Annotated in this window: 46 protein-coding genes, 2 tRNA genes and 2 other RNA genes (1 of these 50 cut by a window edge); 37 read left to right on the forward strand and 13 right to left on the reverse strand. The window is 65.3% G+C overall.

The features are described from left to right. Nucleotides 1–757 precede the first annotated feature (757 nt). Nucleotides 758–2,377 (forward strand): alpha-glucosidase, encoded by a 1,620-nt coding sequence (locus tag XcodCFBP4690_RS17340; RefSeq protein WP_104542868.1) that lies wholly within the window; start codon nt 758–760, stop codon nt 2,375–2,377. Nucleotides 2,378–2,729: 352 nt separating this feature from the next. Here XcodCFBP4690_RS17340 and XcodCFBP4690_RS17350 read toward each other — a convergent pair. Next, a non-coding RNA gene (locus XcodCFBP4690_RS17350) (sX9 sRNA) lies at nt 2,730–2,804 on the reverse strand. Nucleotides 2,805–2,849: 45 nt separating this feature from the next. On the opposite strand from XcodCFBP4690_RS17350, the gene XcodCFBP4690_RS22525 reads away from it, so the two are divergent. Continuing rightward, on the forward strand, nt 2,850–3,062 hold the full coding sequence (locus XcodCFBP4690_RS22525) for a hypothetical protein (RefSeq protein WP_146091944.1): 213 nt from the start codon (nt 2,850–2,852) through the stop codon (nt 3,060–3,062). A gap of 74 nt (nt 3,063–3,136) precedes the next feature. Here XcodCFBP4690_RS22525 and XcodCFBP4690_RS17355 read toward each other — a convergent pair whose 3' ends face one another. Together XcodCFBP4690_RS17355 and XcodCFBP4690_RS17360 are read right to left on the reverse strand one after the other, a co-directional pair. Further along, complete coding sequence (locus XcodCFBP4690_RS17355; RefSeq protein ID WP_104542870.1) at nt 3,137–5,911, reverse strand: TonB-dependent receptor; 2,775 nt, start codon at nt 5,909–5,911, stop codon at nt 3,137–3,139. Nucleotides 5,912–6,225: 314 nt separating this feature from the next. Then, on the reverse strand, nt 6,226–8,307 hold the full coding sequence (locus tag XcodCFBP4690_RS17360; RefSeq protein ID WP_104542872.1) for a glycoside hydrolase family 97 protein: 2,082 nt from the start codon (nt 8,305–8,307) through the stop codon (nt 6,226–6,228). A gap of 242 nt (nt 8,308–8,549) precedes the next feature. Here XcodCFBP4690_RS17360 and XcodCFBP4690_RS17365 point away from each other — a divergent pair, with 242 nt between their 5' ends. From XcodCFBP4690_RS17365 to XcodCFBP4690_RS17375, 3 genes are read left to right on the forward strand one after another with little or no spacing between them, the layout of a single operon-like run. Continuing rightward, complete coding sequence (locus tag XcodCFBP4690_RS17365) at nt 8,550–10,736, forward strand: glucosidase family protein (RefSeq protein ID WP_104542874.1); 2,187 nt, start codon at nt 8,550–8,552, stop codon at nt 10,734–10,736. Next, nucleotides 10,733–12,211, forward strand: coding sequence for an MFS transporter (locus XcodCFBP4690_RS17370; protein WP_104542876.1), 1,479 nt, complete (start codon nt 10,733–10,735; stop codon nt 12,209–12,211). The genes XcodCFBP4690_RS17365 and XcodCFBP4690_RS17370 overlap by 4 nt, the downstream gene beginning before the upstream one ends. Continuing rightward, complete coding sequence (locus XcodCFBP4690_RS17375) at nt 12,211–13,884, forward strand: alpha-amylase family glycosyl hydrolase (protein ID WP_167394688.1); 1,674 nt, start codon at nt 12,211–12,213, stop codon at nt 13,882–13,884. Before XcodCFBP4690_RS17370 ends, XcodCFBP4690_RS17375 begins: the two co-directional genes overlap by 1 nt. Nucleotides 13,885–14,021: 137 nt before the next feature. On the opposite strand, the gene XcodCFBP4690_RS17380 is transcribed toward XcodCFBP4690_RS17375, so the two are convergent. Continuing rightward, nucleotides 14,022–15,143 carry a LacI family DNA-binding transcriptional regulator gene (locus XcodCFBP4690_RS17380; RefSeq protein WP_167394691.1) on the reverse strand — a complete coding sequence of 374 codons (1,122 nt, stop codon included), beginning with the start codon at nt 15,141–15,143 and terminating at the stop codon, nt 14,022–14,024. 320 nt (nt 15,144–15,463) lie between these two features. Between XcodCFBP4690_RS17380 and thrS the strand changes: the two genes are divergently transcribed. The 29 genes from thrS to XcodCFBP4690_RS17525 all read left to right on the forward strand — a co-directional run bounded on the left by thrS (nt 15,464) and on the right by XcodCFBP4690_RS17525 (nt 45,468). Beyond that, entirely contained in the window at nt 15,464–17,368 is a 1,905-nt protein-coding gene (gene thrS / locus XcodCFBP4690_RS17385) for a threonine--tRNA ligase (RefSeq protein ID WP_104542878.1), read from the forward strand. A 48-nt stretch (nt 17,369–17,416) separates the two neighbouring features. Beyond that, entirely contained in the window at nt 17,417–17,959 is a 543-nt protein-coding gene (gene infC / locus XcodCFBP4690_RS17390) for a translation initiation factor IF-3 (protein ID WP_104542880.1), read from the forward strand. 241 nt (nt 17,960–18,200) lie between these two features. Then, on the forward strand, nt 18,201–18,398 hold the full coding sequence (gene rpmI, locus XcodCFBP4690_RS17395) for a 50S ribosomal protein L35 (RefSeq protein ID WP_002811096.1): 198 nt from the start codon (nt 18,201–18,203) through the stop codon (nt 18,396–18,398). 10 nt (nt 18,399–18,408) lie between these two features. Next, a complete protein-coding gene (gene rplT / locus XcodCFBP4690_RS17400) occupies nt 18,409–18,768 on the forward strand; it encodes a 50S ribosomal protein L20 (RefSeq protein ID WP_003484828.1) in 360 nt (119 codons plus the stop codon). Between the two features lie 285 nt (nt 18,769–19,053). Further along, nucleotides 19,054–20,049, forward strand: coding sequence for a phenylalanine--tRNA ligase subunit alpha (pheS, locus tag XcodCFBP4690_RS17405; protein ID WP_104542882.1), 996 nt, complete (start codon nt 19,054–19,056; stop codon nt 20,047–20,049). Nucleotides 20,050–20,164: 115 nt separating this feature from the next. Next, nucleotides 20,165–22,543, forward strand: coding sequence for a phenylalanine--tRNA ligase subunit beta (pheT, locus tag XcodCFBP4690_RS17410; RefSeq protein ID WP_104542884.1), 2,379 nt, complete (start codon nt 20,165–20,167; stop codon nt 22,541–22,543). Between the two features lie 21 nt (nt 22,544–22,564). Then, nucleotides 22,565–22,864 carry an integration host factor subunit alpha gene (locus XcodCFBP4690_RS17415; RefSeq protein ID WP_002811076.1) on the forward strand — a complete coding sequence of 100 codons (300 nt, stop codon included), beginning with the start codon at nt 22,565–22,567 and terminating at the stop codon, nt 22,862–22,864. Then, the gene (locus XcodCFBP4690_RS17420) at nt 22,845–23,201 is read left to right on the forward strand and encodes a MerR family transcriptional regulator (RefSeq protein WP_005995911.1); all 357 of its coding nucleotides are present in this window, start codon (nt 22,845–22,847) and stop codon (nt 23,199–23,201) included. The genes XcodCFBP4690_RS17415 and XcodCFBP4690_RS17420 overlap by 20 nt, the downstream gene beginning before the upstream one ends. A gap of 62 nt (nt 23,202–23,263) precedes the next feature. Next, nucleotides 23,264–23,340, forward strand: a tRNA-Pro gene (locus XcodCFBP4690_RS17425). Between the two features lie 471 nt (nt 23,341–23,811). Beyond that, complete coding sequence (locus XcodCFBP4690_RS17430) at nt 23,812–24,510, forward strand: polysaccharide biosynthesis/export family protein (protein ID WP_167394692.1); 699 nt, start codon at nt 23,812–23,814, stop codon at nt 24,508–24,510. Then, on the forward strand, nt 24,492–25,931 hold the full coding sequence (locus XcodCFBP4690_RS17435; protein WP_146091945.1) for a GumC family protein: 1,440 nt from the start codon (nt 24,492–24,494) through the stop codon (nt 25,929–25,931). Before XcodCFBP4690_RS17430 ends, XcodCFBP4690_RS17435 begins: the two co-directional genes overlap by 19 nt. 243 nt (nt 25,932–26,174) lie before the next feature. After that, entirely contained in the window at nt 26,175–27,629 is a 1,455-nt protein-coding gene (locus tag XcodCFBP4690_RS17440; RefSeq protein WP_104542886.1) for an undecaprenyl-phosphate glucose phosphotransferase, read from the forward strand. 94 nt (nt 27,630–27,723) lie between these two features. Further along, nucleotides 27,724–29,010 (forward strand): polysaccharide biosynthesis protein GumE, encoded by a 1,287-nt coding sequence (locus tag XcodCFBP4690_RS17445; RefSeq protein WP_167394689.1) that lies wholly within the window; start codon nt 27,724–27,726, stop codon nt 29,008–29,010. Continuing rightward, nucleotides 29,007–30,095: an acyltransferase family protein gene (locus tag XcodCFBP4690_RS17450; RefSeq protein WP_104542890.1), complete on the forward strand. Its 1,089-nt coding sequence runs from the start codon at nt 29,007–29,009 to the stop codon at nt 30,093–30,095. Before XcodCFBP4690_RS17445 ends, XcodCFBP4690_RS17450 begins: the two co-directional genes overlap by 4 nt. Before the next feature lie 13 nt (nt 30,096–30,108). Next, nucleotides 30,109–31,185, forward strand: a complete 1,077-nt coding sequence (locus XcodCFBP4690_RS17455) for an acyltransferase family protein (protein ID WP_104542892.1) — start codon at nt 30,109–30,111, stop codon at nt 31,183–31,185. 67 nt (nt 31,186–31,252) lie between these two features. After that, the gene (locus XcodCFBP4690_RS17460) at nt 31,253–32,395 is read left to right on the forward strand and encodes a glycosyltransferase family 4 protein (RefSeq protein ID WP_104542894.1); all 1,143 of its coding nucleotides are present in this window, start codon (nt 31,253–31,255) and stop codon (nt 32,393–32,395) included. Beyond that, nucleotides 32,392–33,429 carry a glycosyltransferase gene (locus tag XcodCFBP4690_RS17465; RefSeq protein WP_104542896.1) on the forward strand — a complete coding sequence of 346 codons (1,038 nt, stop codon included), beginning with the start codon at nt 32,392–32,394 and terminating at the stop codon, nt 33,427–33,429. The genes XcodCFBP4690_RS17460 and XcodCFBP4690_RS17465 overlap by 4 nt, the downstream gene beginning before the upstream one ends. Next, nucleotides 33,426–34,928 carry a lipopolysaccharide biosynthesis protein gene (locus tag XcodCFBP4690_RS17470; protein WP_104542898.1) on the forward strand — a complete coding sequence of 501 codons (1,503 nt, stop codon included), beginning with the start codon at nt 33,426–33,428 and terminating at the stop codon, nt 34,926–34,928. Before XcodCFBP4690_RS17465 ends, XcodCFBP4690_RS17470 begins: the two co-directional genes overlap by 4 nt. Before the next feature lie 64 nt (nt 34,929–34,992). Then, the gene (locus XcodCFBP4690_RS17475; RefSeq protein WP_104542900.1) at nt 34,993–36,195 is read left to right on the forward strand and encodes a GumK N-terminal domain-containing glycosyltransferase; all 1,203 of its coding nucleotides are present in this window, start codon (nt 34,993–34,995) and stop codon (nt 36,193–36,195) included. A 46-nt stretch (nt 36,196–36,241) separates the two neighbouring features. Further along, nucleotides 36,242–37,036 (forward strand): polysaccharide pyruvyl transferase family protein, encoded by a 795-nt coding sequence (locus XcodCFBP4690_RS17480; protein WP_104542902.1) that lies wholly within the window; start codon nt 36,242–36,244, stop codon nt 37,034–37,036. Nucleotides 37,037–37,040: 4 nt separating this feature from the next. Next, nucleotides 37,041–37,832 (forward strand): WecB/TagA/CpsF family glycosyltransferase, encoded by a 792-nt coding sequence (locus XcodCFBP4690_RS17485; RefSeq protein WP_104542904.1) that lies wholly within the window; start codon nt 37,041–37,043, stop codon nt 37,830–37,832. Nucleotides 37,833–37,866: 34 nt separating this feature from the next. After that, entirely contained in the window at nt 37,867–38,328 is a 462-nt protein-coding gene (locus XcodCFBP4690_RS17490; protein WP_104542906.1) for a cupin domain-containing protein, read from the forward strand. A gap of 91 nt (nt 38,329–38,419) precedes the next feature. Next, nucleotides 38,420–39,436, forward strand: a complete 1,017-nt coding sequence (locus XcodCFBP4690_RS17495) for a TraB/GumN family protein (protein WP_104542908.1) — start codon at nt 38,420–38,422, stop codon at nt 39,434–39,436. 255 nt (nt 39,437–39,691) lie between these two features. After that, the gene (locus tag XcodCFBP4690_RS17500) at nt 39,692–40,690 is read left to right on the forward strand and encodes a 3-oxoacyl-[acyl-carrier-protein] synthase III C-terminal domain-containing protein (protein WP_104542910.1); all 999 of its coding nucleotides are present in this window, start codon (nt 39,692–39,694) and stop codon (nt 40,688–40,690) included. Further along, entirely contained in the window at nt 40,690–41,538 is an 849-nt protein-coding gene (locus XcodCFBP4690_RS17505; protein ID WP_104542912.1) for an MBL fold metallo-hydrolase, read from the forward strand. The genes XcodCFBP4690_RS17500 and XcodCFBP4690_RS17505 overlap by 1 nt, the downstream gene beginning before the upstream one ends. Continuing rightward, nucleotides 41,535–42,494: an NAD-dependent epimerase/dehydratase family protein gene (locus tag XcodCFBP4690_RS17510; RefSeq protein WP_104542957.1), complete on the forward strand. Its 960-nt coding sequence runs from the start codon at nt 41,535–41,537 to the stop codon at nt 42,492–42,494. The genes XcodCFBP4690_RS17505 and XcodCFBP4690_RS17510 overlap by 4 nt, the downstream gene beginning before the upstream one ends. Beyond that, nucleotides 42,485–43,636, forward strand: coding sequence for a glycosyltransferase (locus XcodCFBP4690_RS17515; protein ID WP_104542914.1), 1,152 nt, complete (start codon nt 42,485–42,487; stop codon nt 43,634–43,636). Before XcodCFBP4690_RS17510 ends, XcodCFBP4690_RS17515 begins: the two co-directional genes overlap by 10 nt. Continuing rightward, nucleotides 43,614–44,225 carry a hypothetical protein gene (locus tag XcodCFBP4690_RS17520; protein ID WP_104542916.1) on the forward strand — a complete coding sequence of 204 codons (612 nt, stop codon included), beginning with the start codon at nt 43,614–43,616 and terminating at the stop codon, nt 44,223–44,225. Before XcodCFBP4690_RS17515 ends, XcodCFBP4690_RS17520 begins: the two co-directional genes overlap by 23 nt. Continuing rightward, nucleotides 44,215–45,468, forward strand: a complete 1,254-nt coding sequence (locus XcodCFBP4690_RS17525) for a glycosyltransferase (RefSeq protein ID WP_104542918.1) — start codon at nt 44,215–44,217, stop codon at nt 45,466–45,468. Before XcodCFBP4690_RS17520 ends, XcodCFBP4690_RS17525 begins: the two co-directional genes overlap by 11 nt. 231 nt (nt 45,469–45,699) lie before the next feature. Here XcodCFBP4690_RS17525 and dxs read toward each other — a convergent pair whose 3' ends face one another. The 6 genes from dxs to XcodCFBP4690_RS17555 form a co-directional block, all read right to left on the reverse strand. After that, on the reverse strand, nt 45,700–47,616 hold the full coding sequence (dxs, locus tag XcodCFBP4690_RS17530; RefSeq protein WP_104542959.1) for a 1-deoxy-D-xylulose-5-phosphate synthase: 1,917 nt from the start codon (nt 47,614–47,616) through the stop codon (nt 45,700–45,702). A 313-nt stretch (nt 47,617–47,929) separates the two neighbouring features. Continuing rightward, entirely contained in the window at nt 47,930–48,586 is a 657-nt protein-coding gene (locus tag XcodCFBP4690_RS17535) for an HNH endonuclease (RefSeq protein WP_104542920.1), read from the reverse strand. Nucleotides 48,587–48,889: 303 nt separating this feature from the next. Next, the gene (locus XcodCFBP4690_RS17540; RefSeq protein ID WP_104542922.1) at nt 48,890–50,683 is read right to left on the reverse strand and encodes an acyl-CoA dehydrogenase C-terminal domain-containing protein; all 1,794 of its coding nucleotides are present in this window, start codon (nt 50,681–50,683) and stop codon (nt 48,890–48,892) included. A gap of 37 nt (nt 50,684–50,720) precedes the next feature. Continuing rightward, nucleotides 50,721–51,197 (reverse strand): LEA/WHy family protein, encoded by a 477-nt coding sequence (locus XcodCFBP4690_RS17545; protein WP_104542924.1) that lies wholly within the window; start codon nt 51,195–51,197, stop codon nt 50,721–50,723. A 73-nt stretch (nt 51,198–51,270) separates the two neighbouring features. Further along, nucleotides 51,271–51,346: non-coding RNA, sX9 sRNA (locus XcodCFBP4690_RS17550), on the reverse strand. Between the two features lie 97 nt (nt 51,347–51,443). Further along, the gene (locus tag XcodCFBP4690_RS17555; protein ID WP_104542926.1) at nt 51,444–51,980 is read right to left on the reverse strand and encodes a lipocalin family protein; all 537 of its coding nucleotides are present in this window, start codon (nt 51,978–51,980) and stop codon (nt 51,444–51,446) included. Between the two features lie 180 nt (nt 51,981–52,160). On the opposite strand from XcodCFBP4690_RS17555, the gene XcodCFBP4690_RS17560 reads away from it, so the two are divergent. From XcodCFBP4690_RS17560 to XcodCFBP4690_RS17570, 3 genes are all read left to right on the forward strand, one after another. Further along, nucleotides 52,161–52,236, forward strand: a tRNA-Phe gene (locus tag XcodCFBP4690_RS17560). A 263-nt stretch (nt 52,237–52,499) separates the two neighbouring features. Continuing rightward, nucleotides 52,500–52,775 (forward strand): hypothetical protein, encoded by a 276-nt coding sequence (locus XcodCFBP4690_RS17565; protein WP_146091946.1) that lies wholly within the window; start codon nt 52,500–52,502, stop codon nt 52,773–52,775. A 327-nt stretch (nt 52,776–53,102) separates the two neighbouring features. Further along, nucleotides 53,103–54,728 (forward strand): hybrid sensor histidine kinase/response regulator, encoded by a 1,626-nt coding sequence (locus tag XcodCFBP4690_RS17570; protein ID WP_104542930.1) that lies wholly within the window; start codon nt 53,103–53,105, stop codon nt 54,726–54,728. Nucleotides 54,729–54,851: 123 nt separating this feature from the next. Here the strand turns inward: XcodCFBP4690_RS17570 and XcodCFBP4690_RS17575 are convergent, their stop codons facing one another. From XcodCFBP4690_RS17575 to ftsY, 3 genes are all read right to left on the reverse strand, one after another. Continuing rightward, the gene (locus tag XcodCFBP4690_RS17575) at nt 54,852–55,130 is read right to left on the reverse strand and encodes an oxidative damage protection protein (protein WP_104542932.1); all 279 of its coding nucleotides are present in this window, start codon (nt 55,128–55,130) and stop codon (nt 54,852–54,854) included. Nucleotides 55,131–55,149: 19 nt separating this feature from the next. Then, nucleotides 55,150–56,223: an A/G-specific adenine glycosylase gene (gene mutY / locus XcodCFBP4690_RS17580; RefSeq protein WP_104542933.1), complete on the reverse strand. Its 1,074-nt coding sequence runs from the start codon at nt 56,221–56,223 to the stop codon at nt 55,150–55,152. A 447-nt stretch (nt 56,224–56,670) separates the two neighbouring features. Next, nucleotides 56,671–57,463: the final stretch of a signal recognition particle-docking protein FtsY gene (ftsY, locus tag XcodCFBP4690_RS17585; protein ID WP_146091947.1), read on the reverse strand. 884 nt of this gene lie beyond the right edge of the window; only the last 793 of its 1,677 coding nucleotides appear in the window; its start codon lies beyond the right edge, outside the window; the stop codon is at nt 56,671–56,673.

Here is a 57,463-nt window from a genome sequence, read left to right on the forward strand (position 1 = left end):
CCAGGCGCTGAAGATGATGACCCCGGACGCGGCCTATGCCGCTACATTAACCGTATGACCTGAGCAGAAACCGGTGGGTCATTACAAGTAAGACAAGAAGTGCCCGGCAATCATACCTAGACTCCTGCAGCTCGGAAACGACAGGCGAGGTAAACGCATCAACGATAAATTTGGAACCATGCGTTTGGGTTTTTAAAGTATTTGTTGATGATTGGTACGGATTTTGGCGGCATAGGCCGCCAAACCTTGTCACCTGCTGATCAGGATAGGTGGTCATTCAATTTAGAGCGAAGGCTGCTTGGCGTAAGGCGATTCCCCGTCCGCTGACATTGCTGCGGTTACGGCGCCGTGTGGGATATGGTCACCAAGGTGTCTTTGGCCTTCTGGGGCTCTTCGCTGATAGGCAGCGTTTTAGGCCGGGATTTCAACTCGGGTATCAGCAGCCAAGCCCTGCAGCAAGGGGGTATGGGCCTGATCCTGACCACATTGATCTTGACCGCACCTCCCATGGCTGCGATGTTCTTCCAAGGAAGGCTTGGAGCGTTTACGCCGTATGCAGCGATGGGGGTGTCGACTCCCCATAGTTCAGCTCCAGCTAAAATTAGAGGTGTGCGGTGGCTGATTAATGCATAGCGATCTCTTAGCAATAACGATGAATACGTATGCACGTGTGCGCCCGATGCGCGTTGCGCCGCTAGGCTAACGCCCTTGGCTGGCGGCCGCGTTGGCCGCCCGCAGTGGCCCGGGAGGGGCGTGCATGTTGCAGACACCATGGTGGCGCGGGGCCGTCATCTATCAGATCTATCCGCGGAGTTTCCTGGATTCCAATGGCGATGGGGTGGGCGATCTGCCGGGCATCATCGCCAAGCTCGACTACATTGCCGGGTTGGGTGTGGACGCGATCTGGATCTCGCCGTTCTTCAAGTCGCCGATGGCCGATTTCGGCTACGACATCGCGGACTATCGGGCGGTGGATCCGCTGTTCGGCACGCTGGAGGATTTCGATCGCCTGCTCGGCAAGGCGCATGCGCTCGGGTTGAAGGTGATGATCGACCAAGTACTGAGCCATACCTCGATCGAACATGCGTGGTTCCAGGAAAGCCGGCAGGATAGGACCAACGCGAAGGCGGATTGGTACGTCTGGGCCGACCCGCGCGAGGACGGCACGCCGCCCAATAATTGGCTATCGCTCTTTGGTGGTGTGGCGTGGCAGTGGGAGCCGCGGCGCGAGCAGTACTACCTGCATAACTTTCTGGTGGATCAGCCGGATCTCAATTTCCACAACGCCGATGTGCAGCAGGCGACCCTGGACAATGTGCGGTTCTGGCTGGATCGCGGGGTGGATGGCTTCCGTCTGGATGCGATCAACTTCTGCTTCCACGATGCGCAGCTGCGCGACAATCCGGCCAAGCCGGCGGACAAGCGGGTGGGGCGCGGTTTCAGTGCGGACAATCCGTATGCGTATCAGTACCACTACTTCAACAATACGCAGCCGGAGAATCTTCAGTTCCTGGAGCGCCTGCGCGCGTTGCTCGATCGCTACCCGAATGCGGTGAGCCTGGGCGAGATTTCTTCGGAAGATTCGTTGGCCACCACCGCCGAGTACACCGCCAAGGGCCGCCTGCACATGGGCTACAGCTTCGAGCTGTTGGTGCAGGACTACAGCGCGGCGTACATCCGCGAAACGGTCAGCCGGCTCGAGGCGACCATGCTGGAAGGCTGGCCGTGCTGGGCGATTTCCAATCACGACGTGGTGCGTGCGGTGACGCGTTGGGGCGGCGACGATGCGTCGCCTGCATTTGCGCGGATGGTGGTGGCCTTGCTGTGTTCGCTGCGTGGTTCGGTCTGCCTGTACCAGGGCGAGGAGCTTGGGCTGGGCGAGGCGGATGTGGCGTTCGAGGATCTGCAGGATCCATATGGCATCACGTTCTGGCCAACCTTCAAGGGGCGCGATGGTTGCCGCACGCCGATGCCGTGGACCGATGCGCCGTCGGCGGGTTTCACCAGTGGCAAGCCGTGGCTGCCGTTGGCCGAGCCGCATCGTCTGGCGGCGGTCAGTGTTCAGCAGGGCGATGCACAGTCGGTGCTGAGCGCAGTGCGTGCGTTTCTTGCCTGGCGCAAGCGCATGCCGGCCCTGTGCGAAGGAACGATCACGTTTTACGACACTGCCGAGCCGGTGCTGATGTTCCGGCGTGAGCATGCAGGTCAGGTGATGCTGTTGGCCTTCAATCTGTCGTTGGATGCTGCCGAGCTTGCGCTGCCTGAAGGTGCATGGGGACAGATCGATGTGCCGGGGGTGGAGCAGGGCGTGATCGAGGATGGACGCGTGAGCTTGCCTGGGCACGCGGTGGTGTGCGCCACGGGCGAGGGCCGATAGCACCGTTTCACAAGCGGTATGCTGTGATTGAGTGAGACAGGCGAGGCATTCCAGTGGGGTGCCTTGTTTTTTATATGCGGTGTCATGCTACCAATCAGTGCTTGCGTTAGGCGCTGTGCCTGGCAAGCGACTCAAAATGCGTCATACGGGTGGTGCTGTTGCAGGAAACGGCAATGCCTCTGCGTCGGCCTGATCAAGCTGCGGCAGTCGGTTGCCTGATGAAGCCGAGTGCGATCGCGACATGGTCAGTCGACGCACTGGCTCGTGTGTCACGGCGTGTGCTGCGGGTGGAAACCGCGAGACGTCAGGTGCGCATGTGGTGCCCAGCACCCGATTGCCTTGGTTTGAAAGCGGCTGACAGAACGTAGCGAGCAGTCGTCAGGCGGATGTGGATGCCGCGGCCGAAATCGGAGCGCGTGAGCGGCATGCCCATTTCGGGCTCCGGCAGCGGCGGCGTGGCTGGCGCGCGGTCGTGTCCCTGGCTGCTCTTGTGGTGATCGTGCTTACTCGCGTGGCGATGGTGTTCATTCCAAAGAAAAGCCGCCGGTCTTCAGTCGGCGGCTTTTCAATGGGCGACATCTTGAGGTTCTGGAGCAGCGCCTGTATTGCATTGCGCGGATTGGGCGATGCCCTTGCTGGAAGATCTGGAGAATTACGAAAGCTGGAGCTGACGGTGTCTCCTTGACCCCCGTACCCTCACCCCAACCCCTCTCCCGGGGGGAGAGGGGCTATAGGGCCGCTGTTTTTTGCTGCAGAAAATCAGAACTTGTAGTTCACACCCAGCACGAAGGTGCGGCCCCATTCGATGTATTCGAGCGGGCGGTCCTTGGACTCTGCGTAGGTGCGATACGGTGAGTTGCTGAGGTTGCTGGCCTGCAGCAGCAGGGTCAGGCCGGACAGGCTGCTGGCCTCGCTGAAGTTGTAGCTGATCTGCGCGTCGGTGATGTTCTCGCCGACCACGTAGCGCAAGGTGCGGTTGCCGTTGAAGTTGCCGATCTCGCCGATGAAGTCCGAGCGGCGACGTTGGCTCACGCGTGCCTCGAAGCCCTTGTGCTCGTAGTAGGCGGTGAGGTTGTAGACGCGTTCGGACAGGCCGGGCAGGCTGATTTCGCCATCGCCCACGCTGGAGGCGCTTTCCGGGTCGCGGATCTTGACGTCGCTGTCGTTGAAGGTGGCGCTGGCCTGGATGCCGAAGCCTTGCAACGGGGCGAACAGCAGGTCCAGCGGTAACGAGGCGGTGAGTTCGAGGCCGCGCAGCGTGCCGCCCTTGCCGTTGAACGGTGCGCTGAAGGTGCCGGTGGTCAGCACCGGTGCGGAGCCCGGCGGCGGCACATAGCCGGCAACCAACGCCGAGAAATCGTAGTTGTCGCGGCTCTGGGTGTAGATATAGCTCTTGAGATCCTTGTAGAAGAACGCCGCGGCCACGTAGGCGCGGTCGGCAAAGTACTTCTCATAGGAAATGTCCAGGGCGTTGGCACGCCATGGGTCGAGCATGGGGTTGCCGCCACTGGCGCCGGGGCGGCCGGTGGAGGTGTCCACGCCGAACTCCAGCGAGGCGCGCAGTTGGTCCACACGCGGGCGCGCCACCTGCTTGGCCATCGCAAACCGTAGCGTCTGTTCGTACGGGAGCTGGAAGGCCAGGTTCAGGCTGGGCAACCAGTCGCGGTATTTCTTGCCATCGTCGATGGGGCGCACTTCGCTGCCGGCAGGCTGCGAGGCATCCCAGTAATTGGCCTGCGAGGACTGATCGGCGCTCTGCAGCTGCACGCCGATGTTGCCGCGCACGCCCACTTCGCCCCAGTCGGTATTGATGTTGGCGCGCAGCCAGGCAGTGGTGATCTTTTCTTCGACCGTCCAGGCCTTGGAGACCAGGAACGAGGCGTCGTCGCTGGGGTTGAACAGCATGTAGCGCGATACGGTGGCCGGCACATTCCAGGCCGGCAGGGAGCCGAGACCGGCAAAGCCGAGATTGACCGGGGCATATTGCAGGTCCGCCGCCACCGTGGATTCGCCTTGCGCGCCCAGCGTGATGTTGCCTTCCGGCTGGGTCTTCTGCTTTTCGCGATTGGCGTAGTTGACGCCCACGTCCAGATCGGAAAACCAGCTCAACGCTTCGGGCATGGGAAAGCTGGCCTGCAGGCGCGCGCCTTTCAGCACGTCCTTCACGCTCGGCACCTTGCCGTAGCCGGAGCCGTAGATGGTGTTGGTGAGGAACAGCTCGTCCGGATTGGAATAATTCATGCCCGGCGTAATCTGCGAGAAGCCATTGCCGACGACCGACACGCCCACCGTGTCCAGCTGCGGCATGGGAGCGCGCTGGAGATTGTTCTCCAGGTTCAGTTCGTCGCGTGTGGCCCTGGAGTAGTTGAGGTCGGCGACGATCTTGACGGCGCCGGCCGAGATTTCGTTGTTCCAGCCGAAGGCGTCGATCTTGTCTTCGCGCTTGTTGTACATGCCGCGCACCAGCGGATAGACGCCACTGGCGGTGCCGCCGATGAAGCTACCGTTGTCGTTGACCCGCACATCGGTGATGTTCAGGCCCGGCGTGTAGCCACCGTTGTAGTTGCTCAGGTTGAGCTCGAACTGGTTGGCGGTATCGATCTGCTCGGCTTCGGTATGGAAGGCATCGAGCGTGCTGGTCCAGGCGTTGGACGGGCGGTACTGCAGCGTGGCCATGACGCCGTCGCGCTTCTGGTTGCCGGTGCGGCGCAAGGCCTTGATGCCGTCGGAGAAGTACACGCCATCGGCAACGCCGGGGCGTTGGCGCTGTGCGTTGACCGGCTGCCAGGGTTCGTACAGGCCCACCTGGTTTTCCTGGATCGGCATGTCGGTATGCGCGTAGCCGATGGTCAGGCCGATGGTGCGGTCGGCGAACTGATCGATGTAGCTGACGTTGAAGCGGTTGCCGTAGGGGTCCACGTTTGCCGCTTTGCCCAGCGAATTGCGCTGGTAGCGGCCGCCGATGGCGATGACGCGCTCGTTGTAGCTGAGCGGGCGCGCGGTCTGCATGTCCACCGTGCCTGAGAGGCCCTGTCCGACCAGGCCGGCATCGGGCGTCTTGTAGACGGTGACGCCGCTGACCAGTTCGGATGGATATTGGTCGAATTCCACGCTGCGGTTGTCGCCGGTGCTGACCACTTCGCGGCCGTTGAGCAGGGTGGTGGAAAAGTCCGGCGACAGGCCGCGCACGCTGATCACCTGCGCGCGGCCAGCCACGCGCTGGGCAGCCAGGCCGGGCAGACGCGCCAGCGATTCGGCGATGCTCACGTCCGGCAGGCGGCCGATGTCTTCGGCGGAAATGGCTTCCACGATCGAGGTGGAATCACGCTTGACCGAAATGGCGCCTTCGATCGCGCGGCGCAGGCCGGTGACCTGGACCTTGTCCAACTCGGTGACCTCGCCGGCGGCCGGCTCTGATGCGGTCTGTGCGGTAGTGGTGGTTTGCGCAGGCGTTGCCGATTGCGCGGCTGCCAACGTCGGTGCCATGGCGACGGCCAGGGCGATACTCAGCGCGGAGCGCTTGTGCTTCAACATTTTCCCCTCCCAGGTACATGTTGTTCTTTGAATTTTGATCCGGCAGATGCCTGGAGATGCTGCGTCGTGCGTCATGCAAGGCGTCGCGACTGCAACGTATGGTAGACATCGCGCCTGCGTGCAAACGGCCGCTGCATACGTATTCAACCGCCACGATGGCGATGAAATCGATTCCATGTGTGGCTTTCGGTCATGCCATGTCGCCTGCCAGGGTTGCCAGGCGGCTGCAATGCATCATCCGCAGCGGCACGCAGCCGCGACCGCGTGCAATCGTTGGCGACGACCCTGCGTGCGGGTCGTCGCAACGGCCTCGCTCAACGCGCGCCGTCCATCGGCACGAAGCGGATCGCCTGCCCGCCGCCCGGAGCCAGCCGCAATTCCAGGCTGTCGCTGCTGCTGACCTGGCGCTCTTCGCGCACGAAGGCGAACGGGTTGCTCACATAGTCGGCGCCATCGCCGTCGCGATAGATCTGCGCGATATAGCGCACGCCCGGTTCGAGAAAGCCCAGCGGCACCTGCAGCAGGCGGCCGTGTTCGTCGGTGATGCTGCCCAGGAACCAGTCGCGGCTATGGCGGTCCTTGCGCGCGATGGTGACGTAGTCGCCCACCTCGCCATTCAATGCGCGGGTCTGGTCCCAATCCACCGCCACGTCCTCGATGAAGCGGAACGCATCGCGGTGCTGCAGATAATGCTCGGGCAGGTCGGCGGCCATCTGGATCGGGCTGTACAACGTCACATACAGCGCCAGCTGACGGGCGAGCGTGCTGGGAATCGCCTGGCCGTTGCGGCCTTTCAGGCTCACGATGCCCGGCGTGTAATCCATCGGACCGGCCAGCAGTCGCGTGAACACCAGGTTGACCTCGTGCTCGGGAGGATTGGGGGGCTGGCCCCAGGCGTTGTATTCCATACCGCGCGCGCCTTCGCGCGAGATCCAGTTGGGATAGGTGCGGCGCAGGCCGGTATCCTTGATCGGCTCATGTGCGTTGACGGCGATATGCCGCTGTGCTGCCTCGCGCACCACGCGCAGGTGGTGGCGTGCCATCCACTGGCCGTCGTGCCACTCGCGTAGCGGCGCGCCGCCGGCCGGATTGCGTCGCTCCACCTGGCCGTCGTCGCAGACATAGCCGGTCTTGACCGAATCCACGCCGAAACGTGCGTACAGGTCCATTGCCTCGGCGATCTGGTCTTCGTAATGGTCCACTGCGCACCCCGTCTCATGATGGCCGATCAGATGCACGCCCTTGCCGGCGGCGTACTTGCTCAATGCGGGCAGATCGAAATCCGGTGTGGGTTTGGTGAAGTCGAAGCTGCCGCCATTGCCGAACCATTCGCCGTCCCAGCCCGGATTCCAGCCTTCCACCAGCACGCCGCGAAAGCCGTGCGCAGCGGCAAAATCGATGTAGCGCCGGGTCGTGGCCGTGGTTGCCGCGTGCTTGGGACCGGTGGCCCAGGTCTGCTGGTCGAGATGCATCGACCACCACACCCCGACATACTTGGACGGCTTGACCCAGTCCACATTGCCCAGCGCATTGGGCTCGTTGAGGTTGAGGATCAGATTCGATTCCACCAGGCTGGTGGCCTGATTGGCGATCTGCAGCGTGCGCCACGGCGTATCGAAGGGCAGGGTGCGACGTACCTTCCAGCCTTCGGCCGCCGGCGACAACTGCGCGCGCAGGCGCTGGTCGTCGCTGCGGCGCAGCCACATGCCGGCGTAGTCCACCAGCGCCGCTTCGTGCAGCGCGATATGCAGGCCGCTGTCGGTGCGCAAGGTGAGCGGGGTGTGCGCCAGGGTGAGTTGATTCAGTGGCGTGCGGTTGTAGAGATACTCGTAATGGATCGGTTCGCCCGCCGGAATCCACCAGGCATCGGCACGCTGGGCGATGGCGAACTCGGTGAGTTCGTCGTCGATGATCGCTTCGCGCAGGCCGGCTTGTTCGGGAAAGTGATAGCGCAGGCCCAGCCCGTCGTCGTAGACGCGGAAGACCACCTCGAAGCTGCGCTGCGCACCGTCACGCTCGCCCAGGCGAACACGCAATTCGTTGTAGTGGTTGCGGACCAGGCGGGTTTCGCCCCAGGGCTGCTCCCAGGTGTCGTCATGACGTTGGCGTGCCTGCGACAGCACCACCAGTCCGCGGTCCAGGCGCCCGTCGCGCAGATTGAAGCCCAGGCGTGAACGCTGCAGCACCGGCTGGCCCAGGCGTTGCACGCGGTAATACGGGGTGCCGCCATCCAGCTCCAGGCTCACCTGCAGGATCTTGCCGGGCGAGGTGACATCGATCGTGGTGACTTCGGCATGCAGCATTGGCGCCACGCTCGCGATGCAGGCCAGCAACAGCAGGCGCGCGATCCAGCGCGCGCCCAGCGTCGAGCGTGCTCGACATGAAGACAGCGGCATATCCCCTCCCAAGGTGGCCGTTGCGTAAGCGACGACTATGCAGCGCGGCGCCGGCACCGGGTCATGTTGCGTATCGGCGTCGGCCATGAATACGTATGCAGGCGTGCGGAACGGCAAGGCGCGCGTCTACCATGGCGCCACGGCACCTGGGAGGGTCCGCGACCGTGGCGCAGTTGTGCCACGCACCACCACGCGTGCAACGAGGGAGGAAGGCCGACGGCGCAAGCCGTTTCGCCGCGTCGATGCTGAAGACGATCTGCATGGCTGCAACGCTGGGCGTTGCGGCAAGCTCGCCGGCATTGGCCGATGAGCTGGAATTTCAGGGGCGCCGCGCACAGGCGCAGGTGCTGGACGATGGCGGTTTCGTGCTGCGATGGCCGCAGGGCGAGCGCCGCATTGCGGCGCAGCCGATGCGCACGCACACCGCCAGCCCGATGTTCGACGCCTTGTTCGCGCTGGCGCAGCAGGAGATGGCCGACGACCGCGTCGATGCGATCCGCGATCCGGCCTTCAATGCCGGCAAGCCGGTGCCGTGCCAGTGCTTCGAAACCGGCGAGCGCTGGCCCTACGTATGGACGCGCGATGTCAGTTTCGCGGCCGATCTGGCGCTGGCGCGGCTGGAGCCGCAGCGCACACGCAATTCCCTGCGTTTCAAGCTCTCCACCGCGCGCGATGGCCGTACGCCGGGCCTGTTCGTGGCGCAGGACACCGGCTCCGGTGGCAGCTGGCCGATCAGCAGCGACCGGGTGGTGTGGTTCCTGGCCGCGCGCGGTCTGCTGGACGACCAACCGTTTGCCGACGAGGTGTGGCAGGCGCTGCAGGCCACGCTCGCGCAGGATCGCGATGCGGTGTTCGATGCGCAGATCGGCCTCTACCGCGGCGAAACATCGTTTCTGGACTGGCGCGAGCAGACCTATCCGGACTGGACGCGCGAGGACGTGCGCTTCATCGCCGAGTCCTTTGCGCTGTCGACCAATGTGTTGCATTACCAGGCGCTGCGCCTGGCCGAACGGATGGCGCGCCAGCGCGGCGATGTGCGTGCCGCGCAGTACGCGCAATGGGCCGATGCGCTGCGGCAGGCGATCGATGCCCGCTTCTGGGATGCGTCCAGCCAGCAGTATGTGAGCTACCTGGGCAATGCCGCGCATCCGGTGCGCTATGCCAAGGTCGATCTGCTCGGCTTGTCGCTGGGCGTGCTGGCCGACGTGTTCCCGGCCGAGCGCGCACGCCTGGCGCTGCGCAACTACCCGGTGGTGGCCGGTGGCAGCCCGGTGGTGTGGCCACAGGAAGCCGCTTCACCGATCTACCACAACCGCGCCATCTGGCCGTTCGTTAGCGCCTATGCCTTGCGCGCATCGCGTGCGCTGGAGGATGCACCGCGCATCGCGCTGGAGTTGCAGTCGTTGATGCACGGCAGCGCGCTGGCCGGCTCCAACATGGAGAACTACGAAATGCAGCGCCTGGCGGTGCATGTGGAAGAGGGCGCGCGCAGTGGCCCGGTAGTCAATTCTCCGCGCCAGTTGTGGTCGGTTGCCGGCTATCTGGCTGCAGTGCTGGAAGGCGTGTTCGGCCTGTCTGCCGATGGTAGCGTCACGCCGAAGTTGCCGCGCAGCCTGGTGCCGCTGTTGTTCGGTGCACGCCAACAGATCGTGCTGGAGCAGGGCACGCGTCGGTATGTGCTGCAGCGTCCGGCCGACGACCAGGGCGAGTTGCTGGTGGCCGGGCGTGTCGAGCGGCAGGGCCAGACCACGCAGGTGCAGCTGGTGGGGCGCAAGGCCGACCTGGCCGCGCCACCGCAACCGGCGCAGGTGTTTGCGCCGGCAACGCCGGCGCCGCCCAAGGTGCAGGCGCATGCCAATCGGTATCGGGTTGCGATTCCGGCCGGCACCACGCTGTATATGGACGGCCGGGCCCTGGACGCCACCGAGTATTACGCGTTGCCCGACGATGGGCTGCAGCATGTGGTCAGCCTCACCCGCCGCGTGGATGGCCTTGAGTCGCTGCACAGTGCGTCGCTGACGCTTGGCCCATCGCAGACCTTGCCCGGCAGCCAGACCTGGGCATGGCACGCCGCGTCCACGGGGCGGCATCGCGTGTCGCTGCGCTATCGCAACGCCAATGGCCCGATCAATACCGGCGTCACTGCCGCGGTGAAGCGGCTGGTGCTGGAGTGCCCAGGCAGGCCGCCGCAATCGCAGGTGATCGTGATGCCGCATAGCGTGGGCGAGCAGTTGTCCACACAGGTGAGCTTCGATGCCGTGGCAGGGCAGGCCTGCGTTTTCCGTTTGGAAGACGGCTTCAACATGAGCGCCCTGGCGCATTTTGCCCAGTACACGGGTGACCGTGGCGGTCGGGACGGTGTGATCAATGCGGCGCAGGTGAGTGCGTTGATGATCGGGCCGGCAGCCGAGACGGAGGCCGCGCCATGACCGCGAAGCCACGCCTGAGTTTCTGGCAGATCTGGAACATGTGCTTCGGCTTTCTCGGCATCCAGTTCGGGTTTGCGCTGCAGAACGCCAATGCCAGCCGCATCTTCCAGACCCTTGGCGCGCAGGTCGACGACGTGCCGGGGCTATGGATCGCCGCACCGCTGACCGGGCTGATCGTGCAGCCCATCATCGGCTATCTGTCCGACCGCACCTGGACCTCCTGGGGCCGTCGGCGCCCGTATTTCATGGTCGGTGCGGTGTTCACCACGCTTGCGTTGCTGGCGATGCCCAACGCACCGCTGCTGTGGATCGCTGCCGGCACGCTATGGGTGCTGGATGCCTCGATCAATATCTCGATGGAGCCGTTCCGCGCCCTGGTCGGCGACCAGCTGCCACCGGCGCAGCGGCCCACCGGCTATGCGATGCAGAGCTTTTTCATCGGCATCGGCGCGATCGTCGCCAGCTTCCTGCCCTGGTTGCTGGCCCAGTGGGGCGTGGGCAATACCGCACCGCCGGGGCAGCTGCCCGACAGCGTGCGCTACGCGTTCTACCTGGGTGCGGCAGTGCTGTTCCTGTCGATCGGCTGGACGGTGCTGCGCACCCGCGAGTACAGCCCAGGCCAGCTGGCCGGATTCGACGATGCGCATCCGCCTGCCGCGGCAGCGCCCATCGCCGGCGTGCTGCCATCGACCGCCGCCAGCGCGATGTGGTGCGGTGCCGGGGTACTGCTTGCCGTCGCCATCGCCTGGCACCAGGGCGACCGCATGCTGTACGTGCTGGCCGGCCTGTGCATCGCCTACGGCGCACTGCTGGCGCTGGCGCGGGTGCTGCCGGCGGGCAGCATGCTGGTGGCGATCGTGCAGGACGTGCGCAGCATGCCGGGCACGATGCGGCGGCTGGCCTGGGTGCAGTTCTTTTCCTGGTTCGCCCTGTTCGCGATGTGGATCTACACCACCGCCGCGGTAACGCAGGTGCATTTCGGCGCAACCGATACCGCATCGGCGGCCTACAACGATGGCGCCAACTGGGTGGGCGTGCTGTTCGGTGCCTACAACGGCTTCGCCGCGCTAGCCGCGCTGGTCATCCCGTTGCTGGTGCGCGCGATCGGGCTGCGCTGGAGCCATCTGTGCAACCTGTGGCTGGGCGCTGCCGGGCTGCTGTCGATGCTGGCGATCCGCGACCCGCACTGGTTGCTGCTGTCGATGCTGGGCGTGGGCTTTGCCTGGGCCTCGATCCTGTCGCTGCCGTACGCCTTGCTGTCCGACAGTGTGCCTGCCGCCAAGATGGGCGTGTACATGGGCATCTTCAATTTTTTCATCGTGATTCCGCAGCTGGTCGCTGCCAGTGCGCTGGGCTTTGTGCTCCGCGCGTGGCTGGGCGGCCAACCGATCTATGCGCTGGCCATTGGTGGCCTCAGCCTGCTGATTGCGGGCGTGTGCGTGGTGCGGGTTCCAGTCGCCTCGGGAGGGCAGTGATGCGTAGTGCGATGTGTGTGGCGTTGACGATGTACGCAGGCGTGGCGTTCGCGGCGCCTGCGGCCAAGGAGTATTACGGCACCCTGGAGCCATTCGCCGCCGATGCGGTGTACTTCGTGGTCACCGACCGTTTCGTCAATGGCGATACCGGCAACGACCAGCGCGCGCAGGGCGGTGCGCAGCGCAGCTTCGATGTGCCCACGCCCTGCGCCGATGGTAGCGACGACAACATCGGCTACCTGGGGGGCGACTTCAAGGGTATCGTCGATCATGCCGACTACATTCGCGACCTGGGATTTGGCGCGGTGTGGATCACGCCCATCGTGGACAACCCCGATCAGGCGTTCACCGGCGGCAAGCCGATCACCTGCGGCAGCACGCTCAGTGATCACGGCAAGACCGGCTACCACGGCTACTGGGGCGTCAACTTCTACAAGTTGGACGAACACCTGCCCAGCCCGGGCCTGGATTTCGCCGGTTTTACCCGCGCCATGCACGCCAACCACCTGAAAGTGGTGCTGGATATCGTGGGCAACCATGGTTCGCCGGCCTACACCATGCCAGAAGCGCAACCCGGCTTCGGCAAGCTCTACGATGCGCAGGGGCGCCTGGTCGCCGACCACCAGAATCTGCCGCCCGCGCAGCTGGATCCGCAGCACAACCCATTGCATGCCTTGTACAACACCGGCGGCGGGCTGGCGGAACTGTCCGATCTCAACGAGAACAATCCGGCCGTGCTCGACTATCTGGCCGGTGCGTATCTGCAATGGATGAAGCAGGGCGCCGATGCCTTCCGCATCGACACCATCGGCTGGATGCCGGATCGCTTCTGGCATGCCTTCGTGGCGCGCATCCGCGAAAAACGCGCGGGATTCTTCATGTTCGGCGAAGCCTTCGATTACGACGCCGACAAGATCGCCGGACATACCTGGGCGCGCAACGCCGGTGTCAGCGTGCTGGATTTTCCGTTGAAGCAGCAGCTGTCAGCAGTCTTCGGTCGTGAACAGGCGGGCTTCGAAAAGCTCGCCAAGCCATTGTTCCTGCGCCAGGGGCCGTACGCGAACCCTTACGAGCTGATGAGCTTCTACGACAATCACGACATGGCGCGGCTGGATGCCAGCGACACCGGCTTCATCGACGCGCACAACTGGCTGTTCACCGCGCGCGGCATTCCGGTGATCTATTACGGCTCGGAAACCGGCTTCATGCGCGGGCGCGCCGAGCACGCCGGCAATCGCAATTATTTCGGCGTGGAGCGTATCCGTACGGCGGCGCAAAGCCCGATCTTTGCGCCGCTGCAGCGCATCGCACGTCTGCGCCGCGAAACCCCGGCCTTGCAGCGCGGCGTGCAGGTCGATATCAGCCTGCGCGGTCAGCAGGCCGCATTTTTGCGCGTGTATCAGCATGCCGGCACGAGTCAGACCGCCCTGGTGCTGCTCAACAAGAGCGATGCGGCAGCCAGCATCGAGGTCAAGCGTCTGCTGCAATCCGGTACCTGGCGCGATGCGGTCAGCGGCGAGCAACTGCAAGCGCAGGGGCGGCTGGTCGCGCAGGTCCCGGCGCATGGCGTGCGGGTGCTGCTGTCGGATGCGCCGGTCACCGATCCCGCATTGCGCAAGCAACTCGATGCGCAGATGGCCGAACAAGCCGCCCGCGACGCCCGTAATCGGTAGGAGCGGACCTGGCCGCGACGAGGCGTTACCGATACCGGTGAAGCCCGTCGCGGCCGGGTCCGCTCCTACAGCGCAATCAGGAGGCCGCGACCGATTGCAGCGCACCATGCATGCTGTCCCGAATCCCGAATCCCGAATCAGCGCCTTGCAGCTCCATCCGCCGCCAGGTCAACCGCTGCCTCGCCGGTCTCCGCGCCGGATCGGTTCCAGCCCAGCGGCGGCTGCAGGCCATGGCTGCGCGAGGAATCGCGCACTGCCAGTTTCACCGGAATCGTGCGGCTCTGCGCCGCTTCGCCGCGGATCAGCGCCACCAGGCTTTCCACCAGCAGCGTGCCGGCCTGCTTGGTGTCCTGCTGCACCGTGGACAAGGCCGGCGCCACCGAGGCGGCCAGTGCGATGTCGTCGAAGCCGCTGACTGCCACGTCCTGTGGCACGCGCAGGCCGCGCTCGCGCAGGGCGCGCATCGCGCCGATGGCGATCAGGTCGCTGGCTGCGCACACCGCATCGAATGCCTTGCCGCTGTCCAGCAGCGCCAGGCATGCAGCGTGACCGGACGACTCGGTGGTGATCGCATCGAACTGCAGCGCCGCGTCGGCAACCAGATCCTGTTGCGCCAGTGCAGCGACGTGGCCGCGGTAACGTTCCTCGAATTCGGGGTAGTGATTGGAGGCATGGCCCAGGAAGGCGATGCGTCGGCAGCCCTGCGCCAACAGGTGCTCGGTGATGTCCAGCCCGCCCTGGTAGTTGTCGCTGCCGATGGAGATGCCCGGCTGGCCCGGCAGCGCCGCGCCCCAGCGCACGAAATGCGTGCCTTGTTCCACCAGCAGCTGCAGCCGCTGGCGCGATTCCTGGTAATCGCCGTAGCCCAGCAGGATGATGCCGTCGGCCTTGTTGCTGTCTTCGTAGTCGGCCTGCCAGTCCTTGGACAGCTGCTGGAAGGACACCAGCAGGTCGTAGCCCTGCAGCGCGCAGGCGCGGGTGATCGAGCCCAGCATCGAATGGAAGAACGGGTTGATCAGCGAATCGTCGGCGGTGGGGTCTTCGAAGAACAGCAGCGCCAGCGTGCCGGCATTGCGCAGCCGCAACGAGGAAGCGTTCTTGTCGACCTTGTAGTTCAGCTCGCGGGCGATGCGCAGGATGCGCTTGCGGGTTTCCTCGTTGACCATCGGGCTGCCGCGCAGTGCACGCGAGACGGTCGGTTGCGACACCCCGGCCAGGTAGGCGATATCCAGCGAGGTGGCTTTACCCTTGATGGTCATGGTCGGCAGCGGCAGGACGATGGCCGGCATCATGCCATGCGCCCGCCGGCCCCGTGCCGGCCTGCCCGGCGGCCGCCTGATTGGTTTACCATTCACGCCCGAGACCCCTTGCGAGAAGGTGGCCCGCGCCCCGCGCCGGCCGAGCGTGCGACATGAGCACTACCACCGCCCACCGCTGATCCCGACCGGCGCCCGTGTCCGTGGCGCCCGCGACGCGGTCTTCCGCATGACCTTTCCCGCTTCTCCCTCAGCCTGTCCGCAGTGGACAGGCCTCCCATGGCAGCTTCCGGCTGCAGCCAGACCAGATCTCATCCTTGCCCATGATCAACATCACGCTCCCCGACGGCAGCCGCCGCGAATTCGAATCCCCCGTCTCGGTGATGCAGGTCGCCCAGTCGATCGGCGCCGGCCTGGCCAAGGCCACCATCGCCGGCCAGGTCGACGGCCAGCTGGTCGACGCCAGCGACGTCATCGACCATGACGCCAGCCTGCGCATCATCACCGCCAAGGATGCCGAAGGCGTGGAGATCATCCGCCACTCCTGCGCCCACCTGGTCGGCCATGCGGTCAAGCAGCTGTATCCCGAGGTCAAGATGGTGATCGGCCCGGTGATCGCCGAAGGCTTCTATTACGACATCTACAGCGAGCGCCCGTTCACGCCCGAAGACATGGCCGCGATCGAGCAGCGCATGCAGGAGCTGATCGCGCAGGACTACGACGTGATCAAGAAGGTCACCCCGCGCGCGGAGGTGATCGAGGTATTCGCCCAGCGCGGGGAGGAGTACAAGCTGCGCCTGATCGAGGACATGTCCGAGGACATCACCGCGATGGGCCTGTACTACCACCAGGAATACGTGGACATGTGCCGCGGCCCGCATGTGCCCAATACGCGCTTCCTCAAGGCGTTCAAGCTGACCCGCATTTCCGGCGCCTACTGGCGCGGCGATGCCAAGAACGAGCAGCTGCAGCGCATCTACGGCACCGCCTGGGCCGACAAGAAGCAGCTGGATGCCTACATCTTGCGCATGGAAGAGGCCGACAAGCGCGACCACCGCCGCATCGGCAAGGCGCAGGACCTGTTCCACCTGCAGGAAGAAGCGCCGGGCCTGGTGTTCTGGCACCCCAAGGGCTGGTCGCTGTGGCAGGTGGTCGAGCAGTACATGCGCAAGGTCTATCGCGACAGCGGCTACGGCGAGGTGCGCTGCCCGCAGATCCTGGACGTGTCGCTGTGGCAGAAATCCGGCCATTGGGACAACTACCAGGACGCGATGTTCTTCACCGAATCGGAGAAGCGCACCTACGCGGTCAAGCCGATGAACTGCCCGGGCCACGTGCAGGTGTTCAACCAGGGCCTGCACAGCTACCGCGACCTGCCGATCCGCTACGGCGAATTCGGCGCCTGCCACCGCAACGAGCCCTCCGGCGCGCTGCACGGCATCCTGCGCGTGCGCGGCTTCACCCAGGACGACGGGCACGTGTTCTGCCTGGAATCGCAGATCGAATCCGAGGTCACCGCCTTCCACCAGCAGGCGCTGGCGGTCTACACCGCGTTCGGTTTCGACGACATCCAGATCAAGATCGCGCTGCGTCCGGAAAAGCGCCTGGGCGACGATGCCACCTGGGACAAGGCCGAGGCCGCGCTGCGCAGCGCGCTGGGCGTGTGCGGGGTGGAGTGGCAGGAGCTGCCGGGCGAGGGCGCCTTCTATGGTCCCAAGATCGAGTACCACCTCAAGGACGCCATCGGCCGGACCTGGCAGCTGGGCACCATGCAGGTCGACTTCATGATGCCGGGCCGCCTGGGCGCCGAGTACGTGGACGAGAACAGCCAGAAGAAGCATCCGGTGATGCTGCACCGGGCCATCGTCGGCTCGATGGAGCGTTTCATCGGCATCCTGATCGAGCACCACGCCGGCGCCTTCCCGTCCTGGCTGGCCCCGGTCCAGGTCGTTGTCGCCAACATCACCGACGCTCAGGCCGAATATGTCGACTCGGTTCGGAAAACCCTTGCAAATCAAGGCTTCCGTGTCAGCGCCGATTTGCGTAACGAGAAGATCGGTTATAAGATTCGCGAGCATACGCTGCAACGCGTGCCGTATCTGCTCGTCGTCGGCGACCGCGAGAAGGAAAATGGCGCGGTTGCCGTGCGGACGCGATCGGGAGAGGACCTCGGGACCATGTCGGTTTCGGCCTTCATCGAACGTCTGCAGGCAGAGCAGGCAGCGTGAGCCAACCCCGGCCGGTCTGGATGATCCGGATGCGCCGGTTCGATTCCCCTGGGAGATTGCAATATCAGTACCCCTGACAACAAACAGAACCGCAAGAACCAAGAAATCCGTGTGCCGCGCGTCCGCGTGATCGGCAGCCACGGAGAGATGGTCGGCGTGTTGTCGCGCGACGAAGCGCTCGCCAAGGCCGAGGAAGAAGGCCTGGATCTGGTCGAAATCCAGCCGCAGGCCGATCCGCCGGTCTGCAAGATCATGGACTTCGGCAAGTTCAAGTTCGAGCAGCAGAAGAAGGCCAACGAGGCCAAGAAGAAGACCAAGCAGGTCGAGATCAAGGAACTCAAGTTCCGCCCGGTCACCGACGAGGGCGACTACCAGATCAAGCTGCGCAACATGCGCCGCTTTCTGGAAGAAGGCGACAAGGTCAAGGTCAACATCCGTTTCCGTGGCCGTGAAATGAGCCACCAGGAGCTGGGTCGCGAGATGGCGGCCCGGATCGAGGCCGATCTGGGCGACGAGATCGTCATCGAGTCCCGTCCGCGCCTGGAAGGGCGTCAGATGGTGATGATGATCGCGCCCAAGAAGAAGGTCTGATCCTGCGCCGTGGCGGCCCCGGTTGGGGCCGGTCACGGCGGCAATCGCACCGATTTGCAAGAATTCCCGGCAACGGGTAGACTGCGCGGCCCGGTTTTGCCGGGGCGCCGCGCAAGCGGCACCAGGACCTGTCCGGATCGTGTTCGATCAAGGACTTACAAGCAGGCAAGGGCAAGGATGGAAAGCGTGGTCGCAAGACTGCCGCCCGTGTCAGTGACAAAAAACCATCAAGGACATCGCAATGCCCAAGATCAAGACCAACCGGGCGGCGGCCAAGCGTTTCCGCAAGACCGCCTCCGGCAAGTACAAGTGCGGCCACGCAAACCGTAGCCACATCCTCACGAAGAAAGCGACCAAGCGCAAGCGCAACCTGCGGCAGACGAACCACGTCCGTGCCGAGGACGCTGGCCGTCTCGATCGTATGCTTCCCTATCTCTGAGGACTGACCCATGGCACGAGTAAAGCGTGGCGTACAGGCGCGTCGCCGCCACAAGAAAATCCTGACCCTGGCGAAGGGTTACTACAACGCTCGCCGCAAGGTCTTCCGCGTTGCCAAGCAGGCCGTCATCAAGGCGCAGCAGTACGCCTACATTGGCCGCAAGCAGAAGAAGCGTAACTTCCGTTCGCTGTGGATCACCCGCATCAATGCGGCTGCCCGCATCAATGGCCTGAGCTACAGCCGTTTCATGAACGGCCTGCTCAAGGCTGGTATCACCCTGGACCGCAAGGTGCTGGCTGATATCGCCGTGCATGACGCCGCCGGCTTTGCCGCGCTGGCCGAGAAGGCAAAGGGCGCGCTGGCGGCATAGGTGCGAGTCCCTCGCAAGAGCCCGCACGCTGTACGTGCGAGTCCCTCGCAGGAGCCCGCACATCCATGTGCGGACTGCTAAAGAAGCGGGTCATCGGCAGTAGTCACACCTCGGTGCGGATGCTTTCGATGCGTGAAACGCAGAGATGCAGGGGGAAGGGCGCGAGTCCTTCCCCTTTTGCGTTTTTGCGAAGCCACCAAGTGGGTGATGGCAGGTTGGTCCAGTGACAATGCGTTCCGGTGCATCCGGAAACACCGTTCGGCTAGCAGTTGAGGCGCGAGTGCAATGAGTGAGATTCAATCCCTGACCGAGCGCGCGCTGGCCGATGTCGCCGCCGCGCAGACGCCGGAGCAACTGGAGGCGTTACGGGTCGCCTTGCTGGGCAAGAGCGGCAGCGTCACTGCCCAGCTCAAGCAGCTCGGCACGCTGCCGGCCGACCAGCGCAAGGCTGCTGGCGAGGCGATCAACCAGACCCGCGACGCGCTGACCGCCGCACTGGCGCAGCGCAAGAACACCCTGGAAACCGCTGCATTGGACGCCCGCCTGGCCGGCGAGCGCATCGATGTGACATTGCCCGGCCGGCGCGGCGAGCGTGGCGGCCTGCATCCGGTCACGCGCACGCTCGAGCGTATCGTCGAGATCTTCGCGAGGCTGGGTTACGAGTTGTCCGATGGTCCGGAAATCGAGGACGACTGGCACAACTTCGAAGCGCTGAACTTTCCGCCGCATCATCCGGCACGCGCGATGCACGACACCTTCTACTTCGGCGACGGTCGCCTGTTGCGGACCCACACCTCCGGCGTACAGGTGCGTTACATGGACGCGCACAAGCCGCCGCTGCGCATGATCGCCGCCGGCAAGGTGTATCGCTCCGACTCGGACCAGACCCACTCGCCGATGTTCCATCAGGTCGAAGGCCTGCTGGTGGACGAGCATTCCACCTTCGCCGATCTCAAGGGCACCTTGTCCGAGTTCGTGCGCGCGTTCTTCGAGCGCGACTTCGAAATGCGCTTCCGTCCCAGCTACTTCCCGTTCGTAGAGCCGGGTGCGGAAGTGGACATCGCCTGGCAGCAGCCCGATGGCAGCACGCGTTGGCTGGAAGTGCTGGGTTGCGGCATGGTGCACCCCAACGTGCTGCGCAGCGTCGGCATCGATCCGGAGCGCTACACCGGCTTCGCCTTCGGCCTGGGCGTGGAGCGTTTTGCGATGCTGCGCTACGGCGTCAACGACCTGCGCGCCTTCTTCGAAAACGACGTGCGTTTTCTCAGGCAGTTTGCCTGACGGCAGGGGATGGTGATTCGGGATTGGGGATTGGCAACAGCGCCCCTGTTCCGCACCGTCCCGGCCTGCTGCTTTATACGAATCCCCAATCCCGATTCCCGAATCCCGGCATCCCATGAAATTCTCAGAAAATTGGCTGCGTAGCCACGTTCCGATCCAGGCCAGCCGCGAGGAGTTGGCTGCGACGCTGACGGCGATCGGTCTGGAAGTGGAGGAGGTGACGCCGTTGGGCGAGGCGCTGGGCCAGGTGGTGGTGGCGCGGATCGTCGAGGCGGTGCGGCACCCGGAAGCCGACCGTCTGCAGGTCTGCAGCGTCGATGCCGGGCAGGGCGAGTTGCTGCAGATCGTGTGCGGCGCGCCCAATGCGCGTGCCGGCCTGGTGGCGCCGTTGGCGCTGGTCGGTGCGCAGATCGGCGAGCTGACCATCAAGGCGGCCAAGCTGCGCGGTGTGCCCTCCAACGGCATGTTGTGCTCGGCCAGGGAGCTGGGCCTGGACAGCGATGCCTCCGGCCTGTTCGAACTGCCGGACGATGCGCCGGTGGGTCAGGCGCTGGCCGAGTATCTTGGCCTGCCCGACGCCAGCATCGAGATCAAGCTCACTCCCAATCGCGCCGATTGCTTCAGCGTGCGTGGCATTGCCTTCGATGTGGCGGCGGCCTGCGCCAGCGAAGTGGTGGCCTTCGACGCGGCTGCCGTGGCGCCGCTGTCCACGCGGACATTGGCGGTGGAACTGGATGCCGGCAAGGAAGCGCCGCGCTATTGCGGCCGCGTGATCGAAGGCATCGATCCGGCGGCGACCACGCCGGTGTGGCTGGCCGAGCGCCTGCGCCGCAGCGGCGTGCGCCCGGTGTCGCTGCTGGTGGACATCACCCAGTACGTGATGCTGGAACTGGGCCAGCCGATGCACGCCTTCGACCTGGACACCTTGCAGGGGCCGATCGGCGTGCGCCGTTCGCGCGCCGGCGAGCAACTGGCGCTGCTGGACGGGCGGCAGGTGACGCTGGACGACAGCTTCCTGACCATCACCGATGCCGGCCGTCCGGTGGCGCTGGCCGGCTTGATGGGCGGGCTGGACACCCGGGTCACTGAGACCACCCGCAATGTGTTCCTGGAGTCGGCGTATTTCGACCCGGCGGCGATCATGGGGCGCGGCCGCAAGCTCGGCCTGCACACCGATGCCGGCCATCGCTTCGAGCGTGGTGTGGACCCGGCGCTGGCGCCGCAGGCCATCGAAGTGGCCACGCGCCTGGTGCTGGATCTGGCCGGTGGTACGCCGGGCCCGGTGGTGCATGCACAACTGCCGCAGCATCTGCCGCAGGCCGCGCCGATCCTGCTGCGTCGTGCGCGCATCGCACGCGTGCTCGGTATCCGGATCGACGATGCGGAGGTGGTTCGTATCCTGAGCGCGCTCGGCATGCAGCTGGAGGCCGTGGGCGAGGGCTGGCAGGTGCTGGCGCCGAGCCGCCGCTTCGATATCGCCATCGAGGAAGACCTGATCGAAGAGCTGGCGCGCATCCATGGCTACGACCGGGTGCCGACCACGCTGCCCGGCGGTGCCAGCCGGATCGCGATGCCGAGCGAGACACAACTGGACGAGCTCACCGTGCGCCGCCAGCTGGTGGCGCGCGAGCTGCAGGAGACCATCAATTACGCCTTCGTCGATGCCGACCTGCTGCAGCGGTGGCAGCTCAGCGAAGGATTGGTGCCGCTGGCCAACCCGCTCAGCGCGGAGCTGGCCGTCATGCGTCCGCGCCTGCTGCCGGGCCTGGTGGCGACCCTGGGCCGCAACGCCGCGCGTCAGGCCGGGCGCGTGCGCCTGTTCGAGCTGGGCAAGGTATTCGCTGCCGCGGCCGACGCGGGCGCCGCGCCGCGCGAAGCGCAGCATGTCGCCGCTGCAGTGTGCGGCGATGCGCTGGCGCTGCAATGGGGCGAACCGGCGCGCAAGGTGGACTTCCACGATGTGAAGGGCGACCTGCTGGCGCTGGCGGCGGCCAGTGGTGCGGTGCTTGAGTTCCGGCCGTCGGCGCAGCCGTTCGGGCACCCGGGCCGTTCGGCGGACATCTATCGCGACGGGGTATGCATCGGCTGGATCGGGCAGGTGCATCCGCGCCTGGCCAAGGCGATGGACATCGACGTGGATGTGATCGCGTTCGAACTGGAGCTTGCGCCGCTGGTGCAGCGCGCCTTGCCGCGTGCCGGTGAGCTGTCGCGGTTCCCCTCGGTGCGCCGCGACCTGGCCTTCCTGGTACCGGAAGAGGTGAGCTGGGCGTCGCTGTCGGCCAGCGTGCAGACCGCGGTCGGCCCGTTGCTGCGCGAGGTGCAGTTGTTCGACCGCTATGTCGGGCAGGGGGTCGAGCCAGGTTTCAAGAGTCTGGCTATGGGCTTGATTTTGCAGGATAACTCGCGCACTCTCACCGACCGGGACGTGGATGCGGTCGTTACCGACGTGGTGGCGGTGGTCGAGCGCGAGCACCGCGCCCGGATCCGGAGTTGAGGCGGTAACCAGGGGATTGGCATGGCATTGACGAAAGCGGAGATGGCCGAGCGTCTGTTCGACGAGGTCGGTCTGAACAAGCGCGAGGCAAAGGAATTTGTCGATGCGTTCTTCGATGTGCTGCGCGATGCGCTGGAGCAGGGTCGTCAGGTGAAGCTGTCGGGTTTCGGCAACTTCGATCTGCGGCGCAAGAACCAACGGCCCGGTCGCAATCCCAAGACCGGTGAGGAAATTCCGATCTCGGCCCGCACGGTGGTGACCTTCCGCCCGGGCCAGAAACTCAAGGAACGGGTGGAGGCTTATGCTGGATCCGGGCAGTAATCGCGAGCTACCGCCGATTCCGGCGAAGCGCTATTTCACCATTGGTGAAGTGAGCGAGCTATGTGACGTCAAGCCGCATGTGCTGCGCTACTGGGAAACGGAATTTCCGAGCCTGGAGCCGGTCAAGCGGCGCGGCAACCGGCGCTACTACCAGCGCCACGATGTGCTGATGGTGCGGCAGATCCGCGGCCTGCTCTACGAGCAAGGCTATACGATCGGCGGTGCGCGCCTGCGCCTGGAGGGCGACGGCGCCAAGAGCGAGTCGGCATTGAGCAACCAGATCATCAAGCAGGTGCGGATGGAGCTGGAAGAAGTGCTGCAACTGCTGCGGCGCTAGGAAAACGCTTCACAAAGCCGCTATAATCGCAGGCCGCCCTCGCCGGCGGGACGCAACATCTTCGGGGTATAGCGCAGCCTGGTAGCGCACTAGTCTGGGGGACTAGTGGTCGTCGGTTCGAATCCGGCTACCCCGACCAAATACGAAAGCCCATGTCGTCGCGACATGGGCTTTTTTGTTGCGTCGCAACATTGCATTTTTGTGTCTTCGCTCAGCCCGATGACTATGCAGATCGGCATATCGCAGTGCAGCATGAACAGCGCGCTAGCGGCTGGTTTTTGCGGTCCGGTTCGCTATGGACCTGGATCACGGAATGATGCTAAGTGCGCGGAAACGCTCCAAATCACCGATCCTGGAATCGAACGTGGATCACGGTTCGTTAACGCGGTTTCGACGAACTTGAATCAATAGGCCAACGCCGTCAAAAAAATGACGTGCTGCGCCTTGCGGTGCGATCTTTCTGTGCCATAGTGCAGTGCAACACGTCATACCTGTCGTGATCCCGATGTTCCGGGATGAATCCTCTGTCGTACGTTCGTGCTGGCATGTTTGGCCGGTTGAATGCTGCGCGAGCTCCTGTCCCACCCAACCGAGGCAGCCAGCCACACGCATGAAGAAACTGATCGGACGATTTTGCCAAGCCTTGAGCCTGGCGTTGATCTGCTCGATGACACTGGGCGCTTGCAGCACCGGGAAGGACATGGCGACGTCGTTGCCGCTGCCCGATCCGCTGGCAATGTCGGCGGTGCAGCCCGAGTATCGACTCTCTCCAGGCGACTTGTTGTTGGTCAAGGTCTTCCAGATCGACGATCTGGAGCGGCAGGTGCGTATCGATCAGAACGGTCACATCTCGCTGCCGCTGATCGGCGACGTCAATGCCGCCGGCATGGGCGTCGGCGAGCTGGAGAAGATGGTTGCCGACCGCTATCGCAACGGATATCTGCAAAACCCGCAGGTGTCGGTGTTCGTGCAGGAATCCAATGGCCGCCGCGTCACCGTGACCGGCGCCGTCACCGAACCCGGCATCTATCCCGTCATCGGCGCCAACCTGACCTTGCAGCAGGCCGTCGCGCAGGCCAAGGGCGTCAGCACCGTGGCAAGCCGCGGCAACGTCATCGTGTTCCGGATGGTCAACGGGCAGAAGATGATCGCGCGCTTCGACCTGACCGAGATCGAGAAGGGCACCAATCCGGACCCTGAGATCTACGGTGGCGACATCGTCGTGGTGTATCGCTCGGATGCGCGCGTCTGGTTGCGCACCATGCTGGAACTGACCCCTTTGGTGATGGTGTGGCGCGCTTACCGATGAGTATGAATTCCGACAATCGTTCCTCGCCGTCGCAGCGTCACGGACATCTTGAGCTGGCAGACGTGAGCTTGCTCGACTACTGGCGCGCGCTGGTGTCGCAGCGCTGGCTGATCATCCTGATCACCATCGGCGCGACGCTGCTGGCGCTGGTGATCACCTTCCTGATGCCGGAAAAGTATCGCGCCACCAGCACGCTGCAGATCGAGCGCGACTCGCTCAACGTGGTGAACGTCGACAACCTGATGCCGGTGGAGTCCCCGCAGGATCGCGACTTCTACCAGACCCAGTACCAGTTGCTGCAGAGCCGCTCGCTGGCGCGTGCGGTGATCCGCGAGGCCAAGCTCGACCAGGAGCCGGCGTTCAAGCAGCAGGTGGAAGATGCGGTGGAAAAGGCCGCGGCCAAGAACCCGGAAGCCGGCAAGTCGGTGGACTCGCGCCAGGCGATCATCGAGCGCAGCCTGACCGATACCTTGCTTGCGGGCCTGGTGGTCGAGCCGATCCTCAATTCGCGTCTGGTCTATGTCAATTACGAGTCGCCGGACCCGGTGCTGGCGGCCAAGATCGCCAACACGTATCCGAAGGTGTTCATCGTCAGCACGCAGGAGCGCCGCATGAAGGCGTCCTCGTTCGCGACCAAGTTCCTGGCCGAGCGTCTGGAACAACTGCGTTCCAAGGTCGAGGACTCGGAGAAGAACCTGGTGGCGTATTCGACCGAAGAGCAGATCGTCTCGGTGGGCGACGACAAGCCCTCGTTGCCGGCGCAGAACCTGACCGACCTCAACGCGATGCTGGCGTCGGCGCAGGATGCGCGCATCAAGGCCGAGGCCGCCTGGCGCCAGGCAGCAAGCGGCGACGCGATGTCGCTGCCGCAGGTGCTGAGCAGCCCGCTGATCCAGACGCTGCGCGGCGAGCAGGTGCGCCTGACCAGCGAGTACCAGCAGAAGCTATCGACCTTCAAGCCGGATTACCCGGAAATGCAGCGCCTGAAGGCGCAGATCGAAGAGTCGCGCCGGCAGATCAACGGCGAGATCGTCAACGTTCGTCAGTCGCTCAAGGCCACCTACGACGCGTCCGTGCATCAGGAGCAATTGCTCAACGAACGCATTGCCGGCCTGCGTAACAACGAACTCGATCTGCAGAGCCGCAGCATCCGCTACAACATGCTCAAGCGCGACGTCGACACCAACCGCCAGCTCTACGACGCGCTCCTGCAGCGTTACAAGGAGATCGGTGTCGCGAGCAATGTCGGCGCCAACAACGTGACCATCGTCGACACTGCAGATGTGCCTACGTCGAAGACTTCGCCGAAACTCAAATTGAACCTCGCTTTGGGCTTCATCTTTGGCGTATTCCTTGGCCTGGCCGTGGCGCTTGTGCGCTACTTCCTGCGGGGCAATGGGCCGGAGCCACGATTGAACTGACATCGTGGTGTTGCAAAACGGTGGTTAATTAAAGTGACAACCGATTCAGCGTGGAAAAGGTCGGATCCCGTATGTTTCGGGCTCCTTCGTTTGAAAGTTTGTCTCTGTTGAAACAAAGGGCTGTCGGGTGATCTGGGGTCGGTAGGTATTACCGCGGTGATCATGCGACGGAGATGATTGAAAACTCGCGTGCGATTCGTATGTTCCCCCGCATGCGCCGTATCGAGTTTGGAGGACATCCCCATGCTTTTGGCAGACTTGAGTAGCGCGACTTACACGACATCCTCGCCACGATTGTTGTCCAAGTATTCGGCCGCAGCCGACCTGGTGCTGCGCGTTTTCGACCTGACCATGGTGGTCGTCTCCGGCCTGGTCGCCTATCGCGTCGTGTTCGGCTCCTGGGTGCCGGCGGCACCGTACCGGGTCGCCATCGCCACCACGCTGTTGTATTCGGTGATCTGCTTCGCCCTGTTTCCGCTGTATCGCAGCTGGCGCGGTCGTGGATTGCTGAGCGAGCTGATGGTGCTGGGTGGCGCCTTTGGCGGCGTGTTCGCCCTGTTCGCGGTGCATGCGCTGATCGTGCAGGTGGGCGAGCAGGTCTCGCGCGGCTGGATCGGCCTATGGTTCGTCGGCGGCCTGGCATCGCTGGTAGCGGCACGTACCTTGCTGCGCGGTTTCCTGAACCATCTGCGCGCGCAGGGCGTGGACGTGCAGCGCGTGGTGGTGGTTGGTTTGCGCCACCCGGTGATGAAGATCAATCACTACCTGAGCCGCAACTCGTGGGTGGGGATGAACCTGGTCGGTTACTTCCGTACTCCCTACGACATCGCCGTGACCGAGCAGCGCCAATCGCTGCCGTGCCTGGGCGAACCGGATGCGCTGATCGATTACCTGAAGCAAAACCAGGTGGAACAGGTGTGGATTTCGCTGCCGCTGGGCGAGCGCGACCATATCAAGCAGCTGCTGCAGCGCCTGGATCGCTATCCGATCAACGTGAAGCTGGTGCCCGACCTGTTCGACTTCGGTCTGTTGAACCAGTCCGGCGAGCAGATCGGCAATACGCCGGTGATCAACCTGCGCCAGGGCGGCGTCGACCGCGATAATTACTTCGTGGTGGCCAAGGCGTTGCAGGACAAGATCCTGGCCGTGATCGCGCTGATGGGCCTATGGCCGCTGATGGCCGCCATTGCAGTCGGCGTCAAGCTCAGCTCGCCGGGCCCGGTGTTCTTCCGCCAGCGCCGCCATGGCCTGGGTGGCCGCGAGTTCTACATGTACAAGTTCCGCTCGATGCGCGTGCATGACGATCATGGCACCACCATCCAGCAGGCGACCAGGAACGATACGCGTATCACCCGTTTCGGCGCGTTCCTGCGTCGCAGCAGCCTGGACGAGCTGCCGCAGATCTTCAACGTACTGGGCGGCAGCATGTCGATCGTGGGTCCGCGTCCGCATGCGGCGCAGCACAACACGCACTACGAAAAGCTGATCAACCATTACATGCAGCGCCACTACGTCAAGCCGGGCATCACCGGCTGGGCGCAGGTGAACGGCTTCCGCGGCGAAACCCCGGAGCTGCGGACGATGAAAAAGCGCATCCAGTATGACCTCGACTACATCCGTCGTTGGTCGCTGTGGCTGGATATCCGCATCATCGTGCTGACTGCGGTGCGCGTGCTCGGACAGAAGACCGCGTACTGATGATGGCGGCAAGCGTGCGAGCTGGCGCGTCCGGCGCCGCGGGCGGCTGCGTTGCAGCCGCCCTTTCCAGGCAGGCGTCTGCATGCTGATCCGAATGAGCGAAGAGACCCGCGTTCGCTGGCACAACCTGCTCATCGAGCTGACCTTGCTGGTGGGCGTGGGTTACAACCTGGTGTTGGCACTGATCAATGCGAACGTGTTCACCGTCCGGCCGGTGATCACCTACGCGGTCGAGTTCATGGTCTATGCGGCGTGTTTCCTGCTCGGCCTTGGTTCCCTGAGCCGCAAGCGGCTCGCCCTGATCATCAGCGGCCTGGGGTTGATCGTTCTGCTGATGTTCGTGCGGTTTCTGGTGAATTGGCAGATCGACCCGAAGTTCTTCCGCGACGCCTTGGTGGTGTTTGCGTTCGTGGTGCTGGGCTCGGCGTATACAGGCTCGGTGCCCAAGTTGTTCATCCGCATGACCATCATCGTCTCGTTGGTGGCGGCCTTCGAATTGGCGATGCCGACTGCGTATGGCGACCTGGTCAACCCGAAAAGTTTCTTCGTCAACGCCCGCGGCATGAGCGCGGAAGGGTTCTGGAACGAAGACAGCAATCTGTTCGTCAGCGCCACGCGTCCGGGCGAGCGCAACTTCCTGCCTGGTTCCAATCTGCCGCGTGCTTCGTCGTGGTTCATCGAGCCGGTGACGATGGGCAACTACATCTGTTTCTTTACAGCCATCGTGCTGGTGTTCTGGCGCTGGATGCGTCCGGCTGCATTGATCCTGTCGGTGGGCTTGATCGGCTTCATGATCGTGGCCTCGGATGGACGACTCGCGGCGGGTACCTGCGTGCTGATGGTGTTGCTGACACCGCTATTGAAACGCCTGGATCAGCGCCTGGCGTTTCTGGTGTTTTTGCTGGTGATCATGAGCGCATGGTTGCTGGTGTGGGTCACCGGGATCACCGCTTACCAGGACACGACGATGGGCCGGGTATTCTTCACCGTGTATTCGATGAACAATCTTTCGTTCGAGTCCTGGATGGGTCTGGATTTCGCCCAGGCATACCGCTACTTCGACAGCGGCATCTCCTACTTCATTGCATCGCAGTCGATCGTCGGGGTGCTGGCGTTCCTGCTGTCGTATTCCTTCCTGCTGTTGATGCCGAGCAAGGAAGGCCAGTTGTTCAAGAACCTGGCCATCTTCGCCTTCGCGCTGAGCCTGCTGGTCTCCAACGGCTACTTCTCGATCAAGACTTCGGCGCTGTGGTGGTTCGTCTGCGGCTGTCTCTGGCACATGCGTCCGACCTGGTCGGCGGCGAGCTCGCCGGCGTCGGTCAACGACGATCGAGCCGATGACGATGCGCGGCTGGCCTTGCCGGCGGGAGCATCGAGATGAGCGCGCTCGCTACTCCCGCATCGACCGGCGTGCATGACGCTGGCGTGCGCATCGCCACTGGCGGGCGCGCCCGCGATCCGCGGATCGATGCCGCCAAGGCGATCGCGATCCTGCTGGTGGTGTTCTGCCATGCCAAGGGCGTGCCGTATGGCATGACCTTGTTCGCCTACAGCTTCCACGTGCCGTTGTTCTTCCTGGTGTCGGGATGGCTGGCGGCAGGCTATGCCTCACGCACCACCAGCCTGTCGCAGACGATGACCAAGCAGGCGCGCAGCCTGCTGCTGCCGTATGTCACCTTCTACCTGCTGGGCTATGCGTATTGGTTGCTGACCCGCAATATCGGGGAGAAGGCAGCGCGCTGGGGCAGTCATCCCTGGTGGGAGCCCATCGTGTCGCTGCTGACCGGCATCGGTCCCGACTTGTACGTGCAGCCGCCGCTGTGGTTCCTGCCGGTGATGCTGGTGACGGTGATCGGCTACGTATTGCTGCGTCGCGTGTTGCCGCCGCTGGCAATCGCTGCAGTGGCGCTGGTGGCGGCGTGGCTCTGGATGAACTGGTTCCCTGCGCAGGGGATCCGGCTTTTTTTCGGGCTGGATGTGCTACCGGTGTCGCTGTGTTTCTACGCGCTCGGCGCACTGTTGATCCATGTGTCGCCGCGCCTGCCCACGTCGTTGCCGGTCAGCGCGCTGGTGACCGTGGTGCTGGCGCTTGCGGTTGCCTGGCTGGCGCAGTTCAACGGACGTATCGACGTCAACATGCTGCAGTTCGGACGCAACCACGCGGTGTTCCTGCTCAGCGCCGTGCTGGGCTCGCTGATGGTGATCTGCGCCGCGCGGCTGGTACAGGGCTGGGCATGGATACAGTGGATCGGTCGCAACACGCTGCTGATCCTGTGCACGCACATGTTGGTGTTCTTCGTGCTGTCCGGCGTTGCGGCGCTTGCCGGCGGGTTCGGCTCGGCGCGCCCGGGACTAGCTTGGGCGATCTTCGTCACGCTGTTCGCCCTGGTTGCCTGCATCCCCATGCGCTGGATCCTGATGCGCTTTGCTCCGTGGGCACTGGGTGCACGCGCGGTGACGGCATGACCGGCGCGGTGGCATGAGAACGGCGTCGTATTCGCCCGCGGCGGAGTCGGCCAGGACGCTGGCCCGGCCTGCGGCTGCAGCCACGCGCGATTGGCAGATCGATGCCGCAAAGGCGCTTGCGATCGTGTTGGTCGTGCTCGGTCATGCGAGCGGGATGCCGCCGGTCTACAAGTTGTTTGCCTACAGTTTCCATGTGCCGCTGTTCTTCGTACTGTCCGGCTGGGTGGGCGAGCGTTTCGGGCAACGCGCATTGAACGTGGCGACGGTCAAGAAGCTGGCGCGGACGCTGCTGATCCCGTACCTGGGATTTTTCCTGGTCGCTTACGGCGTGTGGCTGTTGATGGCCGTGCTCAACCATGCATTTCAGCAACCGGGTGCACGCCCGTGGTGGCACCCCTTCACCGGTGTGGTGTGGGCCAACGGAACACGTTTGTATGTGCTCCCGGCATTGTGGTTTCTGCCTGCCTTGTTTGTCACAACGCTGAGCTATATTGCACTGCGCGCACGGTTGAGCGCCACTGTGGTGGCCGCGCTCGGCCTGCCGCTCGCGCTGGCCTGGGCGAGCTGGTTTCCGTCGCTGCAACTGCGCCTGCCGCTTGCGCTGGACGTGTTGCCGGTTGCGCTGTTCTTCGTTGCCGTCGGCGGTGCGCTGTCGCGCATCGCCGATGCGCTGCGCTCGGCGCTGGCGTGGGCACTGGCCTTGCCGGTCCTGGCGGCTACATGGGGAACGCTGGCCGCATGGAACGGCCAGGTGGATGTCAACAACCTGCAGTTCGGGCATTGGCCGGCGCTGTTCCTGCTGGTCAGCCTGCTTGGCACGGCGATGACCTTGTGCGTGGCCTATTTCCTTCGCAACTGGCACTGGGTGCAGTGGATCGGCACCAATACCTTGCTGATTCTCTGCACGCACACGCTGGTGTTCCTGGTGGTGACCAGCGTGGTTGCGCGGACCGGATTGGTGGATCGTGGACTCATCGGTACGCCGATCTGGGCGATGGGGCTGAGCGCGCTCGCGATCGCCTGCGCCGTGCCGATGTGTGCGGTCCTGGTGCGTCTGGCGCCATGGATGTTGGGGTTGAAGGGCCAATGACGAGTTGCAGAATCATCAGCCGTCGCAGCACTTGCGTGCATGTTGCCGGCACAGGAGATTGGCGTAAATGAAAGTGGTGCATGTCGTCCGCCAATTCCACCCGTCGATCGGGGGTATGGAGGAAGTCGTTCTCAATGTGGCCCGCCAGCATCAGGCCATCAGCGCCGATACGGTGGAGGTGGTCACGCTCGATCGCGTGTTCACCGACCCGGGCGCACGGCTGGCGCCGCAGGAAACCTACCAGGGCCTGCCGATCCGGCGGATCGGCTATCGCGGTTCGTCGCGTTATCCGCTGGCGCCGTCGGTGCTGGGTGCGATCCGCTCCGCGGACCTGGTGCATCTGCATGGCATCGATTTTTTCTACGACTACCTGGCACTGACCAAGCCGATGCATCGCAAGCCGATGGTGGTGTCCACGCATGGTGGCTTCTTCCACACCGCTTACGCCTCGCGCATGAAGCAGCTGTGGTTCCAGACCCTGACGCGTACCTCGGCTCTGGCATATTCGCGAGTGATTGCAACCAGCGAGAACGACGGCGAGCTGTTCGCCAAGGTGGTCTCGCCGGCGCGCTTGCGCGTGATCGAAAACGGCGTGGATGTGGAGAAATATGCGGGGCAGGGCGCAGCGACCCCGGGCCGGACGATGCTGTATTTCGGCCGCTGGTCGGTCAACAAGGGTCTTATCGAAACCCTGGAGTTGCTGCAGGCGGCGCTCAAGCGCGACCCGCAGTGGCGTCTGATCGTCGCCGGCCGCGAGTACGATCTGAACGAGGCCGATTTGCGCAAGGCCATTGCCGAGCGCGGATTGCAGGACAAGGTGCAGCTGAGCATGTCGCCGTCGCAGGAACAACTGTGCGCCCTGATGCAGCAGGCGCAGTTCTTCGTCTGCCTGTCGCGTCACGAAGGCTTCGGTATCGCCGCGGTGGAGGCGATGAGCGCAGGATTGATCCCCATCCTCAGCGACATCCCGCCGTTCGTGCGGCTTGCCACCGAGTCGGGGCAGGGCGTGATCGTCAACCGCGACCGTATCGAGGCGGCAGCCGACCAGGTACAGGCGCTGGCGCTGACGGCAGATACGGACTTTGCCAGCCGTCGCGCGGCCACCATGGCCTACGTGGGCCGGTACGACTGGAAACACGTGGTCGGGCGCTATGTCGACGAGTACCACATGGCGTTGGGCACGCCGCGCCCGCAGGAGACGCGGCGATGAGCGCTCCGGCAGCCACCGCGGCGGCGAAGCCGCGGCTTACGGTGCTGTTCTCGACCGAGCAGCCCAACGCCAACACCAATCCCTATCTGACCCAGCTGTATGACGCGCTGCCCGACGCGGTGCAGCTGCGCTTCTTCTCGATGCGCGATGCCTTGCTGTCGCGCTACGACGTGCTGCACCTGCATTGGCCGGAGTACCTGCTGCGTCATCCCAGCGCCGCGGGGACGCTGGCCAAGCAGATCTGTGCGGCCCTGTTGCTGCTCAAGCTGCAGGTGACCGGCACGCCGGTCGTGCGGACCTTGCATAACCTGGCACCACATGAGGATCGCGGTTGGCGCGAGCGCAGTCTGTTGCGCTGGATCGACCGTCTCACACGTCGCTGGATCCGCATCAATGCGACCACGCCGCCGCGTCCGCCGTTTACCGACACCATCCTGCATGGACATTACCGCGACTGGTTCGCGCCCATGCCCCAGGGCAGCACCGTTCCCGGGCGGCTGCTGCACTTCGGCCTGATCCGCCCGTACAAGGGCGTGGAAACGTTGCTGGAAGTGATGCGGCAGGTGGCCGATCCGCGCCTGAATCTGCGTATCGTCGGCAACCCGGCCACCCCGCAGATGCGGAGCCTGGTGGAAGACGCGTGCGCGCAGGATCCGCGCATCACCGCGTTGCTGGCCTACGTCGAAGAGCCGGTGCTGGCGCGCGAGGTCAGTGAAGCCGAACTGGTGGTACTGCCGTACCGGCAGATGCACAACTCCGGCACCTTGTTGCTGGCGTTGTCGCTGGCGCGGCCGGTGCTGGCGCCGTGGAGCGAATCCAATGCGGCGATCGCCGAAGAAGTGGGGCCGGGCTGGGTGTTCCTCTACGAGGGCGACTTCGACGCGGCGTTGCTGACCGGCATGCTGGACAAGGTGCGCGCGGCACCGCGCGGACCCGCTCCGGATCTGTCGCAGCGCGACTGGCCGCGTATCGGCCAACTGCATTACCGCACCTATCTGGAAGCGCTGGGCAAGGATGGAGACGCCGCGCTGTGACCGCCCAAACGCCTACACCGCCGACTCCCGCGCCGCCGCAGCGCAGTCTCGGTTCGCGTGCCGCCGGCGGCGCTGCAGTGACCATGCTGGGCCAGTCGGCCAAGATGGTGGTGCAGTTCGGCGGCATCATCCTGCTGGCGCGATTGCTGACGCCTTACGATTACGGCCTGATGGCGATGGTCACCGCCATCGTCGGCGCCGCGGAGATCCTGCGCGATTTCGGCCTGTCGGCCGCTGCGGTGCAGGCCAAGCACGTCAGCCGCGAGCAGCGCGACAACCTGTTCTGGATCAATAGTGGCATCGGTCTGGCGCTGTCGGTGCTGGTGTTCGCATCGGCGCATCTGATCGCCAACTTCTACAACGAGCCGGCGCTGGTCACCATCTCCCAGGCGCTGGCAGTGACCTTTCTGATCAATGGCATGACCACGCAGTACCGCGCGCACCTGAGTCGCGGGCTGCGCTTCGGGCAGGTGGCGTTGAGCGATGTCGGCTCGCAGGTGCTGGGCCTGGGCGCGGCGGTGGTTGCCGCCTTGCTGGGGTGGGGTTACTGGGCGCTGGTGGTGCAGCAGGTGGTGCAGGCGGCGGTCAACCTGGTGATCGCTGCCAGTTGCGCGCGCTGGCTGCCGGGCGGCTATCAACGCGCCGTGCCGATGCGCGACTTTATGAGCTTCGGCTGGAATCTGATGGCGGCGCAATTGCTGGGATATGCCAGCCGCAACGTGGGACAGGTGATCATCGGCTGGCGTACCGGACCGGATGCGCTGGGTCTGTACAACCGCGCATTCCAGCTGTTGATGATGCCGTTGAACCAGATCAACGCGCCGGCCACCAGTGTGGCGTTGCCGGTGCTGTCGCAGCTGCAGGACGATCGCGAGCGATTCAGCGCTTTCCTGCTGCGTGGGCAGACGGTGATGGTGCATCTGATCGTGGCGCTGTTCTCCTTCGCCTGTGCGCTGGCGATGCCGCTGATCGTGCTGGTGCTGGGCGAGCAATGGCGCGAAGCGGTGCCTCTGTTTCAGGTGCTCACTCTGGGCGGCATCTTCCAGACCGCGTCTTACGCCACCTACTGGGTGTTCCTGGCCAGGGGATTGATGCGCCAGCAACTGGTGTACTCGCTGGTGAGCCGCCTTGTGTTGATCGCCTGCATCTTCGTCGGTTCGCGCTGGGGTGCGATGGGTGTGGCGATCGGTTATTCGTTCGGCCTGCTGGTGACCTGGCCGCTGTCGTTGATCTGGGTCGGCAGGATCTCCGACACGCCGGTGGGCGCGCTATTCGTCAATGCAGTGCGCGCGATGACGGCCTATGGACTCGCCGGTGCCTGCGCGTACTACGCATCGATCGCCGTCGGCGGCCCGTTGTGGCAACAGTTGGGCGTTGGCGCTGCGGTGATGGCTGCGGCCTGCCTGCTGATGCTGGGCATCTGGCCGGCGTTCCGCCGCGACGTGATTTCCATCATCAATATCCGCAAGTTGCTGACCCAGGCCAAGGCGCGCCGATGAGATCGACATCGTCTTCGCCTGTCGTCGGGCATGCTTTCTCCCACTCATTCATAGGACACGGCCCATGAGCGATACACCTGCCGCCGCTGCTTCCGGTATTCGCCGGCCTTGCTATCTGGTCTTGTCCGCACACGATTACCGCACGCCGCGCCGCGCCAACATCCACTTCATCACCGACCAGCTCGCGCAGCGTGGCACCACGCGGTTTTTCTCGCTGCGTTACAGCCGCCTGTCGCGGATGAAGGGCGATATGCGCTTGCCGCTGGATGAAACCGCCAACACCGTGGTGTCGCACAAAGGTGTCGATTGCTATCTGTGGCGCACCACGGTGCACCCTTTCAACACGCGCAGGAGCTGGCTGCAGTCGGTGGAGGATGCGATGTTCCGCTGGTATGCAGCGCATCCGCCGCGCCAATTGCTCGACTGGATGCGCGACGCCGACGTGATCGTGTTCGAAAGCGGTATCGCGGTGGCGTTCATCGAGCTGGCCAAGCGCACCAACCCTGCGGCAAAGCTGGTGTATCGCGCCTCCGACGGCCTGAGCACGATCAACGTGGCGTCCTATATCGAACGCGAGTTCGATCGGGTGGCGCCCTCGCTGGATGTGATTGCGCTGGTGTCGCCGGCCATGGCGGAGGAGATCGCCAGCCGCGACAACGTCTACCACGTAGGCCATGGCGTGGATCACAACCTGGATCAACTGGGAGACCCATCGCCGTATGGCGAGGGTATCCATGCAGTGGCGGTGGGATCGATGTTGTTCGATCCGGAGTTCTTCGTGGTGGCCAGCAAGGCGTTTCCGCAGGTCACCTTCCATGTCATCGGCTCCGGCATGGGCCGGCACCCGGGCTATGGCGACAACGTCGTGGTCTATGGTGAAATGAAGCACGCCGAGACCATCGGCTACATCAAGCACGCGTGTTTCGGTATTGCGCCGTATGCATCGGAACAGGTGCCGGTCTACCTGGCCGACAGTTCGATGAAGTTGCTGCAGTACGATTTCTTCGGTTTGCCGGCGGTGTGCCCCAACGCCGTGGTCGGGCCGTACCAATCCCGCTTTGGATACACCCCCGGCAATGCGGAGTCGATCGTTGCCGCGATCGGCCTGGCGATGGATGCGCCGCATGTGCGTTACCGCCAGTGCCTGAACTGGTCGGACACCACCGACCGCGTGCTCGACCCGGCCGCGTACCCGGAAACCCGTTTGTATCCGCAGCACACCGGCGCCGCCGCGCGTGCTTCCTCGGAGGCGGCGCTTTCGCATTGAGCGATGCGGCGCACCTCGCACGTTTGTACACAGGAGACCCTTGGTAATGGCCAACGCTTTGCTGCAGAAGTGGATAGAGCACGCAGAACGTCGCGCATTGTTCTGGTGGCAGCCGAAAAACGCTGGCGTCAACATGGGCGATCATCTCTCCAAGGTGATCGTGTCCTGTGTGCTGTCGTTGCAGGACAAGACGCTGATCGAAAAACGCGATCTCAGCAAGAAGCTCATCGCGATCGGGTCGGTGCTGCATTTCGCCAAGGACGGCGACACCGTCTGGGGTAGCGGCATCAACGGCAAGATTCCCGCAGAGCGCAATAGCTTCAGCACGCTGGACGTGCGCGCGGTGCGCGGGCCCAAGACCCGGCAATTCCTGCTGGATCGCGGCATCGCGGTGCCGGAGGTCTATGGCGACCCGGGGCTGCTGACCCCGATGTTCTTCCCGGCCGACGCATTGGGCCCGGTGGAGAAGCGGCCATTTGCGATCGTTCCGCATTTCAACGAGCCGGTCGAAAAATACAGCGCCTACGCCGATCACCTGGTGTTTCCCAACGTCAAGCCGGCGACCTTCATGAGCCGCCTGCTGGGTGCCGAGCTGGTGGTCAGCAGTTCGTTGCATGGCCTGATCCTGGCCGAGGCCTACGGCATCCCGGCGGTGTATCTGGACTGGGGCAATGGCGAGGATCGCTTCAAGTACGACGACTACTACTACGGTACCGGGCGCACCCAGTGGCATTCGGGCAATACCGTGGAAGAGTGCCTGGCGCTGGGTGGCAATGGCAGCTTCGACCTGGAAGCGCTGCAAGCCGGCTTGCTGGCGGCCTTCCCTTACGACCTTTGGTGATTCGATGATGCAGGGCCAGCGCATGGATGTGGACACAACTGCCGCCGCGGTGGAGGCGCCGCCGGGCGTGGTGATTGCGCTGGGTGGCTTTCCAGTGCTGTCCACCACCCAGGAAGCCTTCGCGCTGGACCTGTTCCATGCATTGGCGGCGCAGCAGCCGCGCCGGGTGTTCTTCGCCAACACCAATTTCGTCGTGCAATGCCAGGCGTTGCGGATGCGCATGCGCGAACCCAGCGTGCGCATCGTCAACGATGGAATCGGAATGGATCTGGCGGCACGGCTGATTCATGGCCGCCGCTTTGCCGGCAACCTCAACGGTACCGACCTGATTCCCTACCTGTGCCAACAAAGCGCACAGCCATTGAAGTTCTTCCTGTTGGGCGGGCGTCCCGGCGTCGGCGCAACGGCAGCGGCAACCTTGACCGGAACCTTGGAACAGCAGGTGGTCGGCATGTGCGACGGCTATGGCGAGTTTGCCGCCGCCGGCGAAGGCCTGGCCGAGCGCATCAATCGATCCGGCGCCGATGTGCTGCTGGTGGCGTTCGGCAACCCCTTGCAGGAGCGCTGGATTCTCGACCACAGCCACGCGCTGCGCGTCCCGTTGGTGTTCGGCGTCGGTGCGCTGCTCGACTTCCTGTCCGGCACTGCCCGGCGCGCGCCGGAGTGGGTGCGCCGCCTGCACATGGAGTGGCTGTACCGCCTGCTCAACGAGCCGCGTCGCCTGCTCAAGCGCTATAGCTGGGACCTGCTGGTGTTCTTCCGCAGCTGTCTGCGTGCGGGCAAGCAGTTGCCTTGATGCACGGCGCCGGCTGCTGGCCTAGCATGCGGGCATGCATCCGATTGCCGCTGCCCTGATCCGCTCGCTCGCGCTTGCCCCGCACCCGGAAGGCGGGCACTTCCGCCGCATCTACGCCTCTGCCCGTCAGGTGATCGACGACGGACGCGCCCGCCCGGCGCTGACGGCCATCCGTTTTCTGCTGGCTGCGGGCGAATGCAGTGCCTGGCATCGCGTCGATGCCGAGGAAACCTGGCAGTGGCAGCAGGGCGACGCGTTGGAGCTGCTGGTCTATGACGAAGCCAGCGGACAACTGCAGCGGCTGATCCTGGACGCGGCCGAACGCGGCGAGCCGATGCAGGTGGTTCCCGCAGGGCAGTGGCAGGCGGCGCGCTCGCTGGGCGATTTCACCCTGGTGGGCTGCACGGTCTCGCCGGGCTTCATCTGGGAAGGGTTTGCATTGCTCGACGCCACCTCGCCGTTGGCAGCACATCTGGCAACGCTGGCCCCGCGCTGACGGCATGCCTTGCCGGCGCAGCCCAACGCTTCCCTAACGCGGCCGGTGCGGGCTTCACGTAATGTCCGCCCCACACAGGGGGCGATGCGCGATGCGACACAGGGCAGCGGGATGGGGAGCGGGTTTGATGCTGGTGTCGCTGCTGGCGGCCGCCAGCGAAACGACACCGCCGAAGACGGCGCCGGCACCACCGCCGGTGGTGGACCTGGAAGCGATGGTGGTCCGCGGCGTGCAGCCCGGGCCTGGCCTGTGGAAGGTCAGCAAGGGCGACCATGTGTTGTGGATCCTGGGCACGCAGTCGCCGTTGCCCAAGCGCCTGCAATGGCAATCCAGTGAGGTGGAAACCATCATCGGCCAGTCCCAGCAGGTGCTGATGGCGCCGACCGTGCAGCTCGATGCGGACATCGGGTTCTTCGGCAAACTCACCTTGCTGCCGTCGGCGATGAAGGCGATGAAGAACGCCGATGGCCGCGAACTGCAGCAGGTGCTGCCGCCCGATCTGTACGCGCGCTGGAGCGTGGCCAAGGCCCGCTACATCGGCAACGATCGCGGCGTGGAGCGCAAGCGCCCGATGCTGGCCGCTGGCCAGTTGTACCAGGCGGCGCTGAAACGGTCGGGGCTGGCACGCTCGCCGGTGATCTGGTCGGTGGTGGAGCGCGCCGCCAAGCGCGCGGGCATCAAGCCGACACCGACGGCGCTGGACTACAAGATCACCGACCCGCGGCAGGCGCTCAAGGAATTTCGCGCCGGCGGCATGGACGATACGGCCTGCTTTCGCAGCATCCTGGTGACCGTGGAGCGCGACCTGCCCACCATGGTCGAACGCGCCAATGCCTGGTCGGTGGGCGACATCGAAGCGTTGCGCCAGTTGCCGCGCGAAGACCCGCAGGCGGCGTGCATGCGCGCGATGGCCAGTTCCGATGCAGTCAGGAAGCGTGGTATCGACGATCTGGAGCGGCGCATGCGCGAGCATTGGCTCGGCATCGCCAGTGCCGCCTTGCAGCGCAATCGCAGCACCTTCTCGGTGTTGCCGATCAGCCGCTTGACCGCGCCCGACGGCTATGTGGCCCGCCTGCAGGCCCTCGGCTATCAGGTAGAGGCGCCGTGATCGCCTGACGCGAGGAGCGGCGCGCGTCCCGGGCAACCTGCACGTGCCAGTGCTTGCCGCAGTTCGCCTGCGATGTCGGTCGCGCAACGCCTTCTGGCGTTCGGCGCGGTGCTTGCCGCGCCCGGTTGCCGGAGCTGTGTCGCGCGCCGGCCGGATGGCACTGCGGTCGCGCAGGGCGACTGGCCATCCGGGTGGGTTAGGCATGCTGTTACTGCCACTGTATGCTGCGCGCCTTGTTTGCCGAGAGCTTTCGTGTTGAACGCATTGCCGCTGCGCATCCTGGGCACCGGACGCCATGTCCCGGCGCGCGAAGTCACCTCGGGCGAGCTGGATGCGCGCTGGCAGTTGCCGGCTGGAACCACCGCCGCACGGCTGGGTGTCGTCAGCCGCCATTACGTGGGCGAGGGCGAAACGGCATCGTCGATGGGAGCGGCCGCAGCGCGGCAGGCGCTGGACAATGCAGGCATCCACGCCAGCCAGATCGACTGCCTGATCTCGGCCTGCGCGGTGATGGAGCAGCCGATTCCCTGCCAGGCGGTGCTGATCCAGCGCGCCTTGGGGCTGGGCGATTCCGGCATTCCCGCATTCGATGTCAATGCCACCTGCCTGAGCTTCCTGGTGGCGCTGGACATGGCCGCCAGCGCGCTGGCCCTGGGCCGCTATCGGCGCGTGTTGATCGTCTCCAGCGAGGTGGCCTCGGCCGGGCTGGACGATGCCATCCCCGGCACGGCGGGATTGTTCGGCGATGGTGCTGCCGCGGTCGTGGTCGGGCGCAGCAGTGCAGACCAGGACTCGGCGTTGCTGTCCAGCCGCCTTGCCAGTTACGGCAGCGGCGCGGACCTGTGCCGCATCGGTGGCGGTGGCACTCGCGCACCATGCGGAGAGGCCAGCGCGCCCGCGGCCTCGCGGCTGTTCTGGATGGATGGCCGTGGCGCGTATCGCTTTGCCGCGCGTCACCTGCCGGCGTTCTGGACGCAGCTGCTGGACGAGGCGGGGGTTGCGGCCACCGCGTTGCGCTGGCTGGTGCCGCATCAGGCCTCCGGTGGCGGCCTGGATCATGTGGTGCAGGCGCTGGGGCTGCCTGCCGAACAGGTGGTGCGCATCCTGCCGACCACCGGCAACCAGGTGGCCGCCTCGTTGCCGCATGCCTTGCATCATGCCGTGGTGGATCGGCAACTGCAGCGCGGCGAACTGGTCGCCTTGCTCGGCACCGGCGCCGGCCTGGCGATCGGCGGCATGGTGTTGCGCTACTGATGGCACCGCGCGTTTCGCTCGAGCTGCTGCGCATCGGCCATTGCCGGCATTGCGAGCGCATGGTGCGCGCCGATGGGCATTGGCATGCGGTCGAGTTTCCGGCCTTGAGCGTGCTGATCCGGCACCCGCAACGCGGCGCGCTGCTCTACGACACCGGCTATGCGGGGCATTTCTTCCGCGCCACCGATCCGTGGCCGGAACGCCTGTATCGCTGGACCACGCCGGTGACGCTGCCGGCGCACGAGACCCTGGGCGCGCAACTGGCGCGTCGTGACGTGCAGCTGGACGAGATCGCCTGGTGCTTGATCTCGCACTTCCACGCCGACCATATCGGTGGCCTGCGCGATTTGCCGAACGCGCGTTTCATCTGCCTGCGCGCGGACTATCAACAGATGCGCAGCTGTTCGCGCCTGGGCGGGTTGCGCCGCGCGCTGTTGCCGCAGCTGCTGCCGGCCGATTTCGATCGACGCCTGCAGTTTGCCGAACAGGCGCCGCAGCGCGCATCGACCGGTGCCTGGCAGGGCCTGGGCGCTGCCTACGATCTGTTCGAGGACGGCAGCGTGCTGGCCGTGCCGTTGCCTGGCCATGTGCCGGGACAGATGGGGCTATGGCTGCGCGATCAGCAGGACCGCGAGGTGTTGTTGTGCGCAGATGCGGTGTGGTCGTCGGCGACCTGGAAGGCACTGCAATGGCCAGCCTGGCCCACCCGCCTGGTGATGCACGACTGGCCCGCTTTCCAGCGCACCGTGCGGCAGCTGCACGGCCTGTCGCAGGCGCATCCGGAGCTGGTCATCCTGCCTTCGCACTGCCAGCCCAGTCTCGACCGTTATCAACCGGAGTGGCGATGAGCCTGCGCATTCTCGTGACCGGTGCGTCCGGTTTTGTGGGTGGTTCCTTCCTGCGGCGTTTCCAGGGGCAGCCCGGTGTCGAGATCCACGGCATCGGCCGCCGCGCCTGCGCGTTGCCCAACTATCACCGCATCGATTTGAGCCAGCCGTTCGCGCTGGACTGGCAGCCGGACGTGGTGATCCATGCCGCCGCGCTGGCCTCGCCGTGGGGAACGCGCGCGCAGTTCCACCAGCACAACGTGCAGGCCACCGCCAACGTCATCGACTTCTGCAGGCGGCACGGTTGCCCACGCCTGCTGTACGTCTCGTCCAGTTCGGTGTTCTACCGCGAGGAACATCAGTACGACCTGGATGAGGACAGCCCGATCGGCCCGTCCTTCGTCAACACCTATGCGCAGACCAAGTACCTGGGTGAAACGCTGCTGGACACGTATCCAGGCCAATGGTCGGTGTTGCGCCCGCGTGCGGTGTTCGGCCCCGGCGATACGGTGCTGTTCCCGCGCGTGATCGCGGCGGCCCGCAAGGGCGCGCTGCCGCGTTTTGTCGGCCAGACCCGGCCGGTGATCGGCGATCTGATCTACATCGATGCACTGTGCGATTACCTCTACCGCGCTGCCACCGCACCGCAGCTGCAGCGCGCCTACAACCTCACCAATGCGCAGCCGGTGGACCTGCAGCAGCTGTTGCTGGATGTGCTGGCACGCCTGCACTTGCCGCTGCCGCAGCGCGAAGTGCGCATCGGCACGGCGCTACGCATGGCCAGCGTGGTGGAAGGCGCGTATCGCTTGTTGCGGTTGCGCAGCGAGCCGCCGATCACGCGCTTCGGCGTGGGCGTGTTCGCGTATTCCAAGACCTTCAATCCGCAGCGCACGCTGGCCGATCTGGGGCCGCCCAGCGTCGGTCTGGACGAGGGCGTGGAGGCGTTCGTCCGCTGGCAGGCGGCGCAATGGGCCTAGTGGCGGCCCTGGCTGCGCTCTATCTGGCCTTGCTGATCGTCAAGACCGCAGCGGTGTTGTGGGTGATGCGTCGCGCACCCAGGGCGCCGTTGCATGACGTTGCAGCCAGCCAGGCGGATGTGGCGATCCTGCAGCCCATCCTGGGCGGCGACGCGCATCTGCAGCAGGTGCTGGCCGCCAACCTGCAGGCGCTGCCGCAGGCACACTTCCTGTGGCTGCTGGACGCAGACGACCGCGCCGGCAACACGGTGGCCGATGCGCTGGTGGCGCTGTATCCGCAGCTACGCATTACCCGCATGCAGGTGCCCGCCGCGCCGCCGGATCTCAATCCGAAGGCGTGGAAGCTGCAGGCGGCGCTTGCGCAGGTGCAAGCGCCGATCAGCCTGGTGCTGGATGACGATGCGCAGTTGAGCGCCGCTGCGCTGGCGCAATTGCTGCGCGATCTGCAGCATGCCGATCTGGTCACCGCGTTACCGCATTACCGCGACAGCGACACGCTGGCCGGGCGGCTGCTGGCGCAGTTCGTCAACAACAATGCCGCGCTCACCTATCTGGGCTGGCTGCCGTTCGCCGCGCCGCTGACCATCAACGGCATGTGCTACGCCGCGCGCACCGAATGCCTGCGTGCCTGGGGCGGTCTTGGCGGCGTGCTGGACCAGCTTACCGACGATCTGGCCGTGGCCGCCCTGGTGCGCGAACGAGGTGGCCGTCTCTGGCAATCCATCGCCCCGGTGGCGATGCGTACCGCCATGCCGGATCTGCCCAGCTATGCCCGCCAGATGCACCGCTGGATGCTGTTCGCATCGATCCTGCTGCGCCGTCAACGCATCGGTATCGCCGTTGCCATCGCGGTGCTGCAGGGGGTGCCGCCGGTACTGCTGCTGGCCCTGTTGCTCGCCATCTGCGTGCAGCCCGGTGGCTGGTCCATCGCCTGCGGGGCGACGACCCTGCTGCTGCGGGCGCTGCTGCTGTGCGTGGTGCAGTGGCGCAGCAGCGGTGCGGTACGCCACCGGCCGGTGCTGTCGGTCCTGGCCGAATGCCTGCAGCCGCTGCACCTGCTGCACGCGGCCTGCGTACGCAGCATCGCCTGGCGCACGCGGCGTTACCGCGTGCTGGCGGATGGTCGCTTCCGTGCGCAGTGACGTGCCGCCCTTGCAGATCGCTTTTTTCACCGGGCAAAGCGACCCGGCGAGCTGCGCCTTGAGCGCGCAGCAACGCGATTTCCTGCAGCAGCTGCATGGCGATGGCCGGCAGTTGATCGCATCCAATTACCCGTACCGCAGCGACATGGCGCCACACCGTCGCGTTGCGCTGTGGCGCGCCAGCGTCTGCAACGCGCGCCAGTACCTGGCCGCGCGTGCGGCGCGCGTGGCGCACAGCGACCGCATGAGCGTGCAGGCCTTGCTCGCGCAGGCGCCGATGACGGTGCTGCTGGCCGGCAGCTGCGGGTTGCAGCTGCTCACCGCGCTACAGTTGCCGCAGGACCTGCGCGCGCGTCTGGCGGTGTTCGCCTACGGCCCGGTCTGCCACGAACCGGCCACGTTCGCGCAGTTGCACAGCGTGCAAGGGCGCGGCGACTGGATTTCGCGTGCGCTGTTTCGTGGGCCGGTGCAGCTGGCGCCGGCCTGCGGGCATATGGATTACCTGACCACTGCGGACGTGCTGTCAGCCTGCCAGGCTTTCGTCGCCACGATCCAGCAGACGCTGCGGGGCCGGGTGCATGCGCATTGACCTGGTCGCCCCGCCGTACAGCGGGCATCTGCATCCCATCCTGGCCATCGCCCGGCAGCTGGCGCCGCATCACGACGTGCACGTGATCAGCACGCCGGCTGCGCAGGCGCGTATCCAGGCATGTGGCTTGCGCGGCGCAGGCGTCCTGGATGCGCACGCCGACCGCGTGTTGCTGGAGATCGCCAATCCGCCGCATGCGGTGGGCCGCAATCCGCTGCGGCTGCGCCGGCAGCTGCACAACGCGCTGGGATTGATGGCGCAGGTGGGCGATGCGCTGCAGGCGCGTTGGCGCACGCGGCGGCCGGACCTGGTGATCGCCGATTTCACCCTGCCCAGTGCCGGGCTGGCGGCGCAGGCGATGGGCATCGCCTGGTGGACCAGCATGCCATCGCCCTGCGTGATCGAAACGGGCGGCGGGCCGCCGGCGTACTTCGGTGGCCTGCTGCCTGCGGCCACGCTGCGCCAGCGTGCCTGGCATGCGATCGCCCGGCGGCTCACCCGCGGCTTCAAGCGCAGCCTGCATGCCTGCTACCGGCGGCAGATGCGGGCCTGCGGCTTGCCGGCGCTGTACCGCAACGATGGCAGCGAGGCGGTGTATTCGCCGCAGTGCATCCTGGCCCTGGGAGTGCCGTCGTTCGAGTTCGCACAGCGCTGGCCCGCCGCACTGCGCTTTGTCGGGCCGCAGTTGTGCACGCCCCCGTCAGCCGTGCAGGCACCGGAGTTTCTCGCCGGGCGGCGGCATGTGCTGGTGACCCTGGGCACCCACCTGCAATGGGTCAAGCAGCGCATGGATGCGGTGTTGCGCGCGCTGGCGCCGCAGTTTCCCGAGGTGGTGTTCCACTTCAGCGATGGCGATACCGCCGCACCGCCGCGGCCGGCATGCGGCAACTACCGGCGTCTGCCCTACGTGGACTATGCGCAGCACCTGCATCGCTACGCGCTGGTGGTTCACCACGGCGGTGCCGGCATCCTGTACGCCTGCCTGGATGCGGGGCTGCCGTCCATCGTGTATCCACTGGACTACGACCAGTTCGACCACGCCGCACGGTTGCAGGCCGCCGGTGCGGCATGGTGGCTGCGGGAACTGGATGGGCTACCGGTGCTATTGCGCCAGGCACTCGCGTCTCCCGAACCGGGCCCGGGTGTGCGCCGGCTGCAGACGGAGCTGCACGACATGCAGGCGCGTGGCCGCATCGTGGAGCTGGTGGACGCGTTTCAGCGCACCGGCGCGGTGCCGGCGTAGCGTCTCAGGCGAGTGGCATGATCTCGCGCTGCAGCCGCACGCGGCGGCAATGCAACCATGCGCCTGCGATCGCGCAAGGCAGTGCCACGGTGCGATGCGTCTGGTGCGACTTCGCAGCGAGGTTGCCAGGCCGGTAGATCGGCCAGAGAAAAACCGGCACACGCAAGGCCTCTGCCGGTTCCTGTGCAACTGCCGTCACCGGGTGGTTGCGGCGTGGCGGGTCGGTCGCGCTCAGCCCGCGGCAGCGTTCAATGCCGGTGCGCTGGTGGCCATCAGCTGCGGCCAGCGCTTGAGCACCGCGGCACGGATGCCGGCCTGGTCGATACCGGCTTCGGCCAGCAGGTCTTCGCGGCTGGCGTGCTGCTGGAAGCTGTCCGGCAGGCCCAGGTGCAGCATCGCCATCAGCACGCCTTCGGCATTGAGCAGCTCGGACACGCCCGAGCCTGCGCCGCCGGCCACCACGTTGTCTTCGATGGTGACGAAGCCGTCGTGGGTCCGGGCCAGCTCCAGCAGCATCGCCTTGTCCAGCGGTTTGACGAAGCGCATGTTGACCACGGTGAGGCCAAGTTCGCGGCCCACCGCCTCGGCGGCGTCCACGCATGCGCCGAAGCCCAGCAGGGCGATACGCGTGCCGCTGTGGCGCAACTGCGCCTTGCCGATCGGCAGGGTGGTCAGCGAGGCATCCAGTGCCACGCCCGGGCCGGTGCCGCGCGGGTAGCGCACGGCGGCCGGGCCTGCGTAGTGCACGCCGGTGCTCAGCATCTGGCGGCATTCGGCTTCGTCGGCCGGCGCCATCACCACCATGTGCGGCACGCAGCGCAGGAAACTCAGGTCCAGGTTGCCGGCATGGGTGGCGCCATCCGGGCCGACCACGCCACCGCGATCGATCGCGAACAGCACGTCGAGCTTCTGCACCGCCACGTCGTGCACCAGCTGGTCGTAGCCGCGCTGCAGGAAGGTGGAATAGATCGCCACCACCGGCTTGGCGCCTTGCGTGGCCATGCCGGCGGCCAGCGTCACCGCATGCTGTTCGGCAATGGCCACATCGAAGTAGCGCTGCGGATACTCCTTGCTGAAGCGCACCAGCCCCGAGCCTTCGCGCATTGCCGGGGTGATCACCAGCAGCCTGGGCTCGGCGGCGGCCATGTCGCAGACCCAGTCGCTGAAGACATCGGTATAGGTCGGCTTCTTGGCGCCGGTCTTGGCGACCAGGCCCTTGCTCGGGTCGAACGGGCCGACCGCGTGATAACCGATCTGGTCGCCTTCGGCCAGCTCGTAGCCCTTGCCCTTGGTGGTGATCACGTGCAACAGCTGCGGACCTTTGAGGGTCTTGAGTGTTTTCAGCGCGCCGACCAGGCCGGGCAGGTCGTGGCCATCGATCGGGCCGGTGTAGTGGAAGCCCATTTCCTCGAACAGCGTGGACGGCACGAACATGCCCTTCCAGTGTTCTTCCCAACGCCGTACGAAGCGTGCGGTGGGATTGTTCTTCTTGTCGCCGAGGATCTTCTTGCCGCCCTCACGGATGGCATTGAGGGTACGGCTGCCGCTGGCACGGCCGAGCATCTTGGTCAGCCCGCCCACCGCCTCGGAGATCGACATGCGGTTGTCGTTGAGGATCACCAGCAGGTTCGGCTCCGGCTCCATGCCGCCGGCGTGATTGAGTGCTTCGTAGACCATGCCGGCGGTCATCGCACCGTCGCCGATCACCGCGACCACCTTGCGGTCGTCGCCATTGCGCTGCGCGGCGATCGCCATGCCGAGCGCGGCCGAGATCGAGGTCGACGAATGACCGACGCCGAAGGTGTCGTAGATGCTCTCTTCGCGCTTGGGAAACGGCGCCACGCCGTCCTTCTGCTTGACCGTGTGGATCTGGTCGCGCCGGCCGGTGAGGATCTTGTGCGGGTAGGTCTGATGCCCGACGTCCCACACCAGCTGATCGACCGGAGTCTGGTAGAGATAGTGCAGGGCCACGGTGAGTTCGATCACGCCCAGCCCGGCCGCGAAGTGCCCGCCGCTCTTGCCCACCGATTCGATGAGATAGGCGCGCAATTCGTCTGCGATGGCCGCAAGCTCGGCCTCGTCGAAGCGGCGCAGGTCGTCGGGGGTCTGGATGCGCGACAGGCGCGGATAGCGGGTGGAGTCGATCATCATCGTGTCAATGTGCTGAAACCATATTGTCCTCCCCATGCGAAGGCCCGGCAAGCAAACCGGTTCAGCTGTCAGCGGGCGGTGAGGGCGGTGCGGCCCCGGTGTTGCTGGCCTGCGCCCTGCACGCAGGCGCCTGCGGCAATCTGCCGCACCCTGCGCGATGCATTCCTGGCAGTGATGGGGGGCCAGACGCGGCGGCTGCACGGTGCTTGCGCGCGGCACGCCTGGCTGGTGGATGAGCGACTTGCCGACGCGCCGGGTCGGCCGAAGATCGGCGCGGTCGCGGTGAAGATCAGAAGCGGCCCGATGCGCCTTACAGCGACAATTTCGAACGTTTCGGCAACTGGGCGCGCAGGAACGCCATCTGGTCGGAGAGGATGTTGCGGTTGGACAGGATCAGGTGCTCGATCCAGCTTGGCCGGTACGGCACCGCTAGCAGCGGCATGTGCGCCTGCTGCGGGGTGCGGTTGGCCTTGCGCGAGTTGCACTGGAAGCAGGCGGTGACCACGTTCTCCCAGGTGTCGCGCCCGCCCTTGGAGACCGGCATCACGTGGTCGCGGGTCAGATGCGGGCGGCTGAAATGCTGGCCGCAATACATGCACAACTGCGCATCGCGCGCGAATAGCGCGGTGTTGCTGAGCGTGGGGGTGGGGTCCAGCGCGCGCGAACGGGCATGGCCGCGTGCGGCGATGATGGGATGCAGATCCAGCGTACTGCGCATGCCGGTGAGCCGCGAGATGCCGCCGTGGATCTGCATGCAGGGCTCGCCCAGGGTCCAGGACACCGCATCGCGTGCATACAGGCAGGCAGCGTCCTGCCAGTTGATCCAGTCCAGTACCCGGCCATGCGCATCGAGCGAGAGCAGGCGCAAGGTGGGCAGTTGCTGGATCGCAGCGACAGCGCTGCCCGCGACCGGAGCAGTGCTGCCTCCGGGGAAGATCACATCACCTGCGTGCGTGTCTGTCTCCATCGGGAAAACAGCTTATACCCGATCGTTGACAGTTTGTGTATCGCAGCGAACGGCCTCGTCGCGGCCAGGTCCGCTCCTACGACAGCGGGGGGCGTGATGGTTGTCTGTAGGAGCGTCCCCGGGCGCGAGGCTTTGCCGATCGGTGTGGGCTTGTCGCGTCCAGGTCCGCTCTTACGACAGCGGGGGGGCGCGATGGTTGTCTGTAGGAGCGCCCCTGGGCGCGAGGCTTTGCCGATCGGTGTCGGCTTGTCGCGGCCAGGTCCGCTCCTACGACGGCGGCAGCCTGCCGCGATGCGCTGGCGCTCAGGCGTCGCCGAACAGCTCCGCCTCCAGCGTCATCAACGGTGCGGCGCCGCTGCGGATGGTGGCGGCGTGGGTCAGCGTGCGCGGCAGGATGCGGGCGAAATAGAAGCGTGCCGTCTCGCGCTTGGCGCGCTTGAACTCCTCGCCCTGCGCCGAGGCATCGGCGGCGGCCACGCTGCGCGCCCACCAGTACGCCAGCACCACATAGCCGGAATAGAACAGGTAGTCGTAGCTGGCCGCACCCAGTTCGTCCGGGTTGCGCGCGGCGCGGTCGAGCACGTCGCGGGTCAGCATGGCCCATTCGCTGGCCTTGTCGCGCAGCGGCTTGATGAACTCGGCCAGTGCCGCATTGCCTTCCTGTGCCTTGGCGAAGGTTTCCACGTCGGCCAGGAACAGCTTGAGCCCGGCGGCCTGGCTGGCGGCGGTCTTGCGGCCGATCAGGTCCAGCGCCTGGATGCCGGTGGTGCCTTCGTAGATGGTGGTGATGCGGGCATCGCGCGCCAGCTGCTCCATGCCGTATTCGCGGATGTAGCCGTGGCCGCCGAAGCACTGCAGCGCGTGGTAGGTGTTCTCGATCGACCACTCGGTCTGGCAGGCCTTGGAGATCGGGGTGAGGAAGCTCACCAGGGTCTCGGCATCATCGCGTTCCTGCTCGCTGGCACCACGGTGGGCCAGGTCGACCAGGCTGGCCGCGTGCAGGGCCAGCAGTCGGCTGCCTTCGGTGAGCGACTTGATGGTCAGCAACATGCGGCGCACGTCCGGGTGCACGATGATCGGGTCTGCAGGCTTGTCGGGTGCCTTGGCGCCGCTGAGTGCGCGCGACTGCAGCCGCTCGCGGGTGTAGCGCAGGGCGTTCTGGTAGGCGCGCTCGGACAGGCCGATGCCTTGCAGGCCCACACTCAGGCGCGCAGTGTTCATCATGGTGAACATCGCCTGCAGTCCCTTGTGCGGCTGGCCGACCAGATAGCCCTGGGCGCCCTCGAAGTTCATCACGCAGGTCACCGAGCCCTTGATGCCCATCTTGTGTTCGATCGAGCCGCAATGCAGTGCGTTGCGTTCGCCCACCGTGCCGTCGCGGCCCACCTTGAACTTGGGAGTGACGAACAGCGAGATGCCCTTGGCGCCGGCCGGGGCATCGGGCAGCTTGGCCAGCACCAGATGCACGATGTTGTCGGTGAGGTCGTGCTCGCCGGCGGTGATGAAGATCTTGGTGCCGGTGATGGCGTAGCTGCCGTCTGTATTGGGCTCGGCGCGGGTCTTGAGCAGGCCCAGGTCGGTGCCGCAGTGCGGTTCGGTCAGGCACATGGTGCCGGTCCAGCGGCCGTCGATCAGCGGCTTGAGAAAGACCTCCTGCTGCCAGGCCTCGCCGTGCTGGCGCAGCGCCTCGGTGGCGCCATGCGAGAGCAGCGGGAAGTTGCCCCAGGCCAGGTTGGCGGAGTTGATCATTTCGTTGAGCGGCACGCCCAGCAGATGCGGCATGCCCTGGCCGCCGAATTCCTGCTCGGCGGTCAGCCCGTTCCAGCCGCCTTCCACGAACTGATCGTAGGCGGCGCGGAAGCCGGGCGGAGTGGTCACCGCGTGGGTGCTCTTGTCGAAGGCGCAGCCGATTTCGTCGCCCACGCTGTTCAGCGGCGCCAGCACCTGGGTGGTGAAGCGGCCGGCCTCTTCGAGCACGGCATCGATGATGTCGGCGCTGGCCTCGGTGTAGCCGAGCCGGGCGAACAGGGCTTCGGCGCCCAGGACGTCGTGCAGGGCGAAACGGAAGTCGGTCAGCGGGGCGGTATAGCTGCTCATGCGGGATCCTTCGAAGACGGTACGGGAGGCGTGCGCGTCAGCGCAGCACGCCGTTGAGGCCGGGGGCCGGGCTGAGCGTGTTGCGCGATTCCACCGCGAACTCGCGTTGTTTCTTGTCCTGCGGGGTCGCCCACACGGTGCCCTTGAGGGTATAGGGCAGCGAGCGGCCGCCGGCGAGCACGTCGGCCACGGTGATCCGGCCCAGCGAGGTGGGTTGCAGGTTGACGGTGACCATGTCGGCGGTTTCCGGGCCGATCGAGATGCCCACGGCCTGGTCGAGCTTGCCGGCCACCTGGTCGCCGGCGGAGATCTCCAGCGCCACGCGCTCGAACTGCATCGAAATGCTGCTGTAGTTCTGCAGGCGCAGGTCCACCGACCACGAGCCGTCGGCACGCACGGTCAGTTGCTGGATGCTGGCTGCCGGCTCGGACACACGGCGCACCGCGCCGCCACAGCCGCTCAACAGCAGCCCCCAGGCCAGCGACAGGATCAGAAGGCGATAGGCACGACGCATGTACTTGGGTCCTTGGCGATGAGGCGGCGCCAAGAATACTACGCAGTACGGATAGCGCCTCGCGGCCTGGAGCGGCTAATCGAACATCGCCGGCAGTCGTCCGCTGGGTGTGGACGGCGTGCAAGAACCGGAATGTACGAGTGGGCCATGCCGCACCGGGTACCGGCCGCGCCTGCGCGGCTGTGTAGTGGTTGTGTTGGCTGATCCAAGGCGACGTCGCTCTGGCTGATCGTCAGGCAGCCCGATTTACAGCAGCGGCGCGGCCACGATCAGCGGCGACAGGTCGTAGCCCATCCGGGTGGCCTGCGCCTTGAGCTGCTCGAACTGCGCGCGCGGCATCTGTGGCGAGCGCGACAGGATCCACAGGTATTTGCGGTCCGGCTCGCCGACCACCGCCCATTGATAGTCCGGGTCCAGCGCGATCACCCAATAGTCCGCCCACACCAGTGGCAACCAGCCCAGCCATTCGGGGGCGAAACGCACCTGCAACTGACCGGGTTGCCCCTGGACCGGGCGCGCCACGCCGTCGGCCTGGGCCAGCTCGCCGTTGGCGGTGCGGCAACCATTGCGCACCCCGATCAGGCCATCGTCGCGCAGCGTGTAGCTGGCGGTGATGTCGCCGCGGCACTTCTTCTGAAACGACACCGGCAGATGCGCGATCTCATGCCACTGCCCGGCGTAGCGTGACAGATCCAGCTGCGGCACCGCACGCACCGGTTGCTGCGCGAGCGCCGTCAGCGGCAGCAGGGCAATGCACGACAACAACAGGCGGGGCAGGCGCATGGCGATCTCCGGTGGACGCGCGCAGGCTAGGCCATGCACCCCGCCGCGCGGCGTGAACCGGCGCAAGAAACCTCCCTAAAACCTGGCCTGGCAACAAAGTTGGCCGCAACGCTTGCCCAAACTGCGCCTGCTCGCTATGATGCGCGTCCTCGCAACGCAGGCATCGTGTTGCAGGCAAGTGGCCGAGTAGCTCAGTTGGTAGAGCAGGGGATTGAAAATCCCCGTGTCGGCGGTTCGATTCCGTCCTCGGCCACCATTTTCTGCAAGCCTTCGTTCGCAAGGCTTTCCGGCGTCTACCGGTTCCGTGATTTCTCCTTCGCATGGCTGTTGATCAGACCGTTCGTTGCGGCGGTGTCGATGGCGTTGCTCGCTCGATTGGCACTGGTGTGTGATGGATGGGTGCCGCGGTGGAGACAGCTTGATCACTGCTTCTGCAGCGCACGCGGCAAGTGGCCGGTGCCGTTGTTCGCGGCCTGGTTTTCCACGCGATCTTCAACCCGGCGTGGCGATACTTTGCGCATGACCCACAACACCCTTCGACGCACATTGATCCACGGCTACTGCGGCGAATTTCGCGTGGAAACGATGGAAAGTCAGGCACCCGGCGAAACCCGGTGGTTTTCGACTGCGTTCGTCTATCACCGCGACCGCAGCGCGCCGATCGCCACGATCGAAGGTGCCGGAGAGGGCGACTATCGGGGCGATGCGCGCGAGCAGGCCTTGCGGGTGGGCTCGTGCCTGGCGGAATTTCTGAATCCGAAGGAATACCGCCTCGGTGAAACCGCAGGCGAGTAGCTGCGCCCCGCCGTGGCGCGGCGGGTGCGATGGCTGCAGTTGTAAATCAGTCGATTCGATGGGCAACCTGGCGTCAATGCGTGCCCCCTCGACATGGACCAGGCAATGGCAATGATGCGTCCATGCCGAAAGCCGAGAGCGCCTGCAGATGGATGCTTGTGAGCGTTGCGTGCATGCGATGCCGTGGATTCGGCTGTGTGGGGTAGCGGCCGATTCGGTTGCATGGATGGGCGTGGTCGTATGGGAAAGGCTCATCTATGTGAGGAATCGACTCACTGCAGCCAACTAAACTGCGGAAACGGGAATGGCCCCCGCGGAGAACACCACTTGAACGATTCCCGTCACCAGGAGCTGCGAGCGCCCATGATCAGCGAAACTCGCAGCCTGCCGGTCGAGAAGCACCGCTCGGACATCTTCTTTGCTGCGGTGGAAACCACGCGCATGCCGATGACGGTGACCGACCCGCATCTGCCGGACAATCCGATCGTGTTCGCCAACCGCGCCTTCCTGGAAATGACCGGGTATTCGGCCGAGGAAATCATCGGCAACAACTGCCGTTTCCTGCAGGGCCCGGAGACCGATCCGGCCAGCGTGCAGGACGTACGCGAGTCGATCGAGAACCGCCGCGAATTCGCCACCGAAGTGCTGAATTACCGCAAGGACGGCTCCTCGTTCTGGAATGCGTTGTTCGTCTCGCCGGTATTCGACGATCAGGGCAACCTGGTGTACTTCTTCGGCTCGCAGCTGGATGTGAGCCGACGCCGCGATGCCGAAGACGCGCTGCGCCAGGCGCAGAAAATGGAGGCGCTGGGGCAGTTGACCGGCGGAATCGCGCACGATTTCAACAACCTGCTACAGGTAATGTCCGGGCATCTGGAGGTGATCCAGATGATGGCGTCCGGCGACGCCGCAAAGAATGCCGAGCGCATCGCCTTCAGTGCCGAGCATGCCGCAACCGCGGCCGCCAAGGCCGCCACGCTCACCCAGCAGTTGCTGGCGTTCTCGCGCAAGCAGAAGTTGCGCGGGCGGGTGGTCAATCTCAATGGCCTGGTGTCGGGCATGAACAACATGGCCGAGCGCGCGCTGGGCGGCGGCATCAGCTTGCGGCAGTCGCTGGAAGGGGGTTTGTGGAATTGCCAGATCGACACCACGCAGGCCGAAGTGGCGCTATTGAACGTGCTGATCAACGCGCGCGATGCGATGGCGCAGTCCGAGCGCAAGGAAGTCACCGTGCAGACGCAGAACGTGGAGATCACCAATCACGATCTGGCGATGCACCACCAGCTGGCACCCGGCCGCTACGTCAGCATTGCGGTCAGCGACACCGGTTCGGGCATGCCGCCGGAAGTGGCCAGCCGGGTGATGGAGCCGTTCTTCACCACCAAGGACGAAGGCCAGGGCACCGGCCTGGGGCTGTCGATGGTGTATGGCTTCGTCAAGCAATCCGGCGGCACCGTGCGCATCTACAGCGAAGTGGGCGAGGGCACCACGGTGCGCCTGTATTTCCCGGCGTCCAGCGAGTTCGAGAACGATCTGCAGTTGGCCAAGAGCCGTGCGATCGACAAGGGTGGCAATGAGACCATCCTGGTGGTGGAAGACAAGCAGGACGTGGCGGTGGTGGCCAGGATGTTCCTGGAGAACGCCGGTTACCGCATCCTCTCTGCGTCGAGCGGGCGCGAGGCGGTGGAGCTGCTGGAGCAGCACCCGGAGGTGGATGCCTTGTTCACCGACCTGATCATGCCCGGTGGCATGAACGGGGTGGTGCTCGCGCGCGAGGCGCGACGCATGCTGCCAAGGATCAAGGTATTGCTGACCACCGGCTATGCCGATGCCAGCATCCAGCGCACCGATGTGGGCGGAGCGGAGTTCGATGTGGTCAACAAGCCGTACACGCAGAAGGAATTGCTCAAGCGCATCCGCATGCTGCTGGATGGGCCCACTGGCGTGGGTTGAGGCGGCGGCAGCCGGCGCGAGCGACTTGGCAGATCTTCTCAGCAAGAGATTCACTTGCCGCGGTTCCGCCCCATCGCGGCCGACGTCTTCGATCCGAATCCCGAATCCCGAATCCAGGCCTGACTATTCCTCGCCCAGCGGCGCGACATAGCCTTCCGGCTTGTCGGCATTGCGCTCGAACAGAAACTTCTGCAGCTCGGTCTCGAGAAAGGCGCGGTGCTTGGGGTCGCGCGGCGACAGCCGGTTTTCGTTGATCAGCATGGTCTGGTGCGCCAGCCACGCCTGCCAGGCGGTCTTGCCGATCTGCGCGAACACGCGCTGGCCAAGTTCGCCGGGATAGGGCACGAAATCCAGGCCTTCGGTATCGCATTGCTGGTATTGGCAGAACACGGTGCGGGACATGCGATTTCCTTCGAAGCGATTAGAGCGTAGCGAGCAGCTTGCGGATCGGTGCGGGCAGGCCCAGCGAAGCGAGATCGGCGCGGGCCACCCAACGCAGGTCGTCATTGTCGCGCACCGCCGCGCGCAGCGCGACCTTGCGCAGGCGCAAGGGCTGCAGATGCAGGCGGTAATGGCTGAAGGTATGCACCAGCAGCGGCAGCGCGTCGGCGCGTTCGTAGTCGCCGTCGATATGGCTGGCGAACCAGGCGCGCAGGCCGCTGTCGGTGTCGGCCTGCGGCAGCGTCCATAGCGAGGCCCAGATGCCGGTGGGCGGGCGGCGCTGCAGCAGGATCTCGCCCTGCGTGTTTTCCAGCAGCAGCGCCGTGGCTTCGCGCTCGGGCAACACCTTGCCCGGTTTGGGGGTGGGCAATGCGTCCACCAGCCCTTCGCGGCGCGCGACGCACGCCTGCTGCAGCGGGCACACGATGCAGGCCGGTCTGGCGCGCGTGCACAAGGTGGCGCCGAAATCCATCTGCGCCTGCGTGTAGTCGGCCAGGCGGCCCTCGGGAACCTGTGCAACGTGCATGCTCGCCAGCTGCCAGAGCTGCTTTTCCACCACCGGCAGCCCGGGGTAGCCGGCAATGCCGTGGAAGCGCGTCAACACGCGTTTGACGTTGCCGTCCATGATCGGGAAACGGTCGTTCCAGGCCTGGCTGAGGATCGCGCCGGCGGTGCTGCGGCCGATGCCGGGCAGCGCAAGCAAGGCATCGAGATCGCGCGGCAGCTCGCCGCCGTGCAAGGCGACGCATTGCCGGGCGGCGGCATGCAGATTGCGCGCCCGCGCGTAGTAGCCCAACCCGGCCCAGTGCGCCGTGACGCTGTCGTTATCGGCGGCGGCCAGATCGGGCAGGGTCGGGAAACGCGCGACGAACTTCTGGAAGTAGGGAATGACCACCGCAACCTGGGTCTGCTGCAGCATGATTTCCGACAGCCAGACCCGGTATGGCGCACGCGGATGCTGCCATGGCAGATCGTGGCGGCCGTGGTCGTCGAACCAGTGCAGCAACGCAGCGACGAAGCTGTCGGAAGAAGAAGCGGCGGGGTCGGCGGGCATGAGGTCTGCTGGCTGGAAAGAGGAAGGCTTGGGGGCGTGCTTGAACCGTCGGACGATGACATACCTTGCCGGCCATCGCGGCCGGCCGGGCGATGGTGCGGAGTGCAGGACCGTCACCGTGGCCGTCGCCCGGCGATCTGCGGGGCCTGGAGCGGCCAACGGGACGTAGCGAGCAGTGGCCAGGTGCGGACGGTCTGCCGTGACTACCTCCCGCGAGCGCAAAAGTGCAACGTGGGCAGCAGCAATGCTGTACAGCGCCCTTGTCACCGTGCTGTATCCGCGCGACCGCTACCGGTGCCTGCAGCAACCGCCGCAAGCCAAGCGAACGGCTTTCAAGAACGTGCCGGGCTGGCATTACGTCGATTGCGTGGTGAGGCGGCGACGACAGTTACCGCTGCCTGTGCTGTCCCCGGTCCCCGGTCCCGGGTCCCGGGTCCCGGCTCTCAATCAGCTGCCCAAGGCTTCCGGCAACAAGGCATCCACGAATGCCACCGGATCGAACACGCGCAGGTCCTCCGGGCGCTCGCCGATGCCGGCGAAGCGGATCGGGATGTTGAACTCGCGTGCCAGCGCGAACACCACGCCACCCTTGGCGGTGCCATCGAGCTTGGTCACCACCAGGCCGGTGACGCCGACCGCGGCATGGAACTGACGCAGCTGCGAAATGGCGTTCTGGCCGGTGGTGCCGTCGATGACCATCAGCACTTCGTGCGGGGCGGCGGCGTCGATCTTGCCGAGCACGCGACGGATCTTGCCCAGTTCGTTCATCAGGCCGGTCTGGGTGTGCAGGCGGCCGGCGGTGTCGGCGATCAATACATCGGTACCGCGCGCCTTGGCGGCCTGCAGCGCATCGAAGGCCACCGACGCGGCGTCGGCGTTCTGCCCCTGCGCGATCACCGCCACGCCATTGCGGTCGCCCCAGGCCTGCAGCTGCGCCACCGCGGCAGCGCGGAAGGTGTCGCCGGCGGCCAGCATCAGGCTGTGGCCCTCGTCCTTGAAGCGCTTGGCGAGCTTGCCGATGGTGGTGGTCTTGCCGACGCCATTGACGCCGACGGTGAGCACCACGAACGGCTTGAGCGAGCGGTCGATCAGCAGCGGCTTGGACACCGGCTGCAGCAGCGCGATGAGGTCGGCGCGCAAGGCCTTGAACAGGGCCTGGGCGTCGGCGAATTCGCGCGATTTCATGCGCTTGCGCAGGCCTTCCACCAGCGCGGTGGTGGCGCCGATGCCGACGTCGGCG

The organism is Xanthomonas codiaei (assembly GCF_002939785.1).
Classification (GTDB): domain Bacteria; phylum Pseudomonadota; class Gammaproteobacteria; order Xanthomonadales; family Xanthomonadaceae; genus Xanthomonas; species Xanthomonas codiaei.

Coding starts and splice junctions, on each gene's coding strand:
- XcodCFBP4690_RS17340 (WP_104542868.1), top strand. CDS start 758: ATGTTGCAGACACCATGGTGGCGCGGGGCCGTCATCTATCAGATCTAT.
- XcodCFBP4690_RS17355 (WP_104542870.1), bottom strand. CDS start 5,911: ATGTTGAAGCACAAGCGCTCCGCGCTGAGTATCGCCCTGGCCGTCGCC.
- XcodCFBP4690_RS17360 (WP_104542872.1), bottom strand. CDS start 8,307: ATGCCGCTGTCTTCATGTCGAGCACGCTCGACGCTGGGCGCGCGCTGG.
- XcodCFBP4690_RS17365 (WP_104542874.1), top strand. CDS start 8,550: ATGCTGAAGACGATCTGCATGGCTGCAACGCTGGGCGTTGCGGCAAGC.
- XcodCFBP4690_RS17370 (WP_104542876.1), top strand. CDS start 10,733: ATGACCGCGAAGCCACGCCTGAGTTTCTGGCAGATCTGGAACATGTGC.
- XcodCFBP4690_RS17375 (WP_167394688.1), top strand. CDS start 12,211: ATGCGTAGTGCGATGTGTGTGGCGTTGACGATGTACGCAGGCGTGGCG.
- XcodCFBP4690_RS17380 (WP_167394691.1), bottom strand. CDS start 15,143: ATGACCATCAAGGGTAAAGCCACCTCGCTGGATATCGCCTACCTGGCC.
- thrS (WP_104542878.1), top strand. CDS start 15,464: ATGATCAACATCACGCTCCCCGACGGCAGCCGCCGCGAATTCGAATCC.
- rpmI (WP_002811096.1), top strand. CDS start 18,201: ATGCCCAAGATCAAGACCAACCGGGCGGCGGCCAAGCGTTTCCGCAAG.
- rplT (WP_003484828.1), top strand. CDS start 18,409: ATGGCACGAGTAAAGCGTGGCGTACAGGCGCGTCGCCGCCACAAGAAA.
- pheS (WP_104542882.1), top strand. CDS start 19,054: ATGAGTGAGATTCAATCCCTGACCGAGCGCGCGCTGGCCGATGTCGCC.
- pheT (WP_104542884.1), top strand. CDS start 20,165: ATGAAATTCTCAGAAAATTGGCTGCGTAGCCACGTTCCGATCCAGGCC.
- XcodCFBP4690_RS17415 (WP_002811076.1), top strand. CDS start 22,565: ATGGCATTGACGAAAGCGGAGATGGCCGAGCGTCTGTTCGACGAGGTC.
- XcodCFBP4690_RS17420 (WP_005995911.1), top strand. CDS start 22,845: ATGCTGGATCCGGGCAGTAATCGCGAGCTACCGCCGATTCCGGCGAAG.
- XcodCFBP4690_RS17430 (WP_167394692.1), top strand. CDS start 23,812: ATGAAGAAACTGATCGGACGATTTTGCCAAGCCTTGAGCCTGGCGTTG.
- XcodCFBP4690_RS17440 (WP_104542886.1), top strand. CDS start 26,175: ATGCTTTTGGCAGACTTGAGTAGCGCGACTTACACGACATCCTCGCCA.
- XcodCFBP4690_RS17445 (WP_167394689.1), top strand. CDS start 27,724: ATGAGCGAAGAGACCCGCGTTCGCTGGCACAACCTGCTCATCGAGCTG.
- XcodCFBP4690_RS17450 (WP_104542890.1), top strand. CDS start 29,007: ATGAGCGCGCTCGCTACTCCCGCATCGACCGGCGTGCATGACGCTGGC.
- XcodCFBP4690_RS17455 (WP_104542892.1), top strand. CDS start 30,109: ATGAGAACGGCGTCGTATTCGCCCGCGGCGGAGTCGGCCAGGACGCTG.
- XcodCFBP4690_RS17460 (WP_104542894.1), top strand. CDS start 31,253: ATGAAAGTGGTGCATGTCGTCCGCCAATTCCACCCGTCGATCGGGGGT.
- XcodCFBP4690_RS17465 (WP_104542896.1), top strand. CDS start 32,392: ATGAGCGCTCCGGCAGCCACCGCGGCGGCGAAGCCGCGGCTTACGGTG.
- XcodCFBP4690_RS17475 (WP_104542900.1), top strand. CDS start 34,993: ATGAGCGATACACCTGCCGCCGCTGCTTCCGGTATTCGCCGGCCTTGC.
- XcodCFBP4690_RS17480 (WP_104542902.1), top strand. CDS start 36,242: ATGGCCAACGCTTTGCTGCAGAAGTGGATAGAGCACGCAGAACGTCGC.
- XcodCFBP4690_RS17485 (WP_104542904.1), top strand. CDS start 37,041: ATGATGCAGGGCCAGCGCATGGATGTGGACACAACTGCCGCCGCGGTG.
- XcodCFBP4690_RS17490 (WP_104542906.1), top strand. CDS start 37,867: ATGCATCCGATTGCCGCTGCCCTGATCCGCTCGCTCGCGCTTGCCCCG.
- XcodCFBP4690_RS17495 (WP_104542908.1), top strand. CDS start 38,420: ATGCGACACAGGGCAGCGGGATGGGGAGCGGGTTTGATGCTGGTGTCG.
- XcodCFBP4690_RS17505 (WP_104542912.1), top strand. CDS start 40,690: ATGGCACCGCGCGTTTCGCTCGAGCTGCTGCGCATCGGCCATTGCCGG.
- XcodCFBP4690_RS17510 (WP_104542957.1), top strand. CDS start 41,535: ATGAGCCTGCGCATTCTCGTGACCGGTGCGTCCGGTTTTGTGGGTGGT.
- XcodCFBP4690_RS17515 (WP_104542914.1), top strand. CDS start 42,485: ATGGGCCTAGTGGCGGCCCTGGCTGCGCTCTATCTGGCCTTGCTGATC.
- XcodCFBP4690_RS17520 (WP_104542916.1), top strand. CDS start 43,614: ATGGTCGCTTCCGTGCGCAGTGACGTGCCGCCCTTGCAGATCGCTTTT.
- XcodCFBP4690_RS17525 (WP_104542918.1), top strand. CDS start 44,215: ATGCGCATTGACCTGGTCGCCCCGCCGTACAGCGGGCATCTGCATCCC.
- dxs (WP_104542959.1), bottom strand. CDS start 47,616: ATGATCGACTCCACCCGCTATCCGCGCCTGTCGCGCATCCAGACCCCC.
- XcodCFBP4690_RS17535 (WP_104542920.1), bottom strand. CDS start 48,586: ATGGAGACAGACACGCACGCAGGTGATGTGATCTTCCCCGGAGGCAGC.
- XcodCFBP4690_RS17540 (WP_104542922.1), bottom strand. CDS start 50,683: ATGAGCAGCTATACCGCCCCGCTGACCGACTTCCGTTTCGCCCTGCAC.
- XcodCFBP4690_RS17545 (WP_104542924.1), bottom strand. CDS start 51,197: ATGCGTCGTGCCTATCGCCTTCTGATCCTGTCGCTGGCCTGGGGGCTG.
- XcodCFBP4690_RS17555 (WP_104542926.1), bottom strand. CDS start 51,980: ATGCGCCTGCCCCGCCTGTTGTTGTCGTGCATTGCCCTGCTGCCGCTG.
- XcodCFBP4690_RS17565 (WP_146091946.1), top strand. CDS start 52,500: ATGACCCACAACACCCTTCGACGCACATTGATCCACGGCTACTGCGGC.
- XcodCFBP4690_RS17575 (WP_104542932.1), bottom strand. CDS start 55,130: ATGTCCCGCACCGTGTTCTGCCAATACCAGCAATGCGATACCGAAGGC.
- mutY (WP_104542933.1), bottom strand. CDS start 56,223: ATGCCCGCCGACCCCGCCGCTTCTTCTTCCGACAGCTTCGTCGCTGCG.